Source organism: Streptomyces sp. MCA2, from assembly GCF_023544705.1.
GTDB lineage: Bacteria > Actinomycetota > Actinomycetes > Streptomycetales > Streptomycetaceae > Streptomyces > Streptomyces decoyicus.
On the sequence record NZ_JAMJFM010000060.1, the window covers coordinates 1 to 55,883 of the forward strand.

Below are 55,883 nucleotides of genomic sequence, written 5' to 3' on the forward strand. Positions count from 1 at the left end.
GAACGGCCACCGCTTCGTCCAGCACCGGATCGCCGCCGAGGCCACCGAGGTGTGGGAACTGCTCCAGGCCGGCGCGCGGGTGTATGTCTGCGGTGACGGCAGCCGGATGGCGCCCGGTGTCCGGGCCGCCTTCCGCGAGCTGCACGGCGCGTGCACCGGCGCCTCGCCACAGGAATCCGAGGCCTGGCTGCGCGAACTGACCGCCTCAGGACGCTACATCGAGGATGTGTACGCGGCGGGCTGAGGCCCGGCTCTCTCCCGGCGGGCCGGATCTTCCGGCTCGCCGGGGTCAAGGCGGAGGGATCAGCGCACCGCGGTCGGGCGGTGCGCCGAGCCGGGGCACCGTGCGCGCGCTACTCCCAGCCCTCGTGCCGTGCCGCCGCCCCCGGCAGATGGACGACCACCAGCGCGATCCCGGCCAGCGTGACGTTGCGGGTCGCCGCCTCCAGCCCGTTCCAGTCCTTGGACTGCCACATCGCGAACCACTCGCCGCCTATCGCGAGGAAGCCCGCACCGAACAGCAGCAGCACCATCAGCAGCCCCACCGTGCTCACCTGCCGGGCACGGGCGAAGCTGCCGCGTCGTGCGCCGACGGCCCACAGCGCGGTGGCCGCGAGCAGCACCACCGAGGCCGCCGTCTCCCAGGCGATGATCGCCAGATACGCGGCGTCCTGCACCGCGTGCGAGGTCAGGGCCCGCCACATCAGCTCCGGGTCCTTGAACGTGGTGTCCATGGCCAGGACATGGCGGACGAACTGCCGGTTGGTGTCGAAGTCGGTGATATTGCCGAAGGCGACGAGTGAGAGGTAGAGGGCGACCGTCCCGGTGAGTACGGTCGCCGCGAGCGGCAGTCCGGTGCGCGGTGTTCTCTCGGTGCGTTGCTTTTCGGTCATGTGCCCTCCCGGCCGGTGCCTGTCAACGACTGTTCCCCTACCCGCCGCCGCCCGCGTGGTCCCCCGTGCATCGAACTCCCGTACGCTGCTGCCCGGTCGGCCGGGAGACCAACCGGTCGAAGGGGCGTTCGCCAGTGTGCCGGACGGCCGAGGACCTAGGGAAAGCGGGGCACATGAACGGGAAGCGGTGTGTGGGGACGGCCGTCGTCGCGGCGGCGGCAGTGATCGCGGTGAGCGGGCCGGCGGGCGCCGAGCCGGCCGGCACGACATACGGCACCAGCACGTCCGTGGGCGTTCACAACGCCTATGACAAGGAGAAGTACCGCTACTTCGCGGACGCCCTGGACTCCGGCGCCGCCCTGCTCGAACTCGACCTCTGGTCCAACGGGCTGGGCCGCTCCTGGCGGGTCTCGCACAGCAATCCGCTCGGGAACAACAGCAACTGCGAGGGTGCCGCGAACGCCTCGGAGCTGCGCACCAAGAAGCGGGACCAGGACTTCGCCGGCTGCCTGGCCGACATGAAGGCCTGGCACGACGCGCACCCGGGCCACCGTCCGATCCTGTTCAAGGTCGAGATGAAGGACGGCTTCAACGCCAAGGGCGGCCGCGGCCCCGCCGAGTTCGATGCGCTGGTGCGGCAGCAGCTGGGCGACGCGGTCTACGGCCCCGGGGACCTCACCGGCGGACATGCCAACGCCGACGAGGCGGTGCGGGCCGGCGGCTGGCCCTCGCGCGCCGACCTGGCCGGCAAGTTCCTGTTCGAGCTGATACCCGGCACGGTCGAGGAGAAGAACCCGTTCGACAAGCTGTGGACGGACGTGGAGTACGCCGGCCACCTCAAGGACCTTGCGGCGCAAGGGAAACTGGCGCAGTCGACGGCGTTCCCCGCCGTGCACGGTGCCGCTCCCGGCGACCCCCGCGAGCGCTACGCCGACCCGGCGCTGCGCCCCTGGTTCGTGGTCTTCGACGGTGACGCCGCGACCTATCTGAACGGCAGTATCGACACCTCCTGGTACGACTCCCGCCACTATCTGCTCATCATGACCGACGCGCACAACGTGCCGCCGGTCATCGACGGCACCCGCCCGACCGAGGCGGAGGCGCTGGCCCGGGTCGGCCAACTGGCCGCGGCGCATGCGAGCTTCGCCACCGCCGACTGGTATCCGCTGCCGTCGGTCCTCAAGACCGTGGTGCCGCGCGGGGCATGACAGCGGACGCGGCGGCCCGGGAGCCGGGCTGTGCGGCCCCCGGGCCCGGATTCGTGATCGCCCGCCGGTAGAGCGCGGCAATGTCCTTGCCGAACCGGCTGCTGTACGAGACGAGGTCGTCACCGCCCCCTTCGAGACCGCCTATCACGCCGATCAGTGACCCGGTGCCGGTGGCCGGGTCGAGGTCGGTGAGCATCGGGCCGCCGCTCGTCCCGTTCGGGAACCCCGGGCAGGCGAAGCGGAGTTGGGTCGGGCTCTGGGCGTCCGCGGTGTGCCGGCAGCTGACCGGTGTGTCCTGGTCCTCGGGGTAGCCGGTCAGCTGTGCCGGGCGCCCGGCCGGCGCGTCGAACCGGATCCGTTCGGCCCCGGTGACGTCCTCTATACGGCCCCCCGCCCGCCCCGCCCGGCGTACCCGCAGGAACGCCACATCGTGATCGGGGTCCCGGTCGCTGATCCAGCGCGGATCGACCTGGATCCGGATGGGCACCCACAGGCCGTACGGTGCGAACCCGTCGTGCAGGCCGGGCGCGAACACCAGCCGGGTACGGAAGCCGCCGTCGTGCACACAGTGCGCGGCCGTGACGACGAGGTCGCCCGCCGGGGCGTGCACCACGCTGGCCGTGCAGTGGTGGAACGGCTCACCGTCGTCGTCGGCGGGGGAGAAGAGCGCGCCGACCGCCGGAGAGGGCGCCGCCGGGGCCGCCTGCAACGGCCGGGACGCCGCCAGCGGGGCCGCCGTCCCGCCGCCGTACCGTGCCGTCACCGGCGGCCCCGGACGCTCCTGGTAGGGGCCGGCGAGCACCGTGGCGGCGGCCTGGTCGCCGTCGGCCCGGGCCGAGAGATAGGAGCCGGTGGCGGTGTCCCCCGCGGCCAGCAGCGGATCGCGCGACGGGGACCCCAGCGCCAGCGCCGTGCTGCCCACGACCACGGTCAGCACCCCGAGCGCCAGGGTCGCCCGCAGCGGAACGCCGGCCCGGCCGCGACCCGTGCAGGTCGGCCCACCGGGGCCGAGGCAGTCCGCGACCGAAGCTGTTCCGGCGTCCTGGTCCGCCCCGGCGCCGTCCGCCGGCGCGGTCCCGCGTTCGCTCGTCGCCACCCGCCACCGCCTCCCCGCATCAGCCGGCGAAACCCCGTCGGATGCGGGGGCAACACCGGAACCAGACATTTCACCCAGTCTGATGCAGGGGTGCGCGCCGTGGTTCGGTCAGTTGGCGGATCATTCCGCACAGGCGTCGAAGATCACGGCACAAACCGCACCGGAACACCCGGCACACCCGCCATTCGAGGGGCCCGAGGGCCGGACCGGGCGGAGCGGGCCGGGCGTGCCGCCGGAACGCGCTCCGCTGGGCCGGTCGGGTGAACCGCGCGGTGCCCCGTCGAGGCCGGACCCGGCCTTTCCCGGCGCCCTCCAGTGCGTGCCCGGCGGCTCCCGCTCAGGCCGTGAGCCGCACTCCCCGGCCCGAGAGGTGGTGCCGGATCAGCGCCTCGGCCAGGCCGAACTCGTTCGGGAAGTCCATCGGGACGATGCCCAGGCCCGTCCAGGCGCTCCCCTCCGATCCCGCCAGCAGATTCTTGACCTGCGGATTGAGGCGGTCCGCGTTGGAGCGGGGCGGCAGCAGGGCCGAGGTGCTGACGTAGTTGACGAAGAGCTTGCCGGGCTGGGTGACGGCCTTGCGGAACTGGGCCTCGATCTTCGGGTACTTCCCGAACGGCTCCGCCATGTAGTCGTCCTGGATGTCGAACAGCTGCGGATCGGCGTAGCGGACGCCGCCCAGCCCGTCGGAGTCCGCCAGCAGGACCACCCTGCCGCGGGCCTGACCGAGCGTCGGCAGGCCGGCGTCGAGCCGGAACAGTGACCGGTAGCCCTTGTCGTCCAGGTAGAGGTCGAAGATCCGGCGGAACTCCTCCGCGCCGACCTCCGAGTACTCCTGCTTGACCCGCATCAGCACTGTCTCGGAGGGGTGGGCCTGGAGGAACGCCCGGCAGGCGTTGAGCACATCGCCGAACATCAGCTCCTGGTAGAAGGCGCCGTGATGAATGGCGAAGACATTGTCGATGGCCCGGCAGCGGACATCCAGGAAGCGGACACCGCTGGTGAGTTGGGCATCGACGGAGGTGTTCTGGCAGGCGACCCAGGGGCCGCCTATCCGGGCGCCCGAGTCATGCGTGCCGGGGATCGTCAGCCGCTGGACGGGGGTGGCGTCGTCGAGCGCCGACATCCAGTCCTGTACGGACAGGACGGGCGCCCGGCGTGGGGCCGCCCCGGCCGTGAACTGCCCGCTGCCGACGCCCGCCAGCACCCCCGCGGCCGACAACCCGGCCGCGCCCCGGAGGAAACCCCGCCGATCCAGTCCCAGCCCCATGCCGCTTCCCCTGTCCGTCGAGTCTGCGTGGGTGCGCGGCGGCGTGCCCGGTGCGCACCTGCGGTCGGGGCATCGAACCACAGGGAGCCTGCGGACGGCACCCGGCCGGCGGACCGGATGTCACGCCGGCCGGGAAGGGGCGGAAATCAGACGCGGAAGGACAGCGACAGCGCGAAGCGGTCCGCGCTGTCCGTCCACCAGTTGTTCAACTCCAGTCCGGCCGCGGCGAGTTCGGCCCGTACGCCCTCCTGACGGAACTTGGCAGACACCTCGGTCCGCAGTTCCTCGCCCGCGGCGAAGCTCACGGCCAGGTCCACTCCGGGGATCTTGACGCCCAGGTCCTTACGGGCCCGCAGCCGCATCTCGATCCACTCGCGGTCGGCGTTCCACACCGCGACATGGTCGAAGTCGGCTGAGTCGAAATCGCCGCCCAGCTCGCGGTTGATGACCTCCAGGACGTTCTTGTTGAACGCGGCCGTCACGCCCTGTGGATCGTCGTAGGCGGCGACCAGCGTGGCCTCGTCCTTGACCAGGTCGGTGCCGAGCAGCAGCGCATCCCCCGGGGAGAGCATGCCGTGCACGGAGTGCAGGAACGCCGAGCGCTCCTCGGGGAGCAGATTGCCGATGGTGCCGCCGAGGAAGGCGAGCAGCCGCGGACCGGGGGTGTCGGGGAGTTCGATGCCCCGCTGGAAGTCGGCGACCAGCGCATGCACGCTGAGCCCGGGGTGCTCGGTGAGCAGCGCCTCGCCCGCCGCGGCCAGCGCGGATTCGCTGACGTCGATGGGCAGATAGGTGTGCAGTTCGCCCAGCGCGCCGATGAGGTGGCGGGTCTTGTCGGAGGAGCCCGACCCCAGCTCGATCAGGGTGCGGGCCTGGGTGGCGGCGGCGATGTGATCGGCGCGGGTGAGCAGGATCTCCCGCTCGGCGCGGGTCGGGTAGTAGTCGGGCAGCTTGGTGATGTCCTCGAACAGCTCGCTGCCCCGCGCGTCGTAGAACCACTTGGGCGGCAGCTGTTTGGGGGTGCGGGTCAGGCCCGTGGCGACATCGGCGCGCAGCGCGGCCGCGGTGGCGTCGGCAGGGAGGGTGCGGGTGATGCTGAGCGGGCTCACGTGGCGGACTCCTTGAGCGGGGTCAGGTGGACGTCGGTCCGGGTGGCGCGCAGCAGGGTGCGGTCCGGTACCTCGGTCCAGTGGGGGGAATCGTCGTACGGTTCGGAGGCGACAACCGTGCCGCCCCCGGGAACGGCCAGGTGAAACAGCGTGTCGCCCCAGGTGGTGGCGGCGATGGCGGTGCCGTCGGTCAGCAGCAGATTGAGCCGCGAGCCGGGCGCGGCCGCGGCGACCGCCGTGACGGTGCCGGCCAGCGCGTCGCCGAGCTCGTCACCGCGCGCCAGCCGGTGCTGGACCAGCGCCCACAGGAACGCCGCGTCGCAGCGGGCCGGCAGCCGTAGCAGCTCCCGCGGCGGCAGTTCGGCGGCCAGCGGGGCGAGCGAGTCCGGCCAGCCGGTCACCGCGCCGTTGTGGCTGAACAGATAGCGCCCGGCGGCGTACGGCGCGGCCGCGGCCTCGGCGTCCGCACCGGCGACGGTGGCATCGCGTACGGCGGCCAACAGCGCGCCGGTGCGGACCACCCGCGCCAGGTCGGGCAGCAGATCGTCGCCCCAGATCGGCCCGGCCCGCCGGTAGCGGGCGGGCACCGGGTCGCCCGGCGCGTACCACCCGACGCCGAACCCGTCCGCGTTGACCGTGCCGTGCCGCTGCCGGCGCGGCTCCCACGACTGCCGGTACAGGCTGTGCGGCGGGGCCAGGACCACCTGTTCGAAGGGCACTTCCGGCCCCAGATAAGCAAGATGACGGCACATCAGGCAGCGGCCTCCCGGGGTGTCCTCGCCGCGGCCCTCACGCGTCCGCCGCCGGGTCGGCGTCCCGGGCGGTACGGAACCCGGAGAAGATCTGGCGCCGGACCGGCAGGTCCCAGTTGCGGAAGGTGCCCCGGCAGGCGACCTCGCCGACCGCGAACGAACCGCCGCGCAGCACCTTGTACTCGTCGCCGAAGAACACCTCCGAGTACTCCCGGTAGGGGAAGGCGGCAAAGCCCGGATACGGCAGGAAGTCGCTCGCCGTCCACTCCCACACATCGCCGATCAGCTGCCGTACGCCGAGCGGCGACTGGCCGTCCGGGTAGCTGCCGATGGCCGCGGGCCGCAGATGCCGCTGGCCGAGGTTGGCGTGCGCCGGTGTGGGGTCCTGGTCGCCCCAGGGGAAGCGCCTGGCCCGCCCGGTCGCCGGGTCGTGCCGGGCGGCCTTCTCCCACTCGGCCTCGGACGGCAGCCGCCGTCCGGCCCAGCGCGCATAGGCGTCGGCCTCGTACCAGCTCACATGCAGCACGGGCTCGTCCGGCGGCACCGGTTCGGTCACCCCGAACCGCCGGCGCAGCCACTGGCCGCCGTCGCGCTTCCAGAAGAGCGGCGCGCGCAGCGTGTGCTTCTGCACCTGCGCCCAGCCCTCCGCGGCCCACCAGCGCGGGTCCTCGTAGCCGCCGGCCTCGATGAACCGCTGGTAGGCACCGTTGCTGACGGGTGTGGTGTCGATCAGGAAGGAGGGCACCAGCCGGTGGTGCGCGGGCCGCTCGTTGTCCAGCGCCCAGGGCTCGGTGGCGGTGCCCATGGTGAACGGGCCGCCGGGGACGAGGACTTCGGCCGGCAGGATGTCGTCGGGGGCGGGCGGCGGCTCGGGCGCGGTGAGCACCGCGGGGCCGTGGCGCAGTTGGTGCGTGATGAGCATGGTCTCGTCGTGCTGCTGCTCATGCTGCGCGATCATGCCGAAGGCGAAGCCGGAGTCGAGCAGCGGAGCGCCGTGCAGCGGGGTGCGCTCCAGGATGTCCAGCACCCGGCCGCGGACGTCGGCGACGTAGCCGTGCGCCTCGTCGGGTGCCAGCAGCGGCAGCGAGGGGCGCGTGGCGCGGGGGTGTTCGAAGGCGTCGTAGACGGAGTCGATGTCCGGGCGCAGCGCGTCCCGGCCGCCGACGGTGCGCAGCAGCCACTGCTCCTCCTGGTTGCCTATGTGGGCCAGGTCCCACACCAGTGGGGACATCAGCGGGGAGTGCTGCGCAATGAGGTCGGGATCCTCGACGCAGGTGGTGAGCAGGCGGGTGCGGTCGCGAGCGGCGAGCAGCGCCGAGGCCGCGCGTTCACGAAGGAGCTCGGGGTCGAGGGTCACTGGCTGTCCTTCCCAACTATGAGGTCGCCCTCCGCGGCGTACAGGGCGTCGAGATGATCGTCCGCGGGGCAGCGGCCGCGTGCCACATAGCGCTCGGTGAACTCCGCGACCGCCGTGAGCACCTCGGGGGAGGCGCCGAGCCGTGGCAGTGCCTCCTGTGCGGCGGCGAAGCAGGCCACCGCCGCCGCGTGCAGCTCCGGGTCGGTCAGCGCGCCGCGGGCGGCCCGCCGCCACAGCGGATTGCGCGGCGCGGGGCGGGAACCCGCCGTCTCCGCAAGGGGTTTGACGATGCGGTACGCCCGTTCCGTGGCCTCCGGGTCGTCGAACAGCGCGGCCGTGACGGCCAGCGGCACGACCCACCCGGCGTCACCCGACTGTGCGTCGATCATGCGCAGTTCCAGATGGCCGCGCGGCCGTACCGGCGGGAAGAGGGTGGTGACGTGGTAGTCCAGATCCTCCTGGGTGGGCGGCCGGGGCACGCCGGTCCGGATCCACTCGCGGAAGGTGAGCCGCTCCGGCGAGTGCCAGGGGCCTTCCTCGGCGCGGATGCACATCACCGGAGCGTCCAGGACGTAGTTCACCCAGGCGGTGCGCGGATCGGGCCCCGGCGGCGGGGCGAGCGTACGGTCCGGGTCGAGCTGCGACCAGACGACCTGGCGGGTGGTGCGGTAACCGGTGGGGCAGCCCTCGCTGGTCGGGGAATTGGCGAAGGCCGCGGCCAGTACCGCGCCCAGCAGATGGGCCAGCAGCCAGCGCCGGCCGTGCCCGAGCGGCCCCGGCTCCTCGTACCCGGCGTCCACACACACCTGCACGGACGCGGTGGCGCACATCATGGACCGCCCGGCGGAGCCCCACCGGTCGAAGTACTCCTCCATGGCGTTGTAGCGCGGCTCGGTCAGCACCCGCTGCGGGCCGTGCCACGGATTGTGACCGTGGCCGGCCATACCCAGGCCCATGGCCAGCATGGCGGGGCGGACCAGTGCGAGGTCGGCGGTGACCGACTCGATGCACTCGGTGAGGGAGCGGGCGGGGAGCGAGCTGAGCTCCAGCTGACCGCCGGGCTCGAAGGTCAGCAGCGAGGCGAGGGGAAGCGCGCGAAGGGTCGTGGCCGCGTGGTGCAGCCGGGACGGTTCGACCGGACATCGGGGGTTGCGCGCGTCATGGACCAGCCATTCGATCTCGACTCCGATGCGGCGCGGCGGCCCCGTCTTGAAGCATATTCCGCGCAGGTGAGCTTCCAGCTCCGCTTCTGTTTCCGCAGGCCGTACGGGCATGGAATCCCTCTCCCTGGTGGGGTGGCGGCAGGATTGCCGCCCTCCACCTAATCTGCTGCGGGCGATGCGCTCAAGGGCGCGTTTGTGCCGCGGCCGGTGGGACGGGCTTCCACGGGGCGAGCGGGCCGTCCGGGCCGGGAGACCACGGACGGCGCCCCGGCGTCCTCCCGGCGCCTGGACGGCCTTACCGCCCGCCGGCGGGACGGGCGACCGGTCCGGCGAGCGGCGGACGGGGGCGGGAGAGGGGTACGGCCGTTCGAGTGAGTGCCGGGCGGGGTGCTTTTTGCCGCCGCGGCGGCACGGCGCCTCCGCCGCCCGGTGTCACTGGCGGTAGCCGGCCAGGAAGCGGCCGATCCGGCTGATCGCCGCGTCGAGGTCATCGGCGTGCGGAAGAGTGAGGATGCGGAAGTGGTCCGGGTGCGGCCAGTTGAAACCGGTGCCCTGGACGACCTGGATCTTCTCCCGCAGCAGGAGGTCGAGGACGAACTTCTCGTCGTCGTGGATCTTGTGAACGGCCGGATCGAGGCGGGGGAAGGCGTACAGCGCGCCCTTGGGCTTGACGCAGGAGACGCCCGGGATCTCGTTCAGCCGCTCCCAGGCCATGTCGCGCTGCTCGCGCAGCCGGCCGCCCGGCAGGACCAGGTCCTGGATGGTCTGCCGGCCGCCGAGCGCCGCCTGGATGGCGTACTGGGCGGGCGCGTTCGGGCACAGCCGCATGGAGGCGAGGGTGCCCAGGCCCTCCAGATAGTCGGCGGCGTGCTGCTTGGGGCCGGAGACCACCAGCCAGCCGGAGCGGAATCCGGCCACGCGGTAGGACTTGGACAGTCCGCTGAAGGTCAGGACGACCAGGTCGGGGGCGAGCACCGCGGCGTGGTGGTGCACCTCGTCGTCGTACAGGATCCGGTCGTAGATCTCGTCGGCGAAGACCATCAGCCCGTGGCGCCGGGCGAGATCGAGCATGCCCTCCAGCAGCTCGCGCGGATAGACGGCGCCGGTCGGGTTGTTCGGGTTGATGATGACCATGGCCCGGGTCCGGTCGGTGATCTTCGAGGCGAGATCGTCGAGATCCGGCAGCCAGTCGGCGGACTCGTCGCAGAGATAGTGGACGGCCTTGCCGCCCGCGAGCGTGGTGACCGCCGTCCACAGCGGGAAGTCGGGGGCCGGGATGAGGACCTCGTCGCCGTCGTCGAGCAGCGCCTGGACCGCCATCGAGACGAGTTCGGAGACGCCGTTGCCGAGGTAGATGTCGTCGACGTCGACGTCCGGCAGCCCGCTCTGCTGGTAGTGCTGGGCCACCGCGCGGCGGGCGGAGAGGATGCCGCGGGACTCCGTGTAGCCGTGCGCGCGGGAGAGGTTGCGCATCACGTCCTGGAGGATCTCGTCGGGGCACTCGAAGCCGAACAGGGCCGGATTGCCGGTGTTCAGCCGCAGCACGCTGTGGCCCGCCTCCTCCAGCGCGTCCGCGTGCTCGATCACCGGCCCGCGGATCTCGTAGCAGACATCGGCCATCTTGCTGGACTGCTTGAACTGCATGCGGCGGCCTCCCGGTCCTCGCTCACCGCGCGGCGCGGCAGCACTTGTTGACACCGTACTTGGTTTTACCAAGTGGGGACTTGGAAAGTCCAACTTCTGTCTATGCTGGTGTCATGCCGCGTCGAAGTTATGACCAGTACTGCGCCGTCGCCCGAGCCCTGGACGCCGTCGGCGACCGCTGGACGCTCCTGATCGTCCGGGAACTGCTGGGCGGCTCCCGCCGCTACACCGACCTGCACGCCGATCTGCCGGGCGTCAGCACCGACATGCTCGCCTCCCGCCTCAAGGACATGGAGCGGGACGAGCTGGTCGCCCGCCGCCGGCTCGCCCCGCCCGCAGCCGCCTTCGTCTACGAGCTCACCCCCCGCGGCCGCGCGCTGCTGCCGGCGCTCGCCGCGCTCGCCGACTGGGGCGCCCCCGCCCTCGACGAGAAGCGCCCGACGGACGCGGTGCGGGCCCACTGGTTCGCCGTGCCCCTCGTCGCGCGGCTGGCCCGGCACTTCGCCGACGGCATCGAGGTGGTCGACATCGCCCTCGACGAGGGCGAGTTCCATGTCGTCCTCGGGGGCGACGGGGCGGCTGCCGGGAGCCCGGACTCCGGCGGACCGGACGACGGCCCCGGCTACGCGGACGGCCCGGCCGAGTGCCCCGACATCCGTCTGCGCATGGACACCGCGACCTGTGCCGAGATCGCGTACGATCGCCTCTCCCTCGCACAGGGGATCGAATCCGGCCGCATCGGGGTCACGGTGCCCGAGGTGTCCGGCGAACAACGGCGACGGAAGAGGACGACAACGGCATGACGACACGCCCACTGGCGGTCTTCGACCTGGACGGCACGCTCGCCGACTCCACCCACCGGCAGCATCTGCTGCAACGCACCCCACGCGACTGGAAGGCCTTCTTCGCGGCCGCCACCGAGGACCCGCCGCTCGCCGAGGGGGTGGCCCTGGCGCTGCGCAGCACCGAGGACTGCGAGGTCGTCTACCTCACCGGCCGCCCGGAGCGCTGCCGCCGCGACACGCTGGCCTGGCTGGCTCAACACGGGCTGCCCAAGGGCCGGTTGTGGATGCGCCCCAACAGTGACCGGCGCCCGGCCCGGCACACCAAGCTGGAGATCCTGCGCAGCATCGCCCGCGACCGCGAGATCCGCCATGTCGTCGATGACGACGAACTCGTCTGCGACGCCTGCGAGAAAGCCGGCTTCCCGGTGATACGGGCCCGATGGGTGACGCCGTCCGACACCCTGCGGGATGCCCAGCAGCGGGCCGGGCGGACGTAGCGCCGGGGGCGGTGGTGCGCCGGGCCCGGCCTTGCGTCGGGCCCGGCCCCGGCCCCGGCCGCGCGCCCGTTCGGCGGAACTGACGATACGTCAGGAGCGAAACCGGGTAGCGCTCGGGAAATGGATCATGCATCAGGAACCCGGGCGCGCACCGGGCTTGCGCTACTGCTGGCCGTGGCCATGCTCACCGTGTTCTGGGCCCCGGCGGCCACGGCGACGGCGGACCCGGGGAGCGGCGGACGCACCGGCTCGGCCTGGCTGCCCTACTGGGGCGACGTCGACGCCGCCTACCGCGACGCGCTGCGGCACGCCTCCCAGCTGCACACCGTCAGCCCCTTCTGGTACGAGACCTCCTCCGACACCGACATCAAGGGGCACGCGGGCGCGGGACGCCGCGACATCATCGACGGACTGCACGACGCCGGCATCGACGTCGTGCCCACCGTGACCGAGACCCTCGGCGCCGAGAAGATGGCCGACCTGATGCACGATCCGCAGCGGCGGCGGGACCACGTCGACACCCTGCTGGAACTGGTCGAGAGCCGTTCCTACGACGGGATCGACCTGGACTACGAGGCGATGGCCCTCACCGGTGACCGGGAGGACCGCGACCGGGTGCGCACCGGATACAACGCGCTCGTCAAGGAGCTGTGCGCGCGGCTGCACGACCGTGACAAGCAGTGCGTGGTCACGGTGCTCGCCCGGGTCCGCGGCAGCGGCCAGGCATTCGACTACGAGCGGCTCGGCAGGTACGCCGACCGGTTCCGCATCATGGGCTACGACCTGCACTGGTCGGGCGGCGAGGCCGGTCCGCTGTCCGCCAGGGACTGGTACGACGAGTTTCTGCGCTACGCCACCGCCACCGTCCCCCGGCACAAGATCGAGGTCGCCTTCCCGGGCTACGGCTGGGACTGGATCAGCGGGGTCACCGGCCATGCCGCCCATCTGACCTGGAAGGAGGCCGAGGCGCTGCGCGAGCGGGAGGACGCGGACTACCTCTTCGACGCGGTGTCCGGCACCCCGCACTTCACCTATCTCAAGGACGGTGAGGAGCACGAGGTCTGGTACCAGGACGGGCGCGGGGTCCGCGAGCAGCTGCCGCTGCTGAGGAAGTACGGGGTGCGGGGCACCGGCCTATGGGCGCTCGGGTTCGAGGACCCGGACTTCTGGTCCGCGCTCCGCGGCGAGTAGCCGCAGCGCCGCCTCGGACGGTGAGCCCGGCGCCGCGGTGTACATCATCACGCCGTGCCCGGAGCCGTCCGGCGTCTGCATCATCTCGAAGTCCAGCTCCAGGCCGCCCACCAGCGGATGGTGGAACCGCTTGGTCCCGAAGGTGCAGGTGTGGACGACATGCCGGGACCACAGGCTGCTGAACTCGGTGCTCTTCATCGACAACTCGCCGATCAGCGCGGCCAGTTGCGGGTCGTCGGGGCGCTGCCCCGCGGCCACCCGCAGGGAGGAGACGGCCCGCCGGATCTCCTCCTCGCGGTCCGGGTACAGCTCGCGGGTGTGCGGGTCGAGGAAGAGCAGCCGCTGGGCGTTGGGGCGGTCCTGCGGGCGGCCGGGGCTGTCGAAGTCGAGGTGTCCGGCGATCAGGGCGTGCCCCAGGCGATTCCACGCCAGGATCTCGAAGCGCGGTCCGAGCGCGAGGGCCGGTAGGTCCGCCACCGCGGCGAGCAACTGCCGTACGCCGGGGCGGACCTTGTCATGGCGCACCGCGGGGCGCCGAGCCGTGGTGGGACGGGCCAGCGCGCGCAGGTGCGCCCGCTCGTCGTCGGTCAGCCGCAGCGCCCGGGCCAGCGCGTCCAATACCCCCTCCGAGGCGTGGTGGCTCTGCCCCTGTTCCAGGCGGGTGTAGTACGCGACGCTGACGCCGGACAGCTGGGCCAGCTCCTCACGGCGCAGACGGGGGACACGGCGGCGGGCCCCGTAGGAGACCAGTCCGACGTCCTCCGGCTGGAGCCGGGCACGGCGGGTGCGCAGGAAGTTTCCCAGCTCGGCGGGGGAGTCCAGGGCGGATGAGTCCATGCCGCCCAGTCTGCGGCACCGGGCGGGCGGGAGCCTGACCCTGTCATGGCCAGGATCCGGGGCCCGGCCGGGGGAGGGGCGTCCTGGTGCGGGCGTCCAGGGCCGTGCCGAGGTGTCTCGCCGTGATGTGGCGGAGACTGTTCCCTGCGGGATACCGACCGCTTAGTATGTCGCTGGCGAGGGCGCCGCTGTGCCCTCCGCCCCACCCGCGTATCCAAGGTTGTGGAGGCACCAGGTGAAGGCATGGCGCGTACACGCGAACGGCGAGCCGCGTGAAGTGATGCGGCTGGAGGAGGTGCCGGACCCGCAGCCCGGACCGGGGCAGCTGCTGCTGCGGGTGCGGGCCGCCAACGTCAACTTCCCCGACGCCCTGCTGTGCCGCGGCCAGTACCAGGTACGGCCGCCGCTGCCGTTCACCCCCGGCGTGGAGATCTGCGGCGAGGTGCTCGCCGTGGGGGAGGGGGCGGCAGGCGAGACCGGGGCGCGGGTGCTGGCCCAGCCGCCGCTGCCCGACGGCGGGTTCGCCGAGCTCGCGGTCGTCGACGCGGCGACGGTGCGCCCGGCCCCCGAGGCCCTGGACGACGCCGAGGCCGCGGCGCTGCACATCGGCTATCAGACCGGCTGGTTCGGACTGCACCGCCGGGCCCGTCTCCAGGCGGGCGAGACCCTGCTCGTGCACGCCGCGGCAGGGGGCGTCGGCAGCGCCGCCGTACAGCTCGGCAAGGCCGCCGGCGCGCGGGTCATCGGTGTCGTGGGCGGCGAGGACAAGGCCCGCACCGCCCGCGCACTGGGCTGCGACGTGGTCCTCGACCGGCGCTGTGACGACATCATCGCCGCCGTGAAGGAGGCCACCGGCGGCCGCGGCGCGGATGTGGTCTACGACCCGGTGGGCGGCGAGGCGTACGCCAAGTCCGTCAAGTGCATCGCCTTCGAGGGCCGGATCATCGTCGTCGGCTTCGCCGGCGGCGCCATCCCCACCCCGGCCCTCAACCATGCGCTGGTGAAGAACTACGCGATCCTGGGCCTGCACTGGGGCCTCTACAACACCAAGGACCCGGCCGCGGTCGACGCCTGCCACGAGGAACTCGCCAAGCTCGCCGCGCAGGGCGCCGTCAAGCCGCTCATCGGCGGCCGGTTCGCGCTGAAGGACGCCGCCGAAGCCGTCCAGCGGGTCGCCGACGGTACGTCCACCGGCCGTCTCGTCGTCCTCCCCGGAGCGGAGGAGACCCGATGACCGACGCCGCCGACCTGCGCGGGCGCACCGCCGACCTGCTCGCCGCACACCCTCCGGCCACCACCGAGCGGCTGGCGTTCCTGCGCGCCCGTTTCGACGCGGGGCTCGCCTGGGTCCACTTCCCCGAGGGCCTCGGCGGACTGGACGCGCCACGCTCCCTGCAAGCGGTCGTGGACGCCGAGTTGGAGGCCGCCGGCGCCCCCGGCAACGACCCCGGCCGCATCGGCATCGGCCTCGGCATGGCCGCGCCCACCATCCTGCGCTACGGCACCGACGAGCAGAAGCAGCGTCTGCTGCGCCCGTTGTGGACCGGCGAGGAGGTGTGGTGCCAGCTGTTCAGTGAGCCCGGAGCCGGTTCGGACCTGGCGGCGCTGGCGACCCGCGCGGTACGCGACGACGCGGGAGACTGGATCGTCGACGGCCAGAAGGTCTGGACGTCCAGCGCGCATCTGGCCCGCTGGGCGATCCTGATCGCCCGGACCGACCCGGGCCTGCCCAAGCACCGCGGCATCAGCTACTTCGTCTGCGATATGACCGACCCCGGCGTCGAGGTGCGTCCGCTGCGGCAGATCACCGGCGAGGCCGAGTTCAACGAGGTCTTCCTCACCGGCGTCCGCATCCCCGACACCCAGCGCCTCGGCGAGGTCGGCGAGGGCTGGAAGGTCGCCCAGACCACGCTGATGAACGAGCGGGTCGCCATCGGCGGCGCCCGCATCCCGCGCGAGGGCGGCATGATCGGCGTGGCCGCCGCCGACTGGCGCGCACGGCCCGACCTGCGCACCCACGATCTGCACCAGCGGCTGCTGAAGCTGTGGGTGGAGGCCGAGGTCGCCCGACTGACGGGTGAGCGGCTGCGCCAGCAGCTCACCAAGGGCCAGCCGGGACCCGAGGGCAGCGGCATGAAGCTGGCCTTCGCCCGCCTCGCCCAGGAGATCAGCGGCTGGGAGGTGGAGTTCCTCGCCGAGGACGGTCTGACCTACGACGACTGGACGATGCGCCGCCCCGACGGCGTCGACTTCACCGGCCGCGAGGCCGGCTACCGCTATCTGCGGGCCAAGGGGAACTCCATCGAAGGAGGCACCTCGGAAGTGCTGCTCAACATCGTCGCCGAACGTGTGCTGGGGCTGCCGCCCGAGCCGCGCACCGACAAGGACGTCGCGTGGAAGGACCTCCCCCGATGAACGACGGGACACCCCTGACCGGCACCCCGGCAGCCGACCCCGATCTGCTGTACTCCGAGGACGAGGACGCGCTGCGCGCCGCCGTACGGTCGCTGCTCGCCGACCGCGGCGATCCGGCCACCGTGCTCGCCGGACTGGAATCGGACGTCGCCTACGACACCGGCCTGTGGCGCGCGCTCGCCACGGAGATCGGCGCGGCGGGGCTGCTGGTGCCCGAAAAGCTCGGCGGAGCGGGCGCGAGCGCCCGTGAGGCCGCCGTGGTGCTGGAGGAGGTGGGCCGTTCCGTTGCGCCCGTCCCCTACCTGACCAGTGCCGTCATCGCGGTGACCGCCCTGCTCGGCTGCGACCACGCCCAGGAGGAGGTCGCCGCGCCGCTCGCCGCGCTCGCCGGCGGCCGCACCGTCGGTGTACTCGCGGTCCCGCTGCCCACCGCCCCGGGCGGGCTGCCGGAACCGGCCGTACGCGCCGGGGCGGACGGCCGGTTGACCGGCCGGGTGACCTCGGTCGCCGACGCCGCGGGCGCCGAACTCCTCCTCGCCTGGGCCCAGGGCCCCGACGGCCCGGCGCTCTACGCGGTCGAGGCCTCGGCGGACGGTGTCCGCACCGACTCCGTCACCCCGCTCGACCTCACCCGCCCCTTGGGCCACGTCATTTTCGACGGTGCCCACGGCCGCCTGCTGGCCACCGGGGACCGCGCCCGTACCGCCGTCGAACAAGCCCTGCTCACCGGCGCCGGACTGCTCGCCTCGGAACAGCTGGGCGTCGCCGAATGGTGCCTGACGGAAACCGTGCGCCACACGGCCGAGCGCACCCAGTTCGGCCGCCCCGTCGGCTCGTTCCAGGCGCTCAAGCACCGGATGGCCGCGCTCTGGCTGGAGGTGGCCTCGGCCCGCGCCGCCGCCCGTCACGCCGCCGACGCCCTGGCCACCGGCAGCCCCGACGCCCCCGTGGCGGTGGCCGTCGCCCAGGCGTACTGCGCGCCGGTGGCGGTGCGGGCCGCCGAGGAGTGCATCCAGCTGCACGGCGGCATCGGTATGACCTGGGAGCACCCGGCTCATCTGTTCCTCAAGCGGGCCAAGAGCGATGAGGTCGCCCTGGGGTCGCCGGGGCGGCACCGGGAGGCCCTGGCCGGGCTGGTCGCCCTCGGCGCCCCTTAGGGGGCGTCTCCCCGAGGACGGGTCTTTCGGAGCAGCCCGGGGCCGCGCTGCTCCGAAGGACACTCCTCGGCCAACCTCCTGCGTGGCCGGTGGCCTCCGGTCATTCGGTGATGGCGAAGGTCCGGCTGACATCGCCGACCGCGCCGTCACCGGCGGTGGACACCTCCAGGAAGTAGCGGGGGCCCGGCGGCACCTTGGGCAGCGTCACGATCGCCTCACCGTTCGGTCCGGCGTCCGCCCGGGGCACCACCAGGGCCACCCGCTGCGACCGGCCCTGCCCCGTCGCCGTCCGCAGCCAGACGTCCACCTCCTCGCCGGTGCTGTTCTTCCAGGCCACCGTGAAGCTGCCGTTCGCCTTGTAGTCGACACCAGGCTGCGGCGCGGTCACCTCGATCCGTCCCGTCGGGGGCGAGGCGAACTCAGCGGGTTCCCCGGGGACGGCACTGGCGGTGGTCGCGCCGAGGGCGGGGTCCGCGCCGAGGGCGGAGGTGGCGGCCCGCGCGGCCGAGCCCGCGTGGCCGGACGTGGCGGCCTTTGGACTGCCGTCCGAGGACCAGTTCTTGCCGGCGTCGGGGCGCGACGGCGCCAGCGAGATCACCAACATGCATCCGACGGCGGTGGCGGCGACGGCGACGGCGAGATTGGTGGCCATCGAGGTGGCCCTGGACATCGTCTCCTCGTTTCCTCGGGGGAGTGGCGAGCCGGAACATCCCCGGCACTCCGATCATCAAAAACGACGCGCGGAGCGACCACCTGGATGGACATCCCCAGCGCGACAGCCCTCCGCGGGCGGGGGAGAATCCCCCACTGCGGACGGGATCGACCCGTGCATCGGTGATGTCCTGAAAGTGCGGTTCGGGTAGCGTCGAATACATGAAGACCGCAACGCGTCGTGCGCTGATCGGACCGGTGCTCCTGCTGGTGGCCGCACTGCTGGCGGTGATCGCCGCGACGGCACCGGGAGCCCGTGCCGCCGGCGGGCTCGACGAGGCCGCGAGCGCCCTCAAGAAGGGCCCGGTCTATGTCGATCCCCGCGCCTCGGACCAGCTCTCCTCCGCGCAGGCGGACGCGCTGGCCAAGAAAATCAAGGACGCGAACAAGCCGGTCTTCGTCGCCGTGCTGCCCCGGGCCGCCGAGTACCAGCCCAGCACGCTGCTGCGGGACCTGCGCACCAAGGTCGGCATCAGCGGCGTCTACGCCGTCGAGCTCGGCAACGGCTTCAACGCCGGCGCCGACCCGCGGGTGATGTCGCACAGCGCGGTGCAGAACCTCGTCGGCTCGGTCAAGCGCTCCCAGTACCCGAGCGTCGACGCCCGCCTGAACAGCTTCGTCGACACCGCGACCCAGTCGGCGAAGGGCCAGGCCCCCTCGTCCTGGGGCGGCGGCTCCGGCGGCTCGGGCTTCGACACCGGAACGGCGATCGGCCTCGGTGCGCTGGTGGTCGTCGGCGGTGGCGGCGCGTACGCCATCGCCCGCCGCAACCGCAGAAGGCGGGCCGAGGAGGAGCGGGCCGCACTGGAGGACCTGCGGGTCGTCGTCGACGAGGACATCACCGCGTTCGGCGAGGAGCTGGACCGGCTCGACTTCCACCCCGGCGAGCCCGGCGCCGACGACGCCATGCGCGCGGACTACAGCCATGCGCTGGACGCGTACGAGGGCGCCAAGTCGTCGATGGCGGCGGCCGAGCACCCCGGCGATGTGCAGCCCGTGACCAAGGCCCTGGAGGACGGCAGGTTCTCGCTGGCCACCCTTGCCGCGCGGCGTGAGGGCAGGCCGCTGCCCGAGCGCCGGCTGCCGTGCTTCTTCGATCCGCGGCACGGCCCGTCCGTCGTCGATGCCGCCTGGGCACCCGCGGGCGGAGCGGAGCGCACCGTACCGGTCTGCGCCGCGGACAAGAGCCGGCTGGACGACGGCCGGGAGCCGCTGGCCCGTACGGTCCGCACCGCGAGCGGCGACCGCCCCTACTGGGACGCGGGCCCGGCCTACGGCCCCTGGGCCGGCGGCTACTTCGGCGGCGGACTGCTGCCCGGCCTCCTGGTGGGCACGCTGCTCGGCAACATGATGTGGTCGACCGACGCCTACGGCGCAGGCTTCGGCGGCGCCGAGGGCGGCGACTCCTCCGGAGCCGACTTCAACTCCGACGACTTCGGCGGCGGCTTCGGCGACGGCGGCGGTGGCGGGTTCGGGGACGGCGGCGGCTTCGGCGGCGGAGGCGACGGGGGCTTCGGCGGCGGCTTCTGAGCGCCGGGCGCCCTTGCACGGTCAACGGCCCGGGGCGCCGGGCGCTCCGGGTCCCGGCACGGTGAGCCTTCCGCGCCCGCGGCCGTCCGGCGCTCCGGGCCCCGGCACGCTGAGGGCTTCGCGCCCGCGGCCGCCGGGCGCTCAGCCGGCCGCGGCGCCCACCGCCCGCTTGGCTCCGAGGAACCGCCCGTAGCGCGGGCGCGCCGCGAAGTCCGCATAGCGCCATACGGCGGGCCGGCCGGCCTCCCGGCACAGATGCAGCACCTGGTCCGGCCCCAGGTGCACGCCCACATGCGCGCCGTACCCCGGCGGCCGGCCGTCGACCGGCCCGCCGTCGAACAGCACCAGGTCCAGCGGTTGCGGAGAGCCGGCCCGTCGGGTCGACCGCGCGTCCGCCCAGAGTTCCGCCGAGCGCAACGGCGGTATCAGCAGGCCGAAGTGGCGGAGCACGGCATAGGCGTAACGCTGGCAGTTCGCGCCGTCGGCCAGGTCGGCGAAGGCATCGGGGGCACCGCCGGGCGCATCGGCCGTCCCGTGCGGGGGGTGTGACGGGCATTCAGGTGTCCGGGCTCCCGGATGGCGGGCGCCCGAGTAGGTCACCTTGCGCAGCGCCTCGGGCAGCCGCCGGAAGGCTACCGCGCCGTGGACGGTGGGGACTTGACGGCCGGGCTCATCCTTCACCACGCCATGATGCAGGGGATCTCCCCCGTGCCGCACGTCCCGGTGTCGAGCAGTCTCGACGCATCGGATCCGACGTGCACTCGACACCGCGAGGAGATCCCCGATGGAACGCCGCTTTCGCAAGGCAGCTCTCTGGGGCGCGACCGTCGCCGCCGTCCTGGCGGCCGCCGGCCCGCTCGGCCCGGCGCACGCCGTGCCGCGGCCCGACCCCTCGCCCCAGCCCTCGCCCCGCGGCATGCTCGACGCGATGCGCCGGGACCTCGGGCTGACGGCGCAACAGGTGCGCACCCGGCTCGCGCAGGAGACCGATGCCCATCGCGCCGCGGCCGCCGTCCGCCGGGCGCTCGGCGCACCGCCCGCCGGGATGTGGTTCGACAAGACGACCGGCAAGCTCGTCGTCGCGGTCACCGGCGCCGCCGACGCACAGCGGGTACGGTCCGCGGGGGCGGTGCCCAAGACGGTGCCGCACAGCCGCGCCGCGCTCACCGCACTGGTGCGGCAGATCACCGGCCGGGCCGGCAAGGGCGTACCGGGCGTGACGGGGTGGGGCGTGGACGAGCGCGCCAACGGTGCCGTGGTCCGTATCGACCGCACCAGGAACACCGCCCGGACCGATGCCTTCGAGAAGGCCGTCCGCGCTCTCGGGACGCGTGCGAAGATCCCGGTCACCGTCGAGCGCAGCAACCAGACGCCGCGTCAGCAGGGCGGCTCGGTGGTGGGCGGCGAGCGCTGGACGCCGGGCTCCGAGGGCATCTGCTCGATCGGCTTCTCGGTGGACGGACCGGGCGGCTTCCAAGGGTTTCTGACGGCCGGTCACTGCACCCTCACCGCCGATCAGGCCGCGTACGGCAAGGACGGCAGCAGGATGGGGACCTCGAACCCGGGCGGCGGGCACAGCATCAACGACCGGGAGGGCGACTTCGGGCTGGTCGGGGTCGACCAGCCGGGCTGGACCGTCAGCTCGTACGTGGCGGGCCAGGGCGGTCTGCCGGTCACCGTCACCGGCTCCCAGGAGGGCCTGGTGGGCATGTCGATCTGTCACTCCGGGCAGAGCAGCGGCTGGCACTGCGGGGAGATCACCCGGGTCGACCAGACGGTGGACTACGGCAATACGGTCATCGCGGGGCTCTCGCTGACCAATGCCTGCTCGGCGCCCGGAGATTCGGGCGGCTCGTATGTCACCCAGCCCAACGCCCCGATGGCCCTCGGCGTGCACTCCGGTGGCGGCGCCGCCACCTGCGGCAACTTCGGCGGCCCCACCCTCACCATCTTCCAGCCGGTCGGTGAGGCCCTGGCCAAGTGGAACCTGAGGCTGAAGACGGGCAGCCCCTGACGGGCGCCCGCCGCCCGCCGGACCCCGGCGCCTACGATGGAGGCCGGTGGTCATGAGGCCGGGTGCGTCCGAGCGGCGGACCGGCCTACGGGGAGCGGGAGAGATCGTGGCGGAAGCGGCGCAGACGGCGGACACGGCAGCGGGTACGGACGCGGCGGAGCCGTTCGCCGTCGGGATCACGGTGCGCGGCTACGAGACGGACACCCAGGGCCACCTCAACCAGAGCGTCTATCTCCAGTACGCGGAGCACGCCCGCTGGTCGCTGCTCCAGGCGAGCGGCATCCGCCAGAGCACCATGGTGGACCGGCGCGTCGGCCCGGTGACCGTCGAGACCACCATCCGCTACCGGCGGGAGCTGCGGGCCGGTGACGAGGTCGAGGTCAGCTGCGCGTTCGTCTGGGGCGAGGGCAAGACCTTCCGCATCGAGCAGACCATCCGCAAGACGGACGGGACGGTGGCGGCCGAGGTGAGCGCGGTCGGCGGGCTGCTCGACCTCACCGAGCGCAAGCTGCTCAAGGACCCGCGGGCGGCCTTCCGCGACCTGGCCGACGACCCCTCGCTGCTCGGTCTCGCCGACGGCTGACGAGCGCGTTCGCGGCCCTCCGGTGTGCGAAAGGCGCCGGCGGGCCCGGGTAGTGTGGGCGTGTGGACATGCTGCACCTGCGCTACTTCGTGGCGGTTGCCGAAGAGCTGAATTTCTCCCAGGCGGCACGCAAGTTGCATATGGCGGCCTCTCCTCTGAGCCAGCGCATCAAGGACCTTGAGCGGGAGCTGAACCAGACGCTCTTCGACCGCACCACCCACCATGTCGAGCTGACTCCGGCCGGTGCCGCGTTGCTGCCGATGGCGCGCGATGTTCTCGAACGCGTCAACTCCATTCCCTGGCGGCTGCGCGAGGCCGTCCGTCCGCAGCGCGCCACCCTGCTCATCGGGATGCCCTCCGGCGTGCATCCTGCTCTCCGCGCCCGGGTCCGGGAGCTGGCGGACGCCTGCCGGGAGACGTACGAGCTCAAGCGCTGGCCCGGCCGCTCCACCGGCCTCGCCGAGGCGGTCCGCGACGGCCGGCTGGCGCTCGCGCTGGCCCGGCTGCCGGTCGCGGACCCCGCGCTCGGCGTCATCGAGGTCATGCGGGAACGGCTCGGGGCGGCGGTCCCCGCCGACCGGTTCGAAGGCCGCGAGTCGGTCACCCTGGACGAGCTGAAGCAGTTGCCCTATGTGGCCACCGCCCCCGAGGCCATGCCCGCATATTTCGATGAAATCGATGCGCGGCTGAACTCCGCGGGCCTGAGGAAGAGAATTCGCATCAATAGCTCCGACTATGCGGGTACCTCGGAACTGGTGTCCGGCGGAATTGCCTTCTCGATGACGATGCTTTCGCCGGACAGTCCGATGCATCTTTATCGGCTGGACAATGTGACCGTGCTGCCGGTGGACGACTTCCAGGCCGAACTGGCCACCGGCCTGCTCTTCCGTGAGGACCGGGCGGGGGCCGGCGGCGATCTCGAAGAGCTCGTCACCGCGGCGCGGCGCATCTTCGCCGAGGAGCTCTTCGCCTGATTCGCGCGCCATTCGCGCGCACTCCCGCACCCGCGGCAAGGGCATGACCACCGTGGTCATGCCCTTCTTCGTTTCTTGATCGTTCTCATTCCGCGGTATCTCGCCTAACGTCGAGGACAGAAAGATTCGCAGTACAGCTACTTCCGCAGGAGCGACAATGGACGCCACGACCGAAAGCGCCAACGGCCCGCTGGACGGCGTACGGGTGATCGATCTGTCCACGGTGGTGATGGGCCCCTACGCCGCCCAGATCCTCGGAGACCTCGGCGCCGACGTCATCAAGATCGAGTCGCCGTCGGACACCGTACGGTCGGGCCGGTACCGGACCACGCCCGGGATGACACCGCTCAACCTGAACGTCAACCGCAACAAGCGCAGCGTCTCGCTGAACCTCAAGGACGAGGCCGACCACGAGCGCGCACTGGCGCTCATCGGCACCGCCGACGTCCTGATCACCAACATGCGCCCCGGTGCCCTGGCCCGGCTCGGCCTGACCTACGCCGACCTCGCCGAGCGCCACCCCGGCCTGGTCTACGCCCACGCCCAGGGCTTCCGCAGCGACTCCGACCGCGCGGGCCACGCCGCCTACGACGAAACGGTGCAGGCGTCCTCCGGTCTGGTGGACGTGGCCCACCGCGCGCTGGGCCGGCCCGTCTACCTGCCGACGATCATCGGTGACAAGGTCGCCGCGCTGACCATCGTCTACGCGGTGCTCGCCGCGCTGGTGCACCGCGACCGCACGGGCAGCGGCCAGCACATCGAGGTCCCCATGACGGACACCCTGCTCGCCTTCAACCTCGTCGAGCATCTGTCCGGCCATGTCTACGAGCCCGCCGAGGGCTCCACCGGGTTCCCCCTGTCGATGAAGCGCGGCCACCGGGCCGTGCCCACGGCCGACGGGCTGGCCTGCGTCGTGCCGTACAACCCGCAGAACTTCCGTGACTTCTTCGCCGCCGCCGGCCGCCCCGACCTCGCCGAGGACCCGCGGGTGACGGGCCCGGCCATCGACGACGCCGACGTCGACCCGCTCATGGAGCTGGTGGCCCGGTGCGCGCCGAGCCTGACCACCCAGCAGTGGGAAGAGGTCTGCGCCAAGCACAGCATCCCCATGGCGCCGGTGCTGGAACTGGACCGGGCGGCCGAGGACCCCTACGTCCGCGACGGCCACCTCCTCGACGTGGTCGAGCACCCGAGCGAGGGCCCGATCCGTTCGGTCGGCATCCCCGTGCGCTACTCCGCCACCCCGGGCTCGGTCCGGCGGCTCGCCCCGCTGCCCGGCCAGCACACCGACGAAGTCCTCGACGAGCTCGCCGCCGCCCGGCGGTGACGGCCCACCACGCCGTCGCCCGCCCCGCACCACACCCCGACCACCGAAGGACCCGGGCCATGCCCAGCACACCGGACGCCACCCCCGACCGCACCCGTCCCGCGGACCCCGCCCCCGACGTACGCACCGAGAGGATCGGCACCTCCCTCCTCATCACCCTCGACCGGCCCCGCGCCCGTAACGCGGTCAACGCGGCCGTGGCGGCCGGACTCGCCCGCGCGCTCGACGAGTTGGCGGCCGACCCCGCGCTGCGGGCCGGTGTCCTCACCGGCGCGGGGGGCACCTTCAGCGCCGGCATGGACCTCAAGGCCGCGCTGGCCGGTGAATCGCCCGAGATCCCGGGCCGCGGCTTCGGCGGGCTGACCGAGACCGTGACCCCCAAGCCGCTGATCGCCGCCGTCGAGGGCTGGGCCATGGGCGGCGGCTTCGAACTCGCCCTGGCCTGCGACCTCATCGTGGCCGCCGACGATGCCCGCTTCGGCCTGCCGGAGGTCAAGCGCGGCCTCGTCGCGGCCGGCGGCGGGGCGATCCGGCTGCCCAAGCGGATTCCCTACCACCTGGCCATGGAGCTGCTGCTGACCGGAGAGCCGGTCTCCGGCGAGCGGGCCGGTCTGCTCGGGATCGCCAACCGGGTTGTCCCGGCCGGTGAAACGGTCCGCACGGCACTGGAGTTGGCCGACCGGCTCGCGGCGAACGCCCCGCTCGCCCTCGCCGCCGTGAAGAAGATCGCCCACGCCGCCGACGGCACACCCGAGCCGGCCGCGTTCGCCGCCCAGCGCCGGGAGACGGCCGCACTCGCCGCCTCGGCCGACGTACGGGAAGGCATGACGGCCTTCGCCGAGCGCCGTGCCCCCGTCTGGCAGGGCAGGTAGGAGGAGCACCCCATGAAGCAGCACGACGTCACCCGGCACCATGCCACCCCCCTGATCAACCCGGCGTATCCCCCCGTCATCCCGCGCTTCACCCACCGCGAGTACCTCAACATCGTCTACCGCACCGACTACGACGCCCTGCGCGCGGTGGTCCCCGAGCCGCTGGAGATCGACGAGCCGCTGGTCCGCTTCGAGGTGATGCGGATGGGCGATGTCACCGGGTACGGGCCGTACACCGAATCCGGCCAGGCGATCCCGGTCCGCCACGAAGGCGAGCGCGGGGAGTACCTGCACGCCATGTACCTCGACAACTTCGCGGCCACGGCATCCGGGCGCGAGGCGAGCGCCTACCCCAAGACCATCGGTTCGCCCGCCCTGTACGTGGACCACGGCGCGCTCGTCGGCGTCCTCGACTACGGCACCGTCCGGGTGGCGACCGCCACCATGGGCTACCAGCACCAAGAGCTGGGCCCCGAAGAGGCGGCCGCGCAGATCACCGTTCCCACCTTCATGCTCAAGCTGGTGCCGGGCTACGACGGAGCCCCGCAGGTGGCCCAGCTGGTCCGCACGCAGATCAGCGATCTGGTCGTCAAGGGCGCCTGGACCGGCCCCGCCCGGCTGCAACTGAACGCGCATGTGCTGGCCCCGCTGGCCGATCTGCCGGTCCGCGAGATCGTCTCGGCCGGCCACCTCCTCGCCGACCTCACCCTGGCGCCGGTCAAGCCGGTGCATGACTACCTCGCGCGCTGACCCGCGCACGGAAAGAAGCGTCTGCCATGAGCAACACCCACCCCACCGTGGCGGTGATCGGCGCGGGCACCATCGGGCTCTCGTGGACCGCCCTGTTCGCCGGGCACGGACTGCGGGTACGGGTCACCGACCCGCGCCCCGACCTCGCCGAAGCCGTCGACGCGGCACTGGCCGAAGCCGCCCCGCAACTGGCCCGGCAGGGCCTCGACAGCACCGGCCTGGCCGGCCGGGTCCACCTGGCCGAGGGCGTCACCGAGGCCGTACGCGACGCGGATGTGGTCCAGGAGAACGGACCGGAGAACACCGACTTCAAGCGCGAGCTGTTCGCCACCCTGGTCCGTGAAGCCCCTTCCCACGCGCTCCTGTTGAGCTCCTCCTCCGCCATCCCGTCCACCGCGTTCACCGACCGGCTCGACGACGCCGGGCGCATCCTGATCGGCCATCCGTTCAACCCGCCGCACCTCGTACCGCTGGTCGAGGTGGTGCCCGGCAGGCGCACCTCCGAGGACGCCGTCACCAGGGCGGTGGAGTTCTACCGCTCGGTCGGCCGGGTGCCGGTGGTGGAGCGCAAGGAGATCCCCGGCTTTGTCGGCAACCGCCTCCAGAACGCGCTCAGCCGTGAGGCGATCCACCTGGTGGAACAGGGCGTGGTCAGCCCGTCCGAACTCGACGCGATCATGGTGAATTCGCTCGGACTGCGCTGGTCGACGGTGGGCCCCTTCCTCGGCGCCCACCTGGGCGGCGGCCCCGGCGGCTACCGGCACATGGCCGAGCACATCGGCCCCTCGATGCAGCGGATGTGGGACTCCCTCGGCCGCCCCGAGCAGAACCCCGAACAGACCGAACGGCTCATCAGGGCCGTGGAGGACGCGTACGGCGCCCGCTCCTACCGCGACCTCGGCCGGGAGCGCGACCACAAGCAACTCGCCGTCCTCGCCGCCCTGAAGGACGCCGGCACCACCAGCAAGCAGAACCAGGAGACCCGGTCATGACCGCCACCCACCCCGAGGCCCCGCTGTCCGACGGCCTCACCGCCGACTTCTACGGCTACGAGAACCTGCTGCCCGAGGACGAGCGCACACTCCTCCTCCACGCCAGGGACTTCCTGCGCACCGAGGTGAAGCCGCTGGTCAACGACGCCTGGGCGAAGGGGGAGTTCCCCCGCGAACTGATCGGCAGGTTCCGCGGACTGGGCCTCGCCGGTGTCCCGTACGAGGGGTACGGCGACCCGCTGCCCGCCGGGAGCAATCTGCTCGTCGGCATGCTGTCGATGGAGTACACCCGCACCGACGCCTCGTCCGCGACCTTCTTCGGCGTCCACAACGGACTGGCCATGTACAGCATCTACCGCGGCGGCGACCAGGAGCAGCGCGACCGCTGGCTGCCCGCGATGGCCGCCCTCGACAAGATCGGCGCCTTCGCCATGACCGAGCCGCTCGGCGGCTCCGATGTGGCGGGCGGGATGCGCACCACCGCCCGGCGGGCCGGCGACCACTGGATCCTCAACGGCGCCAAGCGGTGGATCGGCAACGGCACCTTCGCCGACCTGGTCATCGTCTGGGCCCGCGACGAGGCCGACGACAAGGTCAAGGGCTTCGTGGTGGAGCGGGGCACCCCCGGCTTCTCGGCCGCCAAGATCGAGAACAAGACCGCCTTCCGCATCGTCGAGAACGCCGACCTCACCCTGACCGAGGTCCGGGTCCCGGAGGCGAACCGGCTCCAGCGGGTCGACTCCTTCCGCGATGTCGCGGAGATCCTGCGCGCCACCCGCAGCGGCGTCGCCTGGCAGGCCCTCGGCGTCATGATCGGCGCCTATGAACTCGCGCTCGCCTACGCCAAGGAGCGCCGGCAGTTCGGCCGTCCGATCGCCCGCTTCCAGCTGGTGCAGGACCTCCTGGTCAAGAGCCTCGGAAACATCACCGCCTCCTGGGGGATGCTCGTCCAGCTGGCCCGCCTCCAGGACGCCGGCATCTTCCGCGACGAGCACTCCTCCCTGGCCAAGGCGTTCGTCACGGCCCGGATGCGCGAGGTCGTGGCCTGGAGCCGGGAGATATTCGGCGGCAACGGCATCGTCCTCGACTACGACATCGCCCGTTTCTTCGCCGACGCCGAGGCCATCTACTCCTTCGAGGGCACCCGCGAGATGAACACCCTCATCGTGGGCAAGGCCATCACCGGCGAGAGCGCCTTCGTCTGACCCTCCCCGCCCCACCCGCGGAACGCGGGGCGGGCGGCGGTCCCCGTGCCGCGTCCGGTGCCCCGGCACCACCGGACGCGGCTTTCCGCCGGGCGTACCCGGTGGTGCCGGTCCACGGCCACCGTCACGGTCCGTGAGCGGGCCCGGAGCGGCTCGGCGTGTCGGCCTCTCGAAAGGGTGAATCCGTGCACCCATTGTGACGCCTCGATGTCACAGTACGAACGACGGCGATCCTACGTTTGAGGCCTTGGGGGGCATCCACCTGCCCAGTGAAAGGCTCCTCGATGGACAAGCAGATCGCACAGGTGAAGATCCACCCCGCCATAGGCATAGCCCGGGTCGGCAACAGTGACAAACAGCCCTTCATAGGCCCCGAGTCACCCGACCAGCCGGCACTGCCGCCCGGCTCGTACAAGGACAGCTCGGGGAAGATCATCCGGCAGGCCGCCCGCTTCCGGATCTACGGCTACAACCAGGCGGGCGAGGTCGTCAGGGAACTGACGCTGGACGACGAGGACGTCACCGAGATCAAGTGGTCGGTGCACCTGGCCAACAAGAAGGCCGCCTGGTACCAGTTCCACATCCCGCTCGACATCCCCGAGGCCACCGGCCTGTCGGACACCCAGCGGCGCCGGCGGAACTTCGACGTCAGGGGAGCGGAGCGCAAGAAACTCGTCATCGACCCCGGCCGCCAGACGATCCGCGCCTCCCAGCACGAGACCGCCACCTTCGCCGGGAAGATCATGACCCGGGCGGTCGCCCTGGGCTCGATCTCCACCCAGACCGACGGACGCCTGCTGGTCGTCGGCGGTGCCGGCAAGTCGGCCTCCTACACGACGCCCGAGACGCCGATCTCCGGTGTCGCCAACAACGACACCTGGTACGACGACGTCTGCGACGGTCCGGTCACGGCGGAGGTCACCATCGGGGGCGCCACGAAGACCGCGACCCCGGCCTGGGCCGTGGTCGCGCCGCCGCACTACGCGCCCGGCGTGAAGACCGTCCGCACCCTCCACGACCTGCTCCACGACGTGTTCGTCACCGAGCACACCCTGCCCGCCGAGCAGCAGGTGTCCTACCCCGACCACATCGAGCCGATCCTGCGGCGGTTCTGCGACTTGCAGTGGGTCAACCACGGCTTCGCCACCCAGTTCGGCTGGGCCGGCCCGAACCACTTCCTCGACCCGGCCATGCGCAAGCGGCTCGCCGACCCGGGCGAGGCCAGCCGGGAGCTCCGCCGCCAGGTTTACGTCCACATGCGCGACTACGACCGGGACGGCACGTCCCCGCTGCCCTGGCCGTGGCTCTACGGCGATGCCATGTCCGGCGGCAAGCCCACCTCCGTCCGGCAGCACATCACGCTCTCCGCCGCGCAGGACCGGATGCTGGCCCTGTGGGCCGAGGGCCACTTCACCTCCGGCCCGCCCCGCAAGGGCTTCCCGGACGTGGACGAGGCGCCGGCCGCCGAACAGCCGCACCTGCTGGACCGGGCCGCGCTGGAGAACTGCGCCGCCGACGCGTTCCACCCCGGCTGCGAGGTCACCTGGCCGATGCGGCACAAGACCATGTACTCCGAACCGTTCCGCATCCTGCACCGCACGCAGGAGAACCCGGAACGCGACTACGGCGACGTTCTCACCCTCCAGGACGCCCTGGGCAAGAACGGCCCGCTGTTCGCGCAGGGGCCGGGCGACCTCACCCGCTGGATGGCCGCGCCCTGGCAGTGCGACACGGCGAGCTGCCGCTCCGGCTACCAGGTGCAGTCGGGTCTCGGCCCCCGCTACAGCCCCTATCTGCCCACCTTCTGGCCCGCCCAGATGCCCAACCACGTGCTCAAGCAGTCGGACTTCGCCACCGTCAACACCCCGCCGACCGGCCCCGACGACAGCGCCAGGGAGAAGGCCTTCGAGAACCGCGCGGTATGGCTGCGCGGCCTGAAGGGCACCAACTTCAACGTCCAGCGCCGGCAGATGATCGACGACTGGTTCAAGTTCGGCATCGTCGAGCCGCACGAATACACCGTGGGCGACGCGAAGTTCCCCAAGACCATCCAGGTGGAGTCCGAGCCCGGCTATGCGCCGGCCGCCGACCACGCCAACCTCATCAACATTCAGGTACCCGAGGCGGGTGTGCCCCAACGGGCCGGCGTGGCCGGTGCCTGGACCGGGGAGGTCCCCGCGGAGACCGTCGAGTCCATGCTCGTACAGCAGGCGGTCCAGGAGGTCAGGGAGGCGACCGGACAGGACGAAGAGGCGATCGCCGCCGGATACCTGGAGAAGCTCGACCCCTTCCACGGCACCCAGTGAGCCCCGTCCCGGACTATGACGTCGTGGTCGCGGGCGGTGGCCCGGCCGGCTGCGCCGCCGCCCTCGCCCTCGTACGGGCCGGGCGCAGTGTCCTGCTGGCCGACGCGGGCACCGGCCCGCCCAAGGCCGGCGAGGCACTGGTGTCCATGGGGCGGCTGCTCCTGGCCGACCTGGGCGTCGAAGAGCCGGTCCTGGGCAGCGGCCATCTGCCCTGCCACGGCAATCTGTCCGCCTGGGGTTCGGCCGAACTGCACGCCGTGGACTTCATCAACGACCCCTACGGCCACGGCTGGCACCTCGACCGCCCGCTCTTCGACCGGCGGCTGCGCGCCGCCGCCCGCGCGGCGGGCGCCGAGGTCGCCGAGCACACCGGCGTACGGTGCCCGGCGCGGCAGCCGGACGGCACCTGGCGGCTCGCCCTGCGCGACCGGTCCGGGGGAGGGGAACGTACGGTCCGCTGCCGCTGGGTGGTGGACGCCACCGGACGGGGCGCCGCGATCGCCGTCCGCTCCGGTGCCCGGCGGCGCACCGGAGACCGGCTCACCGCCTTCCACCTCACCCTCGACCCGGCCCCGGAGACCGTCGCCGACGGCCGTTCGCTGGTCGAGTCCGACGAGGACGGCTGGTGGTACACCGCCCCGCTGCCCTCCCGGCACCGTCTGGTCGCCTACTTCACCGACCCCGACCTGCCCGTGGCCGCACACGGCGCCGAGCGGTTCCACGACCGGCTGCGGGCCACCCGGCACGTCTCCCGCCGGGCCCGCCCGCACGGCCTCACCACCCTGCGGCCACCCCGTCGCGCCCCCGCGCACAGCGCACATCTGGACCGGGTGCACGGCGACGGCTGGACGGCCGCCGGAGACGCGGCGGCCGCCTTCGACCCGCTCAGCTCCCAGGGCATCCTCACCGCCCTCTACACCGGGCTGAGCGCAGGCCGGGCGGTCGACGCCCGGCTGCACGGCGACCGGGCGGCGCAGGCCGTCTACGCGGCGCAGGTAGCCACCGCCCGCATCGCCTACCAGCACGGCCACCGCGCCGTGCACGCCCAGGAAACCCGCTGGGCCGACCGCCCCTTCTGGGCCCGGCGACAGCGGACCATCCGTCCCCACCCCCCTCTGACGAAAGGCGAGACCCTCTCATGACCCCCACCAACGGACCCGAGCACGACGAGGGCCAGCACATCCACCGCTTCCTGCTGCTGGGCAAGAAGAAGCTGTTCTTCTACCACCTGGCGCTGTACAACCCCCAGTCCGGCCACAACTACCAGGCGGTGTTCACCTTCACCCTCAAGGACAACGGCGCGCTGCGGGAGATGTACCTGAAGGACCTGGCGCAGCACGAGAACGAGCGGGTCTTCTACGCCCTGCGCTGTCCGCACCACTTCGAACTCCCGGAGCTACAGCAGGGCAAGGAGTTCAGCGTCCATCTGGAGCGGGTCGTCGTGAAGCCGGACGGCAGCCGCGACTTCCAGCAGATGACGACGACCGAGACCCCGGTGGAGTGCAAGAGGGAGGACGTCCTCTCCTTCCGCAAGCTCGGACAGCTGCCCTACCCCGAGTACCTCACGTACCTGCTCTTCGGCGAAGGGGACGAGATCCACCTCGCCCACCAGCTCGCCGAGCGCCCGAACTGGGACGAGGCCGTCACCGTCACCACCGCGAAGCCCATCGACGCGGCGACGCTCAAGAAGGTGCCGACCCTCGTCATCGACTCGATCCAGGACGCCCACGACAGGCTGGTCGAGAGTCCGCTGAAGAAGGGCCAGCAGTACCAGGGCAAGATCGACGGGAATGGCCCGACGGTCGACTTCACCGTGGGCCGCCAGGGCTGGTGGAACCACACCAGCCTCAACAACTGACCTGCCGCGGTACACCTTCGTTCCGCATCCCCGGTCCGGGCCGCGACACGGCGTCGCGACCCGGGCCGTCCGGCACCGGGGCGGCAGGGCCCGCAGGAGAGGGGCGTTGTCCGGCCCCTCGCTCGGGCAACGCTCCGAAGACACGCCCTAACGCCCCTTGCCGGTGTGCGCCCACTGGGGCCAGAGGCGGGTGGCGGCCTCGACCTGTCGGACGACCGGGCCGACGGCCGTGGCCGACCGGGTGTAGCCCTGGACGAGTCCCCTGAGCATGGTGTCGTTCTCCTGCGGGTTGTTGCGGTTGCTGTCCACCAGCTTCACGCAGGTGCGGCTCGCGTCGAGGGTCGTGCCGAGCCAGGACGACCAGGGGTCCTGGAGGTCGCGGTCCGGGATCGGAAGGCGGCGCGCGGTGGTCGCGTCCGTGGTGAGCGCGGCGCAGGTCCTGCGGAGCCGATGCGAGTCGAAGCGGACCAGTTCGTGCGGGCGGGCCTTCGCCGCTTGCACCATGCCGTCGAGTTGCTTGCGGAACTCGCCGTAATGCGCGCTCAGTTCTCGGATATCGCGCTTCCCGCTCAGCGTGTACCACGCCAGCAATTGCAGGGTCCGGATCCGTTCGGATGCCTTGGGCGGCGGCGGTGGTGTCATGGCGGACGAGGTCTGCGCCGTCGCGCGCCGCTGACCGGCGACCGCCACCGGACCGACCGCCGCGACGGCGATCAGCAGAGCCAGGCCGCCCATCGTGACCAAGGAGCGCGTGCGGGAGGGGCGCACGGGGGCCGATGGGGCGTTCGGGGCGGGCCGGGGCTGTCGCGCCGGGGCCCGCAGACGCAGTGCGGCCGCCGCGCCTCTGGCGGCCACGGCCACCAGTGCGGCGCCGAGGACGGAAGGCAGCACCAGGCCGGCCAGAGGCTGGGTGAGCAGCCAGCTCGGGCCGGGCACCCAGTGGCAGGTGTGGGCCAGGGTCCGCAGCGGCCCCAGACAACCGTCCACGGAACCGAGCGCGAACTTCCCCACCAGCGCGACGGACTGGGCCACCCCCGCGGCCACGAGCGCACGCGGCAGCCACCGGTACCGGGAGGTGACCGCCACCACCGCACCGGTCAGCGCCACCCCCGCCCAGATCGCGGTGGCCGCCCACCACAGGTACAGCATCGAGAAGGTGCCGTTGGACGCTCCGAGCGGCGGCTGCCAGGTGTGCATATGGGCCATGACGCCGACCAGCCCCGCCAGACAGACGACACCGCCGAGGAGTCCGGCCGTCACGGCCGACCGCAGGCCGGCGGCCGGGCCGTGGACCCGGGTCCGCCGCAGCCACAGGGCCAGCGGAAAGACCCACAGCACCATCGTCGCGCCGGCGAACAGCAGGCTCGTGCCCAGCATCGCGGCCTGCGGCATGGTGGCGGTGAACCAGTCGAGCTCCGTGGTGTGTTCGCTCCACGGCCCGGGAAATGACCGGATCGTCTGCTGTTGCAGGCTGGCCCCGGTGAGGATGTCTCCTGCCAGGTACAGAAAGCCGAACCGCAGCCACCAGTTCACACCGGCCGCGGCCAGCAGGCAGCAGGCGAGCAGGGACGGCCAGATCGCCCTGCGCAACGAGGCGCCGCCCAGCGTCCGCAGCCGCAGCCGCGCACAGGCCACGGTCCACAGCGTGAACAGCACGGCACCGGCCAGGAGCGCCAGCAGGATCTCGGGGTGCTCGGGCAGCCATCCGGCGCCGCTGGTGATGCCGGTCATCAGCTCACCGCAGGCCAGACCGAGCCCCAGCGCGAGCCCCGGGCGCAGACCGTCGGGGCGGCGCAGACCGTCGGGGCGGCGCAGACCGTGATGCTCGGCGTAGGCGAGGGACCGCCAGACCGCGAGGGTGACGAGTACCGCGGTGGGCAGGGCGGTTGCCCAGGTCGCGGCCGTGGTGCCCCACAGGCCGGACAGGGTGTGGGCGGAGACGAGGGCGGCCCAGCCGACCAGGAACATCTGCTCCGTGCCCAGGGAGAACAGCGCTGCCGGATCGGCCAGGGACCGTCTGCGGACGGCCCAGGAGGGGTGGGTGCTCCACAGCGCGGTCACCCGGCTCCGTGCCGTGTGAAGGAAGGTGGGGACGGCGACGAGGGGGCCGCGGTCGCGGGCACCGTCCCAGATCTGGCGCTGTGCTCCCAGGGCGACGGCGTCCGCGTCGGCGTACAACTCACGGTGCCGCAGGGTGTCGGCGCGCGCCAGCACCACGAGGAGCACCATGAACAGCGCGCTCGCCAGGGCCCGCAGCACACCGGCCCGCCCGGCGGGCCAGAACACCGCGTCGCCCCCGTAGAAGGCGCCGAAGAACTGCGCCGCGACGAAGCTGCCCCCGTACAGCACCGTGAACGGCACGACGACCAGTGCCAGAAAGACCCGCCACAGCGCCGTGACGGCATAGGCGAGGTCGACGTCCCGGTTGCGGAGATGGGCCAGCTCGTGCAGCACGACGGCGTGGAATCCGGCCCGCGCTTCGGCGTTGCCGCGCCACGCGGCCACCAGCCCGGCGTGCAGACAGACCGTGTGCCGCCCGGCCCGGCCGAACACCACGGCGCCGGCGTCGAAGGAGTCCGGGTCCACCACGAAGGCCGGTACGGTACGCAGCCGTGCCGTGGCCACGAGGCGCATCAGCTCGGCCCGCAACTCCCCGTCGGGGGCCGCCTCGTCGAGGGTGATCACCCGGCCGCGCCGGGACTTCCAACGCGGCAGCCAGGCGTAGAGCGCGGCGGCCGACAGCAGCACCAGCCCGGCGCCGACGATGCCGGGCAGGTTCTTGACCATGGCCCCGGCGGGGGCACAGTCCTTGAGTTCGCGCAGCCCGCGGAGGTCGAGCCGTATCGAGTCCGCCATCCGGAGGTTCGGGTCGAAGCCCGCCGCGAACTTGCACAGGATCTCCTTGTCGTCCCAAGGAGCCAGCGCGAACATCGAGTTGACCATCCCGATGGTCGCCACCACCATCACGAGCACCAGGACGGCGAAGCGCAGGGTGGTGCCCATCGGCAGGACGCGCGGGTCGATCCTGCGGGGCTCGGTCCCGCCCGGGGTGGGCGGGGCACCATCCCGGGCGGGTGGTGCGCCGCCGGCGCTCAGGACGCACCTCTCGTCACGTCGGACACCACATCCCGTACGTTCCCACTCACCGGCGTCGCCTCCGCGCGTCGTGTTTCACGACTACAACGTCCCACCCGGTCAATGTAGTTGGGGCGGGCGGGCTCATGTGCGGAGATCTACGTGCCGACGGATGACCCGGGCTTCGCCCGGAGCTCGTCGAGCCGCAGGAACGCCAGCGCGCGGCGCATCAGATCGACGAGTTCCGCAGGCTCGTCCTGCCAGGCCCAGTGCTCCATGGTGACGGTGAAGGCGTCCAGCACCGCGGTGGTCAGCAGACGCACTTCGAGACTGTCGGGAGGGGCGCCCACGCGGGCCGCCAGCGCGGGCGCGAGCCGTTCCTGCATCTCCCGCCCCGCCGCGAGCCAGCGCATCTTCAGGACGGGGACGCTCCCCAGGACCCGCACCAGCCGGCGGGCCCGCGCGGCGTCCTCCAGGCGCCGCTCGGCCGTCGCCGTCCCGAAGGACGCCTCGATGGCCGCGCTGAGGGGCTCGTCGGCCGGATGTTCCGCGAGGACGTCCACGAGTTGGCCGACGCTGGAGGCGAAGAGGGGGGTGAGGGCGTCCTCTTTCGCCGGGCAGTAGCGGTAGAAGGTGCGCAGCGAGATGCCCGCGGCCGAGGCGATGTCCTCGACCGTCGTCGTGTCGTAACCACGGTCGGCGAACAGGGCCGCCGCGGCCTCCGCGATCTCCAGCCGGGTCTGAAGGCGCCGTTGTTCCGTCAGGGACGGTCGGCCCCGCGCTGCCGCCATGTGTGCTCCTTGCCGTGATTCGCCTTGGCTCGTATTCTCACAGAGAATTGATGGCACGTCACGCCAAAAAAGCGTATGTTGATCAACGACTGATCAGGAGCCGTTAGTTCAGCGGTCGATCCCTCGGCCGTGCCCGTGCTGTCGTGCCCTCCCTGCCGACGCGCGGTGATCAGTGACCGGTGAACGCACGGCGTCAGCGAAGGAGCCCACCATGTCCCGCACCTACCTCATCACCGGAGCTGCCTCCGGCATCGGCAAGGCCACCGCCACCCGCCTCAAGGAGCAGGGGCACACGGTCATCGGCGCCGACCTCAAGGACGCCGACATCGTCGCGGACCTCGCCACCCCCGATGGCCGGGCCCATCTGGTCCAGCGGGCGGACGAGTTGAGCGGTGGGCGGCTCGATGCCGTGATCGCGGGCGCCGGCCTCGCCGGTTTCGAGCCGCGCGCCGTCAGCGTCAACTACTTCGGCGCGGTCGCCACCTTGGAAGGGCTGCGCCCCCTGCTGGCCGCCGGCACGGACCCGCGCGCCGTCGTCATCGCCTCGGTCGCCTCCGTCCATCCGCACGACACGGCCCTCGCCGACGCGGCGCTCGCCGGTGACGAGGAAGCGGCGCTGGCCGCCGCCCGGGCAGCGGTCGACCGGGGAGAGGGCTATGCGATCTACGGCTCGACCAAGGCCGCCCTCGCACGGTGGATACGCCGTACCGCCGTGACCGCCGACTGGGCGGGCGCCGGTATCCCCCTCAACGCCATCGCCCCCGGAACCGTCGTCACCCCCATGACGGAACCCATGCTGGCCAGTCCCGACGTGCGCAAGATCGTCGACGCGACCGTCCCCATGCCGCTGCACGGCCATGCCCGGCCGGCACAGATCGCTCCCCTCCTGACCTGGCTCACCTCTCCCGAGAACGAACTGGTGACCGGCCAGGTCGTCTTCATCGACGGCGGCGCCGACGCCGTACTGCGAGGCGACGGCACATGGTGAGCCGTGAGGGGAAGCGGCCGGTCAGGGGCACCCCGCAGTCATCGCCGTCCACAGTCATCGGAGGCCCGTCCGTGCACACGCTGACCCGTACCACCGTCGTCACCGCCGCCCCCGATGCCGTCTGGCAGCTCATCGGCAGGTTCGGCGGCCTCGCCGACTGGCATCCCCTGCTCCCGCCGTCGGTGGTCGAGGACGGCGCCGATCCGGAGACGCCCGGGGCGGTGCAGGCGTTCTCCGTCGACGGCCAAGTGGTCATCCGGGAAAGGCTCCTGGAGAAGGACGACGCGCGCCGGATGCTCCGTTACACCATCCATGAATCCGCCGTCCCCGTGTCCGACTACGTCTCCACGCTGTCCGTGCACCCGCACGAGACGGGTGCCGAGGTCCGCTGGGCCGCGACGTACGAGGCCGCCGACGCACTCGTCCCCGAGATCGAGAAGCACTTCGGCGACCTCATCTACACCACCGGCCTGGAGGTCCTCAAAGAACGCTTCGCCCTCCCGGCCTAGGGGAGACACCGTTACCCGCCCAGGGGGAGACACTCCCTAGCTCCGGGCCGGCACCACCAACACCTCGGTGCCGGCCGCCCGGACCTCCCGTACCTGCTCCGCCGCCAGCCCGTCGTCGACGATCAGCAGGTCGAAGTCGGTCAGCGGGGCCAGTGCGTAGAGGCCCCCCTTGGCGAACTTGGTGTGGTCGGCGACCAGGACGCGGCGGCCGGCGCTCTCCATCATGGCTCGCTTGACCTGCACGGTCTCCGGTGAGGTGTGGTAGCAGCGGCCGTTGGTGACGGCCGTGGTGGACATGAACAGCACATCGGCGCGAAAGGCCCGTACCGCGTCCGCGGTGTGCGGGCCCATGAACGCGTCGTACGCCGGGAAGTACACACCGCCCAGCGTGATCAGCGAGACGCCGGGCTCCTTGGCGAGGGTGGTGATGGCCGGCAGGGAGTTGGTGATCACGGTCAGCGGGGTGTGCTCGGCCACCTGGTGCGCCAGCAGCAGACAGGTCGTGGAGTCGTCGAGCAGCACCGTCTGCCCGGGGACCAGCAGGGTGGCGGCGGCCCGCGCGAGCTGCTGTTTGGTCTGCGCCATGGTGGCCATCCGCTCCGCGACACTGCCGTGGAACTGTGCCGACGGCAGCCCCGTCGCGCCGCCGCGCACCTTGCGCAGCCAGCCCTGTGCCTGAAGGGCGTCCAGATCGCGGTGCGCGGTCATCAGGCTGATGCCGAACTCGTCGGCGAGGTCCGCGGTGCGCACGAAGCCGCGGGCGATGACGGTGTCGCGCATGCGGCGCCGCCGCTCCTCCTGGGCCTCGACCCGGTCCATCGCTCCGCTCCTTTCCGGTCCCCGTGCGGCCGCCCGACGTGGTGGGGCGACCACGTCGCGGGGATCGGCCGCGTGAATTCGCCGCGTTATGTTCGCATGGATTTCACATGGCGCGCGCGGCGACAGCGGCGTCCACATGCGGTTCCGGTACGACACAACATGGCAGGTCGCGGCCCCGATGCGAAGATTCCGGCGGCCATTGACGCCCGTTTCCGCCCGGCGGTTCCATCACTGCGTCCACCCCTCCTGCCCCGCCGCCGCAGAAAGGGAGATTCGATGACGAACTCTCCTCCGCGTTCGCTGATCACACGCCTGGGTATCCCGCCGACCCTCGCCTGGGGATACCTCGGACTCCTCCTCTTCATGATCGGAGACGGAGTCGAGTCCGGCTATCTCTCGCCGTACCTCATCGACCAGGGCATCTCGGAGTCCCGGGTCGCGCTGCTGTTCACCGTCTACGGGATCGCGGCCGGCCTCGCCGCCTGGCTCTCCGGGGTGCTGTCCGACCTGTGGGGCCCGCGCCGCGTCATGTGGACAGGACTGGCCGTCTGGGCCGCCTTCCAGCTGTTCTTCCTCCTCGCCGCCATCCCCCTCACCAGCTATCCGCTGATGATGCTCGCCTACGGGCTGCGTGGCCTGGGGTATCCGCTGTTCGCCTACGGGTTCCTCGTCTGGGTCGCCGGAGTGACACCGCGCGCCCGGCTCGGTACGGCGATGGGGTGGTTCTGGTTCGCCTTCACGGGCGGCCTGCCCACGCTCGGCTCGCTGGTCGCCGGCGGGCTCATCCCGCAGATCGGTTCCTACGCCACACTGTGGGCCGCGCTGGTCCTGGTGGCCGCGGGCGGGCTGATCGCCCTGCTGCTGGTCCGTGACGACCACGGCGCACGGCGGCCCCGCGGTACGGAGGAGGGGCCGGTGGCCACCCTGGTCGGCAGCATCACGATCCTGTGGCGCAACCCCCGGGTCGGGGTCGGCTCGGTCGTCCGGGTGATCAACACCGCCTCGCAGTTCGGCTTCTTCGTGATCATGCCGATCCACTTCACCAGGACCGTCGGCTTCAGCCTCACCCAGTGGCTGCATCTGCTCAGCGCGATGTTCGCGACCAACATCTTCGCCAACCTGCTGTTCGGCGTGCTCGGCGACCGCTTCGGCTGGCGCCGCACCATCGCCTGGTTCGGCGGTGCCGGCTGCACGCTCAGCACGCTGCTGCTCTTCTACGTCCCGGACGCCGCGGGCCCGAACTTCCCGCTCGCCCTCCTCGTCGCCGCGTTCTACGGCGCTACGCTGGCAGGTTATGTACCGCTATCGGCCCTGGTGCCCACTCTGGAGCCGAAGCACCAGGGGCAGGCGCTGGCCGCCCTCAACCTGGGCGCGGGAGCCAGCACCTTCGTCGGACCCGCCGTCGTCGCGGCCTTCGTCGGACCGCTCGGCGTCGAAGGGGTTGTCTGGATCTTCGCGGGGATGTACGCGGTGAGCTGCGTGCTCGCCCACTTCCTGAAGCTGCCGGACGAGCCGGGCACGGCGGACGCGCAGGACGCCGCGGCACAGCGCGGTGACGCCCCCGAGGGCACCGCTGCCGGCGCCGCCCCGGCAGCGGCGTGAGAGGACTCCACTGATGTCCGTACTGACCATCGACGTCGGCACCACGGTGATCAAGTCCGTCGTCTTCGACGACCGGGGCACCGAGATCGCCGTCGCCCGCCGGGCCACCGAGGTCCTGCGCCCGCACCCCGGCTGGGCGGAACAGGACATGGACGCCGTCTGGGACGCCGTCGTCCACACCGTCCGCACCGTCCTCGACGGGCTGTCCGACCCGGTCTGGCTGGTGTCCTTCACCGCCCAGGGCGACGGCGCCTGGCTCGTCGACGACCACGGCCGGCCCACCGGACCCGCCATCCTGTGGTCCGACGGCCGGGCCGGGGACCTGCTCACCGGCTGGCAGCGCGACGGCGTCCTGGAGGCGGCCTTCCGCCGCAACGGCTCGCTGACCTGCGCAGGGATGCCCAACGCCCTCTTCGCCTGGCTCGCCGCGCACGACCCGGACCGGCTGGCCCGCTCCGCCACTTCGCTCACCGCCGCCGGCTGGCTCTTCCTGCGCTTCACCGGCGTGCGCGCCAGCGACGAATCCGATGCCTCGGCCCCGTTCCTCGACCACGCCACCGGCGCGTACGACCCGTACATCCTCGATCTGTTCGGCCTCGGCGCGTACGAGCGGCTGCTGCCCACCGTCCTGGGGGAGTCGCAGCGGATCGCCGAGATCACCGGCGCGGCGGCCGGCGAACTGGGGCTGCCCGCCGGGCTCCCGGTCGTGATGTCCCCCTACGACATCGCCGCCACCGCCCGCGGCGTCGGCGTCGTCAACCCCGGCCAGGCGTGCAGCATCCTCGGGACGACGCTGTGCACCGAGATCGTCCGTACCGACATCGACACCGGGGGCGAACCGTCCGGTGTCCACATCGCCTACCGCGGACGCGAACGGGTGCTGCGCGCCTTCCCCACCCTCAACGGCGCCGAGGTCCTCGGCTGGGCCGCCCGGCTGCTCCATCTGCCCGGACCGCCGGAGCTGGCGCAGCTGGCCTTCGAGTCGGAGCCGGGCGCCCGCGGGCTGATGTTCCTGCCGTACCTCTCCCCGGCCGGTGAGCGGGCCCCCTTCCTCGACCCGGGCGCCCGCGGCTCCTTCTGGGGCCTGTCCCTGGAGCACACGCCCGCCGATCTGGCGCGCGCCGTCTTCGACGGCCTCTCGCTGGTCCTGCGGGACTCGCTGGCCGCCGCCCGTACGGACGTCAGCGAGCTGCGGCTGTGCGGCGGCGGCGCCAACAGCGATGCCTGGTGTGCACTGATCGCCGATGCCACGGGGGTGCCCACCGCCCGCTCCGGCGACACCGAACTCGGCGCCAAGGGCGCCTTCCTCACCGGCCTGGTACGCACCGGCGCCGAGACCAGCATGCACAGCGCCGCCGCCAAGTACGTCCGGATGCAGCGCAGTTGGGAGCCCGAACCGGAGCGCGCGGAGTTCTATGCCGCGCTGTACGAGGACTTCCTCGGGTGGCGGGCCCGTGCCCGGGAGGCGGGCTGGCGGGGCGGCGCGGTCTGGCGGGGGAGTGCCCGCCGCCGCCCCGAGGCCCCCGGCCGGCCGACCGAAACCACCGGCCACCCCGCCGGCACCACCCCTGGAGGTCCCCGTGTCTGACCCGCGCCCCGACGGCGGCGCCCCCGCCCCCGGCCTCGACGGCATCTGGCTGGGCCTCGACCTCGGCACCCAGAGCGCGCGCTGCGTCGCCGTCGACGGCACCGGGCAGGTCCTGGCCTCCGCCGCCCGCCCGCTGACCGGCCGGCGCGACGGCAACCGGCACGAGCAGGACCCCGAGAAGTGGTGGAGCGCGCTGGCCGCCGCGTGCCGGGAGGCCCTCGGCGGCGTCGACACCCGGCGGATCCGCGGACTGGCCGTCGACGGCACCTCCGGCACGATCCTGCTCGCCGACGCACACGGCACCCCGCTCACCCCCGGCCTGATGTACGACGACGGGCGCGCCACCGCCGAGGCCGCGGCCGTCAACGCCGCCGGAGAGGCGGTCTGGCAGGAACTGGGCTACCGCAGCATGCAGCCCTCCTGGGCGCTGCCCAAACTCGTCTCCCTGCTGAAGAACGCCTCCGCGCGCCGGCCCGGCGTCCGGCTGCTGCACCAGGTCGACCTGGTGACCTGGCGGCTGGCGGGCCACCAGGTCGCCGGCGACGCCAGCCACGCCCTCAAGACCGGCTACCACCTCGTCGAGGAGCGTTGGCCGGAGCAGGTCATGGACGAACTCGGCGTCCCGGTGGGCCTGTTGCCCGAGGTGGTGCGTCCCGGCAGCCCGCTCGGCACCGTCTGCGCCGCTGCCGCCGAGGCCACCGGCATCCCCGAAGGGACCACCATCGTGGCCGGGATGACCGACGGCTGCGCCGCGCAGATCGGCGCCGGGGCACTCGCACCGGGCGCCTGGAACTCGGTGCTCGGCACCACCCTCGTCCTCAAGGGCAGCAGCCCGCACCTGGTCCGCGACCCGGCAGGCGTCGTCTACTGCCACCGCGGACCGGGCGACAACTGGCTGCCGGGCGGTGCCTCCAGCAGCGGCGCCGGCGTCCTCACCCGGCACTTCCCCGGCGAGGACCTGGACGCGCTCACCGCCCGGGCCGCGGCCCTGGACCCGGACGCGGTCGCCTACCCCCTGGTCTCCAGCGGCGGCGAACGCTTCCCCTTCCGCGCCCCCGACGCCACCCCCTTCGTCCTCGGCCAGGTCCCCACCCGCGCCGCCGAGTTCCACGCCTACCTCCTCGGCGTCGCCTGCCTCGAACGGCTCTGCTTCGACTATCTCGACCACCTCGGCGCGCCCGTCGACGGGCCGCTCACCCTCACCGGCGGCGGCGCCCGCAACGCCTACTGGTGCCAACTGCGCGCCGATGTCCTGGGACGTCCCGTACTGCTGCCGCAGCAGGCCGAGGCCGCCCTCGGCATGGCCGTCCTCGCCGCCACCTCCTCCGGCGCCGGCCTCCGGGAAGCGGCCGCCGCCATGGTCCGCATCGAGCGGGAGATCCGGCCCGCACCGGCCCGCACCGCCCGCTACCTCCCCGTCCATCTCCGTTTCGTCGACGAACTCACCCGCCGTGGCTGGCTCGACCAGGCCGTGGCCGACCACGCCCGCAGGAGGGCAGCACCGTGACCGACTTCATCCTCGTACGCCATGGCGAGACCGTCTGGCATGCGGAGAACCGCTACGCCGGCCGCACCGATGTGCCCCTCACCGACCACGGCCGTGAGCAGGCCGCCGCCCTCGCCACCTGGGCCGCCACCGCCGGCCTCACCGCCGTCGCCAGCTCCCCGCTCTCCCGCGCCCGGCTCACCGCCGCCCCCGCCGCCGGGGTCTGCGGCCTCACCGCACGCACCGACGAGCGGCTCTACGAACTCGACTTCGGCCAGGGCGAGGGCCTGACCAGGGACGAGATGCGCCACCGCTTCCCGGAGCGGCTGGCCGCCTTCCTCGCCGACCCGGTCGGGAACCATCTGCCCGACGGGGAGGACCCGCGCCGCGCCGCCGCGCGCGCCGCCGACTGCCTCGCCGACCTCGCCCACGAGCAGCCGCACGGCCGGATCCTGGTCGTCGCGCACTCCACCCTCGTCCGGGTCCTGCTCTGCCATCTGCTGGGCATCCCGCTCGCCGACTACCGCCGGGTCTTCCCCCAGGTGCACAACGGCGCCCTCACCGAGATCCGCATCGAGAACGGGCGGACCGCGCTGCTCAGCTTCAACACCCCGGCCCTGAACCGGGCCCCCGCCCTCCACTGACCGTACGGCCGCCCGCACCGCACCCGCCTCTCAGGAGAAGCCCCTCATGAGCACCACCGTCCTCGCCGCCGGCAACCACTTCATCCGCCCGGAACTGTTCACCCGGGCCGTGCGGGCGGCCGCCGGGGACATCCCGCTGGACGTACGCGAGATCCAATTCGACTGGCCGCACACCCCCTTCGGGCCGGTCGCCGAGGTCATCGAGGCCTCCGGCAGCGAGGACGAGATGATCGAGGCCCTCCAGGGCGTCGAGATCTGTCTCACCGAGCACGGCCCGCTCACCGAGCGGATCCTCGCCCACTGCCCCGATCTGAAGCTGTTCTGCACCAGCCGCGGCGGCCCGGTCAACGCCAACGTCGAAGCCGCCACCCGGCACGGCGTCGCGGTTTGCTACGCCCCCGGCCGTAACGCCACGGCCACCGCGGAGCACACCCTCACCCTGATGCTGGCCGCCGCCCGCGGTGTCGGCGACACCCACACCGACCTGCGCCGGGGCGTCTGGCGCGGCGACTACTACGACTACGACAACTGCGGCATCGAGATCGAAGGCGCCACCGTCGGGCTGATCGGCTTCGGCGCCATCGGCAGCCGGGTCGCCAAGGTCCTCGCCGCCATGGGCGCCCACGTACTCGTCCACGACCCCTACGTCCGCCCCGAGGCGCTGGCCGGCCTCGCCGAACAGGTCCCCCTCGACGAACTGCTGACCCGCTCCCGCATCGTCTCCCTGCACGCCCGGGTCACCGAGGAGACCACGGGCATGATCGGGCGCAAGCAGATCGCCGCGATGCCCCGTGGCGCGGTCCTGGTCAACTGCGCCCGTGGTGCGCTCCTCGACTACGACGCGGTCTGCGACGCCCTGGACTCCGGGCAGCTGTCCGGCGCCGGCTTCGATGTCTTCCCCGAGGAGCCGCTGCCCGCGGGCTCCCGGCTGCTGACCGCTCCCGGCGTCGTGCTCACCCCGCACATCGCGGGCGGCAGCCAGGAAGTCGCGCACAAGGCGGCACGGATCGTCGCCGCGGAGGCCGGCCGCCATCTGCGCGGGGAGCCACTGGTCAACTGTGCCAACCCAGGTGTATTTCCGGCCAGTTGAGGCGTCAAGAGTCGGTCGTCGGGGCGGCATCGTCCCAGGTACCGGGGAGGTGGCGGAGGTGGAACACCACCTTCGTGACCTTGGCGAAATCAACTACCGCCTGGTACGCGTGCGTTGACAGTGCAAGGGGGTGGCTCCACCATGCAACGCGGTATCAGCGGGCCAGGGCATGTCCTACCGCTGGTTACCGCAGGTGGCAGTGGTAAAGCGTGTCCGCCCCCAGCAGAAGGAGCGCCCGTGGCCCCCTGGCCCCCTCTCCCCGGCAACCCCCTTTCCGGGTCCGGCGACCCCGGTTCCCGCCCTCCTGCCTCCTCTCCCGGCGGTCCGTCCCGCCCCACGGCCGCCCCTGCCGGGCAGACCGCCGGGACCGCTCGGCCCGGTCCCGCCCCCGGCGGGCCCGACCGCCCTGGGACCGCGGGCCGTGACCTGGTCGTCGCGCTCTCGCCCTTCGAGGAGCCGGGCGAGCGGATCGTCGTGGCGGCCGAACGCGCGGGCGCGCTCGGTCTGCTGGACCTCGGCCGGGACGCCGACGCCGCGCGCGCCGCGCTCGCCAGGACCGGACGGTTACGCCACGGAGTGCGGGTGCCGGTGGGATGTCCGCTCACGCCCGCCGATCTGCCCGACGAGGTCGACACCGTGCTGCTCGCCGACCCACGGGCGTACGCCGCCGCCGTGCCGCACGCCGTCACGCGCGCCGCCGCCGGACCGGGCGCGGTCCCCGGGCCGGACGACTGGGCCGGCGGCGGGCGGCGCCGCGTATGGGCCGAGATCACCACCCCCGAGGAGGCCGCGGCGGCGTGTGCCGCCGGGGCCACCGCGCTCGTCGCCCGGGGCCATGAGTCGGGCGGCCGGGTGGGCGAACTCACCACCTGCGTCCTGTTGCAGCGCGTACTGGCCGACCCGTCCGTGACGGTCCCTGTGCTCGCCGCCGGGGGCATCGGCCCGCACGCCGCCGCCGCGGCCGTCGCGGGTGGCGCGGCCGGAGTGCTGCTCGACTCCCAGCTCGCGCTGACCACCGAGGGCGAGGCCCGGCTGCCCCTGGCGGTCGCCGCCGCGATCCGGGCCATGGACGGCAGCGAGACCACGCTCGTCGCGGGCCACCGGGTCCTCACCCGCCCGGACCTCACCACACCCATGGCCGCCGGCACCGCGGAGACCGGCGCCGGGGCCACCGGGGAGAACAGCGGCCCGGCCCGCGTCGCCGCGCTCCTCGGCGCCCGCGACCTGCACACCCAGCTGCTCCCCATCGGCCAGGACGGCGCGTTCGCCGCCCGGCTCGCCGCGCGGCACCGCACCACCGGTGGCATCGTGCAGGCGGTACGGACCGGAATCGCGGAGCACCTCGCCGCGGCGGCACGCACCCGGCCGCTCGCCCCGCGCCCCGGAGCCCGCCATCTCCCCGTGGCCCAGGGGCCGATGACCCGGGTCAGCGACGAGTCCGCCTTCGCCGCCGCCGTGGCCGCCGAGGGCGGGCTGCCCTTCCTCGCGCTCGCCGTCATGGACGGCGGGCAGGTGCGCCGGCTGCTGGCCGAGACCGCCGAGCGGCTGGACGGGCGGCCGTGGGGCGTGGGACTGCTCGGCTTCGCACCGCCCGAACTCCGGCGCGAACAGCTCGCCGCGGTCGCCGAGTTCGCCCCCGAATACGCCCTCATCGCCGGTGGCCGGCCCGCCCAGGCCGCACCCCTCGAAGCGGCCGGGACACGGACCTACCTCCATGTCCCGGCACCGGGGCTGCTGGAGCGCTACCTCGCCGAAGGCGCCCGGAGATTCGTCTTCGAAGGGCAGGAGTGCGGTGGTCACATCGGCCCCCGGGCCAGCTTCCCGCTGTGGGAGGAGCAGATCGAGCGGCTGACCGCCCACGCCCGGACGCACGGCGGGACGGCCGAGGACCTGGACCTGCTCTTCGCGGGCGGCATCCACGACGCCCGCTCCGCCGCCATGGCGGCGGCCGCCGCGGCCCCGCTCGCCGAGCTCGGCGCCCGTATCGGCGTCCTGATGGGCACCGCCTACCTGTTCACCCAGGAGGCCGTGGCCACCGGCGCCGTACTCCCCGGCTTCCAGAACACCGCGCTGACCTGCGACCGGACCGTACTGCTGCGGACCGCACCGGGCCATGCCACACGCTGCGCCGAGACCGCCTACGCCGAGGAGTTCGCCGCGGCCGAACAGCGCCTCGCCGCACAGGGCACCGACCCGCGCGCCCGGTGGGAGGAACTGGAGCGCCGCAACCTCGGACGGCTGCGCCTGGCGAGCAAGGGCCTGCGCCATACGGACGGCGGGCCGCCCGCGCCGGTGGGGGAGCCGGAACAGCGCCGCGAGGGCCTGTACATGCTGGGCCAGGCCGCCACCGCCCGCAGCGCCCCCACCACCGTCGCCGCGCTGCACACCGCCGTCACCGAGGGGGCCACCGCACAGCTCACGGCGCGGGCGGAACGGTTCCGGACCCCCGACGGGCCACCGGAGCGGGACGCGGAGCCGCTGGACATCGCCATCGTCGGCATGGCGTGTTTCTACCCCGGCGCGGCCGACACCGCCCGCTTCTGGTCCAATGTCGTCGCCGGCGTCGACTCCGTCACCGAGGTCCCCGCCGATCGCTGGGACACCGGCACGTACCACGACCCGGACCCCGCGCGGGCGGGCGAACGCACCCCGTCGCGCTGGGGCGGCTTCCTGCCCGCCATCCCGTTCGACGCCCTCGCCCACGGCATTCCCCCGGCCTCCCTCACCGGCATCGATCCCGTGCAGCTCCTCGCCCTCGAAGCGGCCGCCAAGGCGCTGGCGGACGCCGGATACGCCGACCGCGACTTCGACCGCACCCGCACCAGCGTCGTCTTCGGTGCCGAGGCGGGCGCCGAACTGGCGGGCGCCTACGGCCTGCGCACGCTGCACCCGGCCTATCTGGGAGAGCTGCCGCCCGGCCTCGACGCCGAACTGCCCCGCCTGACCGAGGACTCCTTCCCCGGCGTGCTCGCCAATGTCATCGCCGGGCGCATCGCGAGCCGGCTCGACCTGGGCGGCGCCAACTGCACCGTCGATGCCGCCTGCGCCTCCTCGCTCGCCGCGCTCGACCTGGCCTGCCGCCAACTGCGCGACCACGACAGCGATATGGCGCTGTGCGGCGGCGCCGATGTGCACAACGGCATCAACGACTATCTGATGTTCGCGTCCGTACGCGCCCTGTCGCCCACCGGCCGCTGCCGCCCCTTCGACGCGGCGGCCGACGGCATCGCGCTCGGCGAGGGCGTGGGCGCACTGGTCCTCAAGCGGCTCACGGACGCCGAGCGCGACGGCGACCGGGTCTACGCGGTCATCAAGGCGGTCGGCACCTCCAGCGACGGACGCTCCCTCGGGCTGATCGCGCCGCGGCCCGAGGGCCAGCGGCGCGCCCTGGAACGCGCCTACCAGCGCGCCGGGATCAGCCCCGCGCAGGTCGGTCTGCTCGAAGCCCACGGCACCGGAACGGTCGTCGGCGACACCGCCGAACTCGGCGTCCTCACCGAACTGTTCGAGGACGCGGGAGCCGCACCGGGCAGCTGCACACTGGGCTCGGTCAAGTCGCAGATCGGGCACACCAAATGCGCGGCCGGCCTGGCCGGACTCATCAAGGCCGCACACGCCGTGCACACGGGCGTACGGCCGCCGACGCTGCATCTGACCCAGCCGGCCGCCGACACCGGCCCGGACACCGGCCCGTTCCGCTTCGACGCCGGGCACGCGCGGCCCTGGCCGGTCCCCGTGGGGCGGCGCATCGCCGGGGTGAGCGCCTTCGGTTTCGGCGGCACCAACTACCACGCCGTGCTGGCCGGTTACGACGGCGCTCCCGAGCCCGCCCACGCCCTGACGCACTGGCCCGCCGAGCTCTTCTGCTTCCGAGGGGCCGACCGCCCCGCCGCCGAACGGGCCATGGAACGCCTCGCCGCGCGGCTGGCGGACAACGACGCCGCCGGACGGCCCTGGCCGCTGCGCGACCTGGCCGCCGAGACCGCCGCCGCACCGGGTCCTGTCCAGCTCTGCGTGGTGGCCGACGACCTTGACGATCTCGCCGTCAAGCTGGCGGCCGCCCGCCGGTTCGACGCCGTCGAGGGCGTGTATCCGGGCCGGCCGGACGCCGACCCCGGTCTGGTCTCCTTCCTCTTCCCCGGCCAGGGGAGTCAACGGCCTGGAATGCTCGGCGAGTTGTTCCTCGCCTTCCCCGCGCTGCGCGGCCTGCTGGACGACGCCGATCCGGAGTGGGTCGCGGCCATGTTCCCGCCCACCGCCTTCACCGCCGAGGGGCGGGCCGCCCAGCAGGCCGTCCTCACCGACACCCGCGTCGCCCAGCCGGCGCTCGGCCTCGCCTCCGCCGCCGCACACCGGCTGCTCACCACGCTCGGCGTGCGCCCCGACTGCACGGCGGGGCACTCCTACGGCGAGCTGACCGCACTGTGGGCCGCGGGTGCCTACGACACCAAGACGCTGCTCCGGCTCAGTGCCCGCCGCGGCGAGGCGATCCTCGGGGCGGCCGGGGATGACCCCGGGGCGATGGCCGCCGTCGTGGCCACCCCGGAGCGGGTCCGGGACCTGGCGCGGGGCGCCGGGGTCGTCGTCGCCAATCACAATGCGCCCGAACAGAGCGTGATCTCGGGGCCCACGGACGCCGTGGACACGGCCGTGGCGGCATTGCTCAGTGCCGGGGTGCAGGCGAGGCGCCTGCCGGTCGCCTGTGCCTTCCACAGCCCGCAACTCGCCGCCGCCCGCGAGGAGCTCGCCGCCGAACTGTCCGCGGCACAGGTGTCCGCGCCCGCCTTCCCGGTCTGGTCCGGCGCCACCGCGCGCCCCTACCAGCGCGACGCCTCCGCGGTACGCGTCACCCTGGCGGACCAGGTCGCCGCACCGGTGCGCTTCGTGGAGCAGATCGAGGACATGTACGCCGCCGGGGTGCGCACCTTCGTGGAGACCGGACCCGGCCGGGTGCTCACCGGCCTCGTCGGGCACATCCTGGGCGGCCGGCCGCACACCGCCGTGGCGTTGGACGTGCCGGGCGAGCCCGGGCTGGCCCGGCTGCCGCACGTACTGGCCCGGCTCGCCGCGGCCGGGGTCCCGATCGACCCGGAGGCCCTGTTCCGCGGGCGTACGACGCTCCTGCCCGCCACGGCTCCGCGCCGCCCGGGATGGCTGGTGGACGGGCATCTGGTGCGCACCGCCGACGGTGCCTTCCTGCCGGGCGGGCTGCGCCCGGCGCGACGCGTGGACACCCGGCGGGGCGATGCGGGGACGGCGCCCATGGGGGGCATCACATCCGGTACCGCGTCCGGTACCGCAGCCGGTGACGCGGCCCGGCAGGAAGCGGTGCTGGAGTATCTGCGGGTCTCGCGAGAGCTGGTCGTCGCCCAACGGGACGTCGTGCTGAGGTATTTGGGGGAAGCCGCCGCGGTCGGCCAGGCGGCGCCCGTCGCTCCGACCGCCCCGTTGTACACGGCGCCCCTGGCGGGTGAAGCCGAAGCCGAAGCCGCCCAAGCCGCCCCGGCACCGACGCCCGTGGTCGAGGCGAAGCAGCTGAGTTCCGACGAACTCCTGGACGCCGTACGGGAGATCATCCACACCCGCACCGGCTATCCGCGCGAGATGCTCGACGCCGGGCTGGACCTGGAGGCCGATCTCTCGGTGGACTCCATCAAGCGCGTGGAGATCATCGGCGCACTGGCCGACCGGATCGGACTGCCGCAGGACGCCGACGGCGCCATGGAGTCGGCGGTGGAGCATCTGGCCCGGGTCAAGACCATCAGCGGCATCGTCGACTGGATCGCCGCCGCCCACGCCGAGCCCCCACCGGAGGCCCCTTCCTCGGCCGAGCCCGCACCGGACTTGGCCTTGTCCGAGCCCGCACCGGACCTGGCCTTCTCCGGGTCCGTACCGGGCCTGGCCTTGTCGGGGTCCGCACCAGCCCTTTCCTTACGAGGGTCCGCACCGGCTCCCGCCGCCTTCCCGCCCGAACCGGCCCCCGCCACCCCCGAGTCCGCCCCGGCCGTCCTGGTGCGGCCCGCGCCGTCCGTTCCCACGCCGCCCGCCACCGCGTATCCGCCCGTCGCGGGCGCCGGGGGCGACGCGGGCCGCGCCCCCGTACCGCAGCCCCCCACCCGCCACCTGGTCCAGGTCACCCCCCTCGGCCCGCCCGCGAGCCGGCCGCCCGCCGAGGTGGTGGCGGGCAGCGACTTCACGGTCGTGGAGGACGGGCAGGGGGTGGCGCTCGCGCTCGCGGCCCTCCTGGAGAGCCATGGCGCACGGGTGCGTACCGTCCCCGCCGAGCGGCTGGCCGAGGCCACGGCCGACGGGATGGGCGGGCTGGTGGACCTCAGTGCCCTGCGGGCGGGCCGCGGTGCGGTACTGCCCGGACAGTACGCGGGGCTGCGCGCCGTCCTCACCGGCGGAGCGCGGTGGCTGTTGCTGGCCACCGCGGCCGGCGGCACCTTCGGCCACGACGCCACCGAGGAGGCTCCCGACCCGCTGCCCGGCGCCGGGCTGCGCGGCTTCGCCCGTACGGCCGCCCTCGAATACCCCGAGGTCCTCATACGCGCCGTGGACATCGACCCCAAGGACCGCCCCGAACGCATCGCCGCCCACCTCCTCGCCGAACTCTGCGCCCCCGGCGAACCGGTCGTCGTCGGCCGCACCAACGGCACCCGCACCACCCTGCGCACCGTCCCCACGCCACTGCCCCGCGACCTCACCGCCACCGGCCGGCCGCCGCTCGGTGCCGGCTCCGTGGTGCTGCTGACCGGCGGCGCGCGCGGTATCACCGCCCGCACGGCCCACGCCCTGGCCCGCGCCCACGGCTGCCATATCGAACTCCTCGGGCGTACGCCCCTGGAGGAGGCCCCCGAGGACCCGGCGCTCGCGCACGCCCACGACCGCATCGCGCTGCGCGCCGCGCTCATCGCCCAAGGGCTGCGCAGACCGGCTGAGATCGAGGCGGCGGCCACCCGGGTCCTGGCCCGCCGTGAGATCACCGGCACGCTCGCCGCCCTGGAACCCCTCGCCGCCTCCGTGCGCTACCACGCGGCCGATGTCACCGACGCGGCCGCCGTCCGTGCCGTGGCGCAGGACATCCGAGGCCGGCACGGCCGTCTCGACGGGATCGTGCACGGCGCGGGCACCCTGGAGGACAAGCTGGTGCGCGACAAGGACCCGGCCTCCTTCGCCCGGGTCTTCGCCGGCAAGGTCGACGGGGCCCGTCATCTCCTCGCGGCAGCCGGTGAAGACACGGGCTTCCTCGCCCTCTTCGGCAGCGTCGCCGGGGTCTTCGGCAACCGCGGCCAGGCCGACTACGCCGCCGCCAACGACGCCCTGGACACCCTCGCCAGGGCCTGGTCGGCGCGTACGGCCTGCCGTGTCCTCGCCGTGGACTGGGGGCCGTGGGCGGCCGACGCCGGCGGCATGGTCACCCCGGAGCTGGAGCGCGCCTACGCCCGCCGGGGCATCCCGCTCCTGGACCCCGATGCCGCGGTCGCCGCCTTCCTGGACGAACTGGCCCGTGGCACCTCGGCCCAAGTCGTCCTGGCGGCGGAGGCGGGCGCGGAGCCGGGCGATGAGTGAGCCCGGTGCCCGGCGGACCGGTCCACGGCCCACCGACGCGGCGATCGTCGGCATGGGGGCGGTCTTCCCCGGCGCCGGTGATCTCGCCGCGTACTGGCGCAACCTGCTGGCCGGCACGGACTGCATCACCGACGTGCCGCCCGGCCGCTGGGACCCGGAGATCTACTACGACCCGCACGGCGCCGAAGGCCCCGCCCGCAGCGACCGCTTCTACTGCCGGCGGGGCGGCTTCCTGGACGAGCCGGCCGCCTTCGACCCCACCCGCTTCGGCATCATGCCCAGCGCCGTCCCGGGAGCCGAGCCCGATCAGCTGCTCGCCCTGCGCGCGATCGCCGATGCCATCGCCGACGCGGGCGGCCAGGAGCGGCTGCCCGCCGACCGCTCCCGTATCGGCGTCATCCTCGGCCGCGGCGGCTTCATGGGCGTGGCCACCGCCCGGCTCGACCAGCGGGTCCGTACGGCCCACCAGCTCGCCGTCACGCTGCGCGAACTCGCCCCGGAATGGGGCGAGTCGAAGATCACTGCCATACGGGAGGCGTTCCAGGCGAGCCTGGGCCCCGAACAGCCGGAGGCGTCCATCGGCCTGGTGCCCAGTTTCACCGCCGCCCGGACCGCCAACCGGCTGGACTTCCGCGGCCCCGCCTACACCCTCGACGCGGCCTGCGCCTCCTCGCTGCTGGCCGTGGCGCAGGCCGTCGATCTGCTGGCCGCCGGGCGCTGTGACCTCGTGGCGGCCGGAGCCGTGCACCACTGCCATATCGCCACCCTGTGGAGCGTCTTCACCCAGCTGCGCGCCCTCAGCCCCTCCCAGAGCATCCGCCCCTTCGACCGCCGGGCCGACGGCACCCTGCTCTCCGAAGGCACCGGCGTCGTCCTCCTCAAACGCCTGGCCGACGCCGAACGCGATGGGGACCGGGTCTACGCGGTCCTCCGCGGGGCGGGAGTGGCGGGGGACGGGCGCGCGTCGAGCCTGATGAACCCCCGGACGGAGGGACAGATACGGGCGCTGGAACAGGCCTGGGGCAGCGCCGGCCTCGACCCGGAACACCCCACGGCACTCGGCCTGCTGGAGGCGCACGGGACCGGGACCCCGGTCGGCGACGGCGCCGAACTGGACACCCTGGCACGGGTGTTCGGGCCATCCGGCGCGGGGCGGTCGCCGGTCGGCCTGGGCTCGGTGAAGTCGATGCTCGGGCACACCATGCAGGCCGCCGGCATCGCCGGACTGATCAAGGCCGCCCTCGCCGTCCACCACCGGACCCTGCCGCCGACCCTGCACCTGGACGAGCCGCACGAGGGCCTGGCACGGACCCGGATGCGCCCGGTCACCGAGGCCGAGCCCTGGGACGCCGGACGGGCACCCCTGCGGGCCGGTGTCAACGCCTTCGGCTTCGGCGGAATCAACGCCCACGTGATCCTGGAGGAAGCCCCGGGACGGCAGCGTGCCGCCCCGCCGCCCGTGCCCCGGAACTCCCCGCTGCGGACGGCGGAAGGGGAGCGGACGGCGGATCCGTTGCGGGCGGAGGAACCGGACCGGACGCCGCGTGCGGAGGAACCGGACCGGACGGCGCGCGCGGCGGTACGGGACCGGACGGCGCGCACGGCGGTACCTGAGCGGACGCCGCGCACGGCGAAGCAGACGGCTGTACTGAAGCAGACGGCCGTACTGGAGCAGACGGCGCGCACGGCGGAACCGGAGCGGACCGTACTGCTCACCGCGGACTCTCCCGGCGCACTCGCCGAGAAATTACGGAACGTGGGGGAGGGGGGCACGGGCGCGGACACGGGCCTGCCCGCCGATGACGGCCCCTGCCGCCTCGCCCTGCTCGACCCCACCCCGCGGCGCCGCGCCCTGGCCGCCAAGATCCTGGCGCGCGGGCTGCCCTGGCGGGGACGCGGCGAGGTGTGGTTCACCCCGAGCCCCTTCTTCGGGCCGCACGCCCGGGAGACGGGAGCGCGGCTGGCCTTCGCTTTCCCGGGGCTGGAGGCAGATCTACCGCCGCGCGTGGACGACATCGCCGACCAGTTGTCCCTGCCCCGCCCCACCGTCTCCGGCGGCAGCGGGCTGGTCGAACGAGCCGTCGACTCCCTGGCCGTCGGCCGGCTGCTCGCCCGCGCCCTGGCCGAACTGGGCATCGCTCCCGACCTGTTGACCGGCCACAGCCTCGGGGAATGGACCGCCATGGTGGTCGCCGGGATGTATCCGCACCGGGCCGTGGACACCTTCCTCGACTCGCTGCGGCCCGGCTCCCTCGCCGTACCCGACCTGGTCTACGCGGCACTGGGCTGCGGCGCCGCACAGGCGGCCGCGGCGCTGGAGGGCCTGGAGCGGGTCGCGGTCAGCCACGACAACTGCCCGCACCAGTCGGTGATCTGCGGAGCTCCCGAGCAGCTGGCCGAGGCCGTGAGCAGACTCGCCCGGCAGGGCGTACGGGCCCAGGAGATGCCCTTCCGCTCCGGCTTCCACACACCGATGTGGGCGCCCTACCTGGGCCAGGTCGGGGCCGCCTTCGACGCGTTGCCGCTGCGGGACCCGCGCCTCCCCGTATGGTCGGCCACGACCGTCGCCCCCTTCCCTCAAGAGCCCGTACAGATACGCCAGTTGGTGCTGCGACACCTCCTGGAACCGGTCCGCTTCCAGCAACTGACCAGACGGCTGTACGAGACGGGCGTACGCGCCTTCGTCCAGATCGGCGCCGGCAGCCTGACGGGCTTCGTCGCCGACACCCTCCACGGGGAGGACCATCTCGCCGTGGCGGCGGCCGACTCCCGCCGCGACGGACGGGCGCAACTGCGTCGGCTGTCGGCTGCTCTGTGGGCCGAGGGGCTGCGGCCGCGCTGGGAGCGGCTGGAGCCGTCGGCCGGGGCTGCCCTGGCTGTTGTGGACGCCACGCCCGTCGCGGACACCTCGCCCGTCGCGGACGCCTCGCCTATCGCGGACGCCGCGGCCGCCGTGGCTGCCCCGGCCGTCGCGGATCACGCAGTGGACCCGGCTGTCGGGGATCACGCTGCCGCACCGGTTGTCGCCGACCACGCCGTCGCCCTGGTTGCCGCGGATCACGCTGCCGCCCCGGTTGTCGTCGACCGCGCCGTGGCCCCCGCCGTCGCGGACCACGCCCCAGCCCAGGCAGGCGCCGCTGCCCCCTCAGCAGCCGCCGCCCCGTCAGGACCCGCCGCCCCGTCAGGAGCCGGTGTGTCGGTCCGGCTAGACCTCGGCTCGCCGTTG

43 protein-coding genes are annotated in these 55,883 nt (G+C 73.1%); 29 read left to right on the top strand and 14 right to left on the bottom strand.

Annotation, left to right across the window (positions count from 1 at the left end):
* On the top strand, positions 1-244 hold a 244-nt coding region (locus M8I34_RS34760), incomplete at its 5' end, for a hypothetical protein (RefSeq protein ID WP_250056594.1).
* Positions 245-353: 109 nt separating this feature from the next.
* On the opposite strand, the gene M8I34_RS34765 is transcribed toward M8I34_RS34760, so the two are convergent.
* Positions 354-893, bottom strand: coding sequence for a DUF2165 domain-containing protein (locus M8I34_RS34765; RefSeq protein WP_250056596.1), 540 nt, complete (start codon positions 891-893; stop codon positions 354-356).
* A gap of 173 nt (positions 894-1,066) precedes the next feature.
* Here M8I34_RS34765 and M8I34_RS34770 point away from each other — a divergent pair, with 173 nt between their 5' ends.
* Positions 1,067-2,101 (top strand): phosphatidylinositol-specific phospholipase C domain-containing protein, encoded by a 1,035-nt coding sequence (locus M8I34_RS34770; RefSeq protein ID WP_250056598.1) that lies wholly within the window; start codon positions 1,067-1,069, stop codon positions 2,099-2,101.
* On the opposite strand, the gene M8I34_RS34775 is transcribed toward M8I34_RS34770, so the two are convergent.
* The 7 genes from M8I34_RS34775 to M8I34_RS34805 form a co-directional block, all read right to left on the bottom strand.
* A complete protein-coding gene (locus tag M8I34_RS34775) occupies positions 2,073-3,197 on the bottom strand; it encodes a trypsin-like peptidase domain-containing protein (RefSeq protein WP_250056600.1) in 1,125 nt (374 codons plus the stop codon). The two genes, M8I34_RS34770 and M8I34_RS34775, sit on opposite strands and share 29 nt — an antisense overlap.
* A gap of 337 nt (positions 3,198-3,534) precedes the next feature.
* A complete protein-coding gene (locus M8I34_RS34780; protein WP_250056602.1) occupies positions 3,535-4,464 on the bottom strand; it encodes a phosphatidylinositol-specific phospholipase C in 930 nt (309 codons plus the stop codon).
* 146 nt (positions 4,465-4,610) lie between these two features.
* Positions 4,611-5,573, bottom strand: a complete 963-nt coding sequence (gene egtD / locus M8I34_RS34785; protein WP_250056604.1) for an L-histidine N(alpha)-methyltransferase — start codon at positions 5,571-5,573, stop codon at positions 4,611-4,613.
* A complete protein-coding gene (gene egtC, locus M8I34_RS34790; protein ID WP_250056606.1) occupies positions 5,570-6,325 on the bottom strand; it encodes an ergothioneine biosynthesis protein EgtC in 756 nt (251 codons plus the stop codon). Before egtC ends, egtD begins: the two co-directional genes overlap by 4 nt.
* A 37-nt stretch (positions 6,326-6,362) precedes the next feature.
* Positions 6,363-7,682: an ergothioneine biosynthesis protein EgtB gene (gene egtB, locus M8I34_RS34795; RefSeq protein ID WP_250056608.1), complete on the bottom strand. Its 1,320-nt coding sequence runs from the start codon at positions 7,680-7,682 to the stop codon at positions 6,363-6,365.
* Positions 7,679-8,956: an ergothioneine biosynthesis glutamate--cysteine ligase EgtA gene (egtA, locus tag M8I34_RS34800; protein ID WP_250056610.1), complete on the bottom strand. Its 1,278-nt coding sequence runs from the start codon at positions 8,954-8,956 to the stop codon at positions 7,679-7,681. Before egtA ends, egtB begins: the two co-directional genes overlap by 4 nt.
* A gap of 321 nt (positions 8,957-9,277) precedes the next feature.
* Complete coding sequence (locus M8I34_RS34805) at positions 9,278-10,489, bottom strand: pyridoxal phosphate-dependent aminotransferase (RefSeq protein WP_250056612.1); 1,212 nt, start codon at positions 10,487-10,489, stop codon at positions 9,278-9,280.
* A gap of 113 nt (positions 10,490-10,602) precedes the next feature.
* Between M8I34_RS34805 and M8I34_RS34810 the strand changes: the two genes are divergently transcribed.
* The 3 genes from M8I34_RS34810 (at position 10,603) to M8I34_RS34820 (ending at position 12,962) form a co-directional block, all read left to right on the top strand.
* Positions 10,603-11,292 (top strand): helix-turn-helix domain-containing protein, encoded by a 690-nt coding sequence (locus tag M8I34_RS34810; protein ID WP_250056614.1) that lies wholly within the window; start codon positions 10,603-10,605, stop codon positions 11,290-11,292.
* A complete protein-coding gene (locus tag M8I34_RS34815; RefSeq protein WP_250056617.1) occupies positions 11,289-11,771 on the top strand; it encodes a hypothetical protein in 483 nt (160 codons plus the stop codon). The genes M8I34_RS34810 and M8I34_RS34815 overlap by 4 nt, the downstream gene beginning before the upstream one ends.
* Positions 11,772-11,891: 120 nt before the next feature.
* Positions 11,892-12,962: a glycosyl hydrolase family 18 protein gene (locus tag M8I34_RS34820; protein WP_250056619.1), complete on the top strand. Its 1,071-nt coding sequence runs from the start codon at positions 11,892-11,894 to the stop codon at positions 12,960-12,962.
* On the opposite strand, the gene M8I34_RS34825 is transcribed toward M8I34_RS34820, so the two are convergent.
* Entirely contained in the window at positions 12,906-13,799 is an 894-nt protein-coding gene (locus tag M8I34_RS34825) for a helix-turn-helix transcriptional regulator (RefSeq protein ID WP_250056621.1), read from the bottom strand. The genes M8I34_RS34820 and M8I34_RS34825 overlap by 57 nt on opposite strands.
* Before the next feature lie 235 nt (positions 13,800-14,034).
* Between M8I34_RS34825 and M8I34_RS34830 the strand changes: the two genes are divergently transcribed.
* From M8I34_RS34830 to M8I34_RS34840, 3 genes are read left to right on the top strand one after another with little or no spacing between them, the layout of a single operon-like run.
* Positions 14,035-15,033 carry an NADPH:quinone oxidoreductase family protein gene (locus M8I34_RS34830; RefSeq protein WP_250056622.1) on the top strand — a complete coding sequence of 333 codons (999 nt, stop codon included), beginning with the start codon at positions 14,035-14,037 and terminating at the stop codon, positions 15,031-15,033.
* Positions 15,030-16,214, top strand: coding sequence for an acyl-CoA dehydrogenase family protein (locus tag M8I34_RS34835; protein WP_250056624.1), 1,185 nt, complete (start codon positions 15,030-15,032; stop codon positions 16,212-16,214). Before M8I34_RS34830 ends, M8I34_RS34835 begins: the two co-directional genes overlap by 4 nt.
* Complete coding sequence (locus tag M8I34_RS34840) at positions 16,211-17,371, top strand: acyl-CoA dehydrogenase family protein (protein ID WP_250056626.1); 1,161 nt, start codon at positions 16,211-16,213, stop codon at positions 17,369-17,371. Before M8I34_RS34835 ends, M8I34_RS34840 begins: the two co-directional genes overlap by 4 nt.
* A gap of 100 nt (positions 17,372-17,471) precedes the next feature.
* Here the strand turns inward: M8I34_RS34840 and M8I34_RS34845 are convergent, their stop codons facing one another.
* Positions 17,472-18,041 (bottom strand): hypothetical protein, encoded by a 570-nt coding sequence (locus M8I34_RS34845; RefSeq protein ID WP_250056628.1) that lies wholly within the window; start codon positions 18,039-18,041, stop codon positions 17,472-17,474.
* Between the two features lie 203 nt (positions 18,042-18,244).
* On the opposite strand from M8I34_RS34845, the gene M8I34_RS34850 reads away from it, so the two are divergent.
* The gene (locus M8I34_RS34850) at positions 18,245-19,612 is read left to right on the top strand and encodes a hypothetical protein (protein ID WP_250056630.1); all 1,368 of its coding nucleotides are present in this window, start codon (positions 18,245-18,247) and stop codon (positions 19,610-19,612) included.
* 141 nt (positions 19,613-19,753) lie between these two features.
* On the opposite strand, the gene M8I34_RS34855 is transcribed toward M8I34_RS34850, so the two are convergent.
* Positions 19,754-20,293, bottom strand: coding sequence for a cell wall hydrolase (locus M8I34_RS34855; RefSeq protein WP_250056632.1), 540 nt, complete (start codon positions 20,291-20,293; stop codon positions 19,754-19,756).
* Positions 20,294-20,396: 103 nt separating this feature from the next.
* On the opposite strand from M8I34_RS34855, the gene M8I34_RS34860 reads away from it, so the two are divergent.
* From M8I34_RS34860 to M8I34_RS34910, 11 genes are all read left to right on the top strand, one after another.
* Positions 20,397-21,626 carry a S1 family peptidase gene (locus tag M8I34_RS34860; RefSeq protein ID WP_250056634.1) on the top strand — a complete coding sequence of 410 codons (1,230 nt, stop codon included), beginning with the start codon at positions 20,397-20,399 and terminating at the stop codon, positions 21,624-21,626.
* Positions 21,627-21,678: 52 nt separating this feature from the next.
* Positions 21,679-22,209 (top strand): thioesterase family protein, encoded by a 531-nt coding sequence (locus M8I34_RS34865; protein WP_250056636.1) that lies wholly within the window; start codon positions 21,679-21,681, stop codon positions 22,207-22,209.
* 68 nt (positions 22,210-22,277) lie between these two features.
* Positions 22,278-23,183: a LysR family transcriptional regulator gene (locus M8I34_RS34870; protein WP_250056690.1), complete on the top strand. Its 906-nt coding sequence runs from the start codon at positions 22,278-22,280 to the stop codon at positions 23,181-23,183.
* Positions 23,184-23,340: 157 nt separating this feature from the next.
* Positions 23,341-24,510, top strand: coding sequence for a CaiB/BaiF CoA-transferase family protein (locus tag M8I34_RS34875; RefSeq protein ID WP_250056638.1), 1,170 nt, complete (start codon positions 23,341-23,343; stop codon positions 24,508-24,510).
* A 59-nt stretch (positions 24,511-24,569) separates the two neighbouring features.
* Complete coding sequence (locus tag M8I34_RS34880) at positions 24,570-25,382, top strand: crotonase/enoyl-CoA hydratase family protein (RefSeq protein WP_250056640.1); 813 nt, start codon at positions 24,570-24,572, stop codon at positions 25,380-25,382.
* A 12-nt stretch (positions 25,383-25,394) separates the two neighbouring features.
* On the top strand, positions 25,395-26,132 hold the full coding sequence (locus M8I34_RS34885) for an acetoacetate decarboxylase (RefSeq protein WP_250056642.1): 738 nt from the start codon (positions 25,395-25,397) through the stop codon (positions 26,130-26,132).
* A gap of 26 nt (positions 26,133-26,158) precedes the next feature.
* Positions 26,159-27,124 carry a 3-hydroxyacyl-CoA dehydrogenase NAD-binding domain-containing protein gene (locus tag M8I34_RS34890; RefSeq protein WP_250056643.1) on the top strand — a complete coding sequence of 322 codons (966 nt, stop codon included), beginning with the start codon at positions 26,159-26,161 and terminating at the stop codon, positions 27,122-27,124.
* Positions 27,121-28,329 (top strand): acyl-CoA dehydrogenase family protein, encoded by a 1,209-nt coding sequence (locus tag M8I34_RS34895; RefSeq protein ID WP_250056645.1) that lies wholly within the window; start codon positions 27,121-27,123, stop codon positions 28,327-28,329. The genes M8I34_RS34890 and M8I34_RS34895 overlap by 4 nt, the downstream gene beginning before the upstream one ends.
* A 284-nt stretch (positions 28,330-28,613) precedes the next feature.
* Entirely contained in the window at positions 28,614-30,635 is a 2,022-nt protein-coding gene (locus tag M8I34_RS34900) for a LodA/GoxA family CTQ-dependent oxidase (protein WP_250056654.1), read from the top strand.
* Positions 30,632-31,777 (top strand): FAD-dependent oxidoreductase, encoded by a 1,146-nt coding sequence (locus M8I34_RS34905; RefSeq protein WP_250056656.1) that lies wholly within the window; start codon positions 30,632-30,634, stop codon positions 31,775-31,777. Before M8I34_RS34900 ends, M8I34_RS34905 begins: the two co-directional genes overlap by 4 nt.
* Positions 31,774-32,493 (top strand): hypothetical protein, encoded by a 720-nt coding sequence (locus tag M8I34_RS34910; protein WP_250056658.1) that lies wholly within the window; start codon positions 31,774-31,776, stop codon positions 32,491-32,493. The genes M8I34_RS34905 and M8I34_RS34910 overlap by 4 nt, the downstream gene beginning before the upstream one ends.
* A 147-nt stretch (positions 32,494-32,640) precedes the next feature.
* Here M8I34_RS34910 and M8I34_RS34915 read toward each other — a convergent pair whose 3' ends face one another.
* On the bottom strand, positions 32,641-35,496 hold the full coding sequence (locus tag M8I34_RS34915) for a M48 family metalloprotease (RefSeq protein ID WP_250056660.1): 2,856 nt from the start codon (positions 35,494-35,496) through the stop codon (positions 32,641-32,643).
* A 230-nt stretch (positions 35,497-35,726) separates the two neighbouring features.
* Positions 35,727-36,359 (bottom strand): TetR/AcrR family transcriptional regulator, encoded by a 633-nt coding sequence (locus M8I34_RS34920; protein ID WP_250056662.1) that lies wholly within the window; start codon positions 36,357-36,359, stop codon positions 35,727-35,729.
* Between the two features lie 211 nt (positions 36,360-36,570).
* On the opposite strand from M8I34_RS34920, the gene M8I34_RS34925 reads away from it, so the two are divergent.
* On the top strand, positions 36,571-37,347 hold the full coding sequence (locus tag M8I34_RS34925; RefSeq protein WP_250056664.1) for an SDR family oxidoreductase: 777 nt from the start codon (positions 36,571-36,573) through the stop codon (positions 37,345-37,347).
* A 71-nt stretch (positions 37,348-37,418) separates the two neighbouring features.
* The gene (locus tag M8I34_RS34930) at positions 37,419-37,856 is read left to right on the top strand and encodes an SRPBCC family protein (RefSeq protein WP_250056666.1); all 438 of its coding nucleotides are present in this window, start codon (positions 37,419-37,421) and stop codon (positions 37,854-37,856) included.
* A gap of 36 nt (positions 37,857-37,892) precedes the next feature.
* Here M8I34_RS34930 and M8I34_RS34935 read toward each other — a convergent pair whose 3' ends face one another.
* Positions 37,893-38,675, bottom strand: coding sequence for a DeoR/GlpR family DNA-binding transcription regulator (locus M8I34_RS34935; protein WP_250056668.1), 783 nt, complete (start codon positions 38,673-38,675; stop codon positions 37,893-37,895).
* Between the two features lie 276 nt (positions 38,676-38,951).
* Here M8I34_RS34935 and M8I34_RS34940 point away from each other — a divergent pair, with 276 nt between their 5' ends.
* The 7 genes from M8I34_RS34940 to M8I34_RS34975 all read left to right on the top strand — a co-directional run.
* The gene (locus M8I34_RS34940; RefSeq protein ID WP_250056670.1) at positions 38,952-40,277 is read left to right on the top strand and encodes an MFS transporter; all 1,326 of its coding nucleotides are present in this window, start codon (positions 38,952-38,954) and stop codon (positions 40,275-40,277) included.
* 13 nt (positions 40,278-40,290) lie between these two features.
* Entirely contained in the window at positions 40,291-41,865 is a 1,575-nt protein-coding gene (locus tag M8I34_RS34945; RefSeq protein WP_250056679.1) for an FGGY-family carbohydrate kinase, read from the top strand.
* Entirely contained in the window at positions 41,858-43,372 is a 1,515-nt protein-coding gene (locus M8I34_RS34950) for an FGGY family carbohydrate kinase (RefSeq protein ID WP_250056681.1), read from the top strand. The genes M8I34_RS34945 and M8I34_RS34950 overlap by 8 nt, the downstream gene beginning before the upstream one ends.
* Positions 43,369-43,995, top strand: coding sequence for a histidine phosphatase family protein (locus M8I34_RS34955; RefSeq protein WP_250056684.1), 627 nt, complete (start codon positions 43,369-43,371; stop codon positions 43,993-43,995). The genes M8I34_RS34950 and M8I34_RS34955 overlap by 4 nt, the downstream gene beginning before the upstream one ends.
* Positions 43,996-44,041: 46 nt before the next feature.
* Positions 44,042-45,085 carry a 2-hydroxyacid dehydrogenase gene (locus tag M8I34_RS34960; protein ID WP_250056686.1) on the top strand — a complete coding sequence of 348 codons (1,044 nt, stop codon included), beginning with the start codon at positions 44,042-44,044 and terminating at the stop codon, positions 45,083-45,085.
* Positions 45,086-45,322: 237 nt separating this feature from the next.
* The gene (locus tag M8I34_RS41505) at positions 45,323-52,657 is read left to right on the top strand and encodes an SDR family NAD(P)-dependent oxidoreductase (RefSeq protein ID WP_308372742.1); all 7,335 of its coding nucleotides are present in this window, start codon (positions 45,323-45,325) and stop codon (positions 52,655-52,657) included.
* The coding region (locus M8I34_RS34975; RefSeq protein WP_250056688.1) for a type I polyketide synthase at positions 52,650-55,883 on the top strand (3,234 nt) is incomplete at its 3' end. The genes M8I34_RS41505 and M8I34_RS34975, both read left to right, overlap by 8 nt.

Coding starts and splice junctions, on each gene's coding strand:
- M8I34_RS34935 (WP_250056668.1), bottom strand. CDS start 38,675: ATGGACCGGGTCGAGGCCCAGGAGGAGCGGCGGCGCCGCATGCGCGAC.
- M8I34_RS34870 (WP_250056690.1), top strand. CDS start 22,278: ATGCTGCACCTGCGCTACTTCGTGGCGGTTGCCGAAGAGCTGAATTTC.
- M8I34_RS34880 (WP_250056640.1), top strand. CDS start 24,570: ATGCCCAGCACACCGGACGCCACCCCCGACCGCACCCGTCCCGCGGAC.
- egtC (WP_250056606.1), bottom strand. CDS start 6,325: ATGTGCCGTCATCTTGCTTATCTGGGGCCGGAAGTGCCCTTCGAACAG.
- M8I34_RS34925 (WP_250056664.1), top strand. CDS start 36,571: ATGTCCCGCACCTACCTCATCACCGGAGCTGCCTCCGGCATCGGCAAG.
- egtA (WP_250056610.1), bottom strand. CDS start 8,956: ATGCCCGTACGGCCTGCGGAAACAGAAGCGGAGCTGGAAGCTCACCTG.
- M8I34_RS34890 (WP_250056643.1), top strand. CDS start 26,159: ATGAGCAACACCCACCCCACCGTGGCGGTGATCGGCGCGGGCACCATC.
- M8I34_RS34960 (WP_250056686.1), top strand. CDS start 44,042: ATGAGCACCACCGTCCTCGCCGCCGGCAACCACTTCATCCGCCCGGAA.
- M8I34_RS34865 (WP_250056636.1), top strand. CDS start 21,679: ATGAGGCCGGGTGCGTCCGAGCGGCGGACCGGCCTACGGGGAGCGGGA.
- M8I34_RS34920 (WP_250056662.1), bottom strand. CDS start 36,359: ATGGCGGCAGCGCGGGGCCGACCGTCCCTGACGGAACAACGGCGCCTT.
- M8I34_RS34940 (WP_250056670.1), top strand. CDS start 38,952: ATGACGAACTCTCCTCCGCGTTCGCTGATCACACGCCTGGGTATCCCG.
- M8I34_RS34875 (WP_250056638.1), top strand. CDS start 23,341: ATGGACGCCACGACCGAAAGCGCCAACGGCCCGCTGGACGGCGTACGG.
- M8I34_RS34810 (WP_250056614.1), top strand. CDS start 10,603: ATGCCGCGTCGAAGTTATGACCAGTACTGCGCCGTCGCCCGAGCCCTG.
- M8I34_RS34915 (WP_250056660.1), bottom strand. CDS start 35,496: ATGGGCACCACCCTGCGCTTCGCCGTCCTGGTGCTCGTGATGGTGGTG.
- M8I34_RS34900 (WP_250056654.1), top strand. CDS start 28,614: ATGGACAAGCAGATCGCACAGGTGAAGATCCACCCCGCCATAGGCATA.
- M8I34_RS34885 (WP_250056642.1), top strand. CDS start 25,395: ATGAAGCAGCACGACGTCACCCGGCACCATGCCACCCCCCTGATCAAC.
- M8I34_RS34845 (WP_250056628.1), bottom strand. CDS start 18,041: ATGTCCAGGGCCACCTCGATGGCCACCAATCTCGCCGTCGCCGTCGCC.
- M8I34_RS34815 (WP_250056617.1), top strand. CDS start 11,289: ATGACGACACGCCCACTGGCGGTCTTCGACCTGGACGGCACGCTCGCC.
- M8I34_RS34770 (WP_250056598.1), top strand. CDS start 1,067: ATGAACGGGAAGCGGTGTGTGGGGACGGCCGTCGTCGCGGCGGCGGCA.
- M8I34_RS34945 (WP_250056679.1), top strand. CDS start 40,291: ATGTCCGTACTGACCATCGACGTCGGCACCACGGTGATCAAGTCCGTC.
- M8I34_RS34895 (WP_250056645.1), top strand. CDS start 27,121: ATGACCGCCACCCACCCCGAGGCCCCGCTGTCCGACGGCCTCACCGCC.
- M8I34_RS34825 (WP_250056621.1), bottom strand. CDS start 13,799: ATGGACTCATCCGCCCTGGACTCCCCCGCCGAGCTGGGAAACTTCCTG.
- M8I34_RS34850 (WP_250056630.1), top strand. CDS start 18,245: ATGAAGACCGCAACGCGTCGTGCGCTGATCGGACCGGTGCTCCTGCTG.
- M8I34_RS34860 (WP_250056634.1), top strand. CDS start 20,397: ATGGAACGCCGCTTTCGCAAGGCAGCTCTCTGGGGCGCGACCGTCGCC.
- M8I34_RS34805 (WP_250056612.1), bottom strand. CDS start 10,489: ATGCAGTTCAAGCAGTCCAGCAAGATGGCCGATGTCTGCTACGAGATC.
- M8I34_RS34765 (WP_250056596.1), bottom strand. CDS start 893: ATGACCGAAAAGCAACGCACCGAGAGAACACCGCGCACCGGACTGCCG.
- M8I34_RS34780 (WP_250056602.1), bottom strand. CDS start 4,464: ATGGGGCTGGGACTGGATCGGCGGGGTTTCCTCCGGGGCGCGGCCGGG.
- M8I34_RS34835 (WP_250056624.1), top strand. CDS start 15,030: ATGACCGACGCCGCCGACCTGCGCGGGCGCACCGCCGACCTGCTCGCC.
- M8I34_RS34840 (WP_250056626.1), top strand. CDS start 16,211: ATGAACGACGGGACACCCCTGACCGGCACCCCGGCAGCCGACCCCGAT.
- M8I34_RS34820 (WP_250056619.1), top strand. CDS start 11,892: ATGGATCATGCATCAGGAACCCGGGCGCGCACCGGGCTTGCGCTACTG.
- M8I34_RS34910 (WP_250056658.1), top strand. CDS start 31,774: ATGACCCCCACCAACGGACCCGAGCACGACGAGGGCCAGCACATCCAC.